Below are 55,385 nucleotides of genomic sequence, written 5' to 3' on the forward strand. Positions count from 1 at the left end.
CTACGTCGACCACAGATATCTAAACTCCAATTCCATCTCTATTTCCCTACACGACTCTCTTCAGATCTGAAACCGCCAACTCGCCCCACAGGGAGTGGCGGTTTCGCGCGAAACCGGCGCTCTGCGCCCCGGACGGCCACGGCCCCGAACTCCATTCTGAAGCGATCGCCTAGAACCGGGAGGAATCCGAGCGCGGCGGCTCAGCTGCCAGGGCCGTGAGGAAGGCCCGGACCGCCGGGCGCGTGTCTTCGGCGCGCCAGGCGATGGCGAGCTCCGCCGGGGACAACCCGGCGACCGGCCGCGTGGTGATGCCGGGGCGGGCGTAGAGCTCCGCGTTGCCCTCCGCGAGGAGCACCACGCCCAGCCCTGCCGAGACGGCCTCGAACACTTCGTCCGCCGCCTCCGCGACCGCGCCGATCACCGGCGCGCGGCCCTGCCGGGCATCGGTGGCCAGCCAGAAGTCGCGGAGCTCGGCCGCTTCCGGTGGGAGCGCGATGAACGGTTCGCCGAGCAGGTCGGCGAACGGGATTTCCGCCTTGCCCGCCAGCACGTGGTCGTCCGGCAGGGCGATCACCCGCCGCTCGCTGAACAACGTCCGGGTGCTGATGTCGCGCGGTTGCACCGGCCGCCAGACGAACGCAACGTCGGAGCTGCCGTCCGCGAGTCCCGCGGTCGGGTCCGTCCAGTCCACGAGCCGCAGCACCACGCGGCAGTCCGGCATCTGCTCGCCGAACCGGCGCATCGCCCGGCGCTGCAGGCCGCGGCCGACGGCGGTCTGCATGCCGACGACCAGTTCGCGCTGCTCCGCCGCTTCTCGTGCGGCTTGCTGCGCGCCTTCCCACGCGGCGACCGTTGCGGCGGCTCCGGGCAGCAGCGCTTCGCCTTGCGGGGTGAGCACCACGTCGCGCGATCGGCGCTCGAAGAGGTCGAAGCCGAGCTCGCGTTCGAGCACCCGGATCTGCTTCGACAGCGCGGGCTGCGAGACGAAGAGCCGTTGCGCGGCCCGGGTGAAGTGCAGCTCCTCGGCCACCGCGAGGAAGTACCGCAGGTGTCGCAGGTGGACGTCCATAACCATCGGTTATAGCAGCGGATCTTCGACATCGTGCCGGATCGGCCGGAAGATCGGTGCCATGACTGGAGAACTTCCCGCCCGGTCCCTGGGCGGCCTCGACGTTTCGGCCATCGGATTCGGCGCGATGGTGCTGTCGCCCGGCATGTACGGCGAGATCGACGACGACCGGGCGGTCCGGGCGCTGCGCCACGCGCTCGACGCGGGCACGACGTTCATCGACACCAGCGACGGCTACGGCGCGGACGGGCACAACGAGCGCATCATCGGCGAGGCCGTGCGCGGCCGGCGCGACGACGTCGTGATCGCCACGAAGTTCGGCTTCCGGGTCCCGGAGGGCGCGGAGTCGCACCAGTTCCCGGTGAACTACGCCTTCGGCGAGCTGGCGGTGAACGCCGAACCGAAGCACGTCCGCGGCTACGCCGAGCAGAGCCTCGCCAACCTCGGCACCGACCGGATCGACCTGTACTACCCGCACTTCCCGGACCCGGTCGTGCCGATCGAGGACACCGTGGGCGCGGTCGCCGAGCTGATCCGGGACGGGCTGGTCCGGCACCTCGGTCTGTCCAACGTGGATGCGGATCAGCTGCGCCGGGCGCACGCCGTGCACCCGGTCGCCGCGGTGCAGACCCAGTGGTCGATGTGGCAGCCGATCGACGCGGACCTGCTCGCCGCCGCCCGCGAGCTGGGGGTGGGCGTGGTGGCGTGGAGCCCGCTGGGCGGCGGGTTCCTCACCGGCACGGTCCGCGAGGTCTCCGAGGGCGACTTCCGGCGCAACATCCCGCGTTTCGACGCGGCGCACCTGGCCGCCAACAACGACCGCTACGCGCCGATCCGGTCACTGGCCGCGGAACTGGGCATCTCGCCCGGTCAGCTCGCGCTTTCCTGGCTGCTGCACCAGGATCCGGCCGTGGTGCCGATCCCCGGATCGCGGACGCCCGCGCACATCACGGAGAACCTCGAAGCGGCCCGGATCGGCCTGCACGCCGACACCCTGGCCAGGGTGGACCGGGCGCTGCGCGAGTTCTCCCCGATGGGCGCCGGGAACCTGCGCTGACGTCGTGAGCGGTCGAGCGGCGCTCTGGACGGTTCAGAACGTGCCGCCGCCGGCGTTGATCACCTGGCCCGTGACCCAGCGGCTGTCGTCGGAGGCCAGGAACGCCGCGATGTCGGCGATGTCGCCGGGCTCGGCGATGCGTCCCAGCGGCGTTTCCGCCGCCGCCCTCTCGATGACCGACGCGGGCTGGATCGCGGTCAGCGCATCCGTTCGGGTCGCGCCGGGGCGCACGCTGTTCACGGTGATCCGGCGCGGCCCCAATTCCTTCGCCAGCACCCGGACCAGCTGGTCGCCGGCGGCCTTCGCGGCGCCGTAGAGGCCGGTGCCGGGCCGGTTCACCGCGGTGACGCCGCTGGAGATCACCACGATCCGGCCGCCGTCGCGCAGCCGGTTCGCCGCCTCCCGCAGGGCGATGAAGGTGGCGCGGGCGTTGGTGCCGAACAGCACGTCGAAGTCGTCGTCGGTCGCCTCGGCGATGGGCGAGAAGCGGGCGGTGCCGACGTTGTTCACCAGGACGTCGAGGCCGCCGAAGTGCTGTTCCGCGGCGTCGAAGAGGGCGCGCAGCTGGGCCGGGTCGGTGACGTCGGCCTGCGCCGCCGTCGCCCTCCCGCCGGCGGCTTCGATCTTGGCGACGACCTCGTCGGCGGCGGCCCGGTCGGACCGGTAGTTGACGACCACGCTCATGCCGTCGGCGCCGAGCCGTTCGGCGATGGCCCGGCCGATGCCGCGCGAGCTCCCGGTCACCAGGGCGACTCCGTCCACGTTCCGCTCCATCGGTAGGGGTAATCGTTAGTCGAGATCATTAACTAAATTTGTCGAGATTGTCAACATTCGGGATAGCCTGCGCGGATGGACCCGGACTTCTCCCGCGCCCTGATGGCCCTGCATCGCGAACTGCGCGGGCTCTACGCGGCCACCGCTCGTCGCTTCGGGCTGACACCGCAACAGGTGGAGCTGCTGTGCCTGCTCAAGGACCGCACGCCGTCCTTCGGTGAACTCGCGGCCCTGCTCGGCTGCGACAAGACCAACATCACCGGCATGGTCGACCGGCTGGAGCGGCGCAGCCTGCTGACGCGCGTGGCGGATCGCAGTGACCGCCGGATCAGCAGGCTGAGCCTGACGGACGAGGGCGAAGCCCTGGGCGACGAGCTCCGCGAGGCCTTCACCGTGCACGTCGCCGAGCGCTGGGGTGCCCTGCCGTCGTCGGCCACCGCGGCGATCGTGTGCCTGGCACAAACCGATCGTGAGCGCTGAAGCCGGTAAGGACCGGATTCAGCGCTCTTGCGGTTCGTGAGCGGTGAGAACCGCGCTCACGACGTGATGGTGCCGATCCACAGGAAGTCGCGGGCTCGCGTCAGGGCCACCAGGCGTTGCCGGTGCAGCGCCTCGCGCTCTTCCCGGTAGCCGCCGGACAGCAACCGCTCGTCGGGCAGGAACACGCTGCGGAACTCGGTGCCCTTGGCGCGGTGCACGGTGCCGACGTGGATCGGCCCGGACTCCCGGCCGTCCCAGCGGTCCAGCGGCCGAACCGCGAAACCCGCCTTGCGCAGCACCCGTTCCCAGTGCTCGGCGGCGCCGTTGGTGCGGGTGAGCACGGCTGCGGCGGTGTCGTCGTCGAGCCGCCGGAGCGCGGACACCAGCGCCTCGTCCTGGTCGTCGCCCTGCCACTCGACGACTCGCCCACCGCGCAGCACCGGCAGCGCCGAGCGCAGCGGGACGGTCGGGCCGCCGTCGAGGTCGTCGAACCGGTTGACCGCGTCGAGCTCCCCGGCCTGCTCGACGATCGCGGTGCGGTTGCGGTAGTTGCGCCGCAGGATCTCGCCGCGCCCCTGCAACGAGATCCCGGCTTCGGACAGCCGCCAGCCGCCGGCGTACACCTGCTGCTGGCCGTCGCCGACGAGCAGCAGCTGGTTCGGCTCGTCGCCGCTGATCGCGTGCACCAGCCGCAGCCCGATCAGGGTCAGGTCCTGGACCTCGTCGACGACCACCGCGGTGTACTGCCGGGGCAGCGGGCTGCGTTCGAGCTCTGCCAGCGCCCGCATCAGCACGTCGTTGTGGTCAGACACGCCCCGCTCGCCCAGCGCGCGCTCGTACTCGCAGTAGAACTGCCAGACGTGGGCCCGGAATTCGGCGGGCAGGTTCGCGCCGCGGCCCTTGCGCGGCACCGCCCGGTAGGCCTCCAGCGACCGGATGCCGCGACCCTTGATCACCCGGTCGATCTCGTCCTTCCAGTAGCCGCGCGCGGCCCGGAAGTTCCGCAGCGGAGCGGACAGCTCGGCGCGCTGCCACACCGCTTCCAGGGCCTGCTCCACCTGCGGTTCGTCGACATCGGCGGCCCGGCCGCGGTCCTCCAGGAAATCCCGCGCCCAGGCGTGCAGGTGGGTGAACTCGATGCGCGACGCGAGGTGCGGGGCCAGCGACCGGAACTGCGCCTCGGCGATCTTCGGCAGGTTGCTCAGGTGCGTGGTGAACAGCAGCGGCCCGGTGCTCCGCCGCGCCAGGTAGGCCAACCGGTGCAGGGCCAGCACGGATTTGCCGGTGCCCGCCGGGCCGGTGATCCGCGCCGGACCGGAGTAGTGCCTGCGCACCGCGCCGTGCTGGGTGTCGTCCAGGAAGATCCGCCAGTCCCGGAACGGCCGGTCCAGGGCGTGCTCGACGCGCTCGCGGCGCAGGTCCCGCACGTCGAACAGGCCCGCGGAGCCCGGTTGGCCCGGCCCGCGTTGCTGCGGGATCCGCTTCGGGTTCCACATGATCGGCGTCAGGTCGAAGGTGCGGCTGTCCAGGTGCCGGGCGATCGCCAGCGCATCCGCGGCCGTGAACACCTCGTCGCCGCGCCCCAGGATCCGGTCCAGCTCGGCCTCGGTGATCGCGAGGTGCTCGCCGGTGTGCCCGCGGCGGCCCTGGTGGTCGACCGGATGCACGACCACCGTCCGGGCCGCGGACTCGGTCAGCACGCCCGGCCCGATCGACGCCCCGGCCAGCAGTTCCGCGATCCACAGGAACGCCGCCCGCGAGTCCTCCCAGCCGGGTTCGGCTTCGCGCAGCAGGATCACCAGCACCCCGGTCGGCCCGACCAGCACGGCATCGGGGCGATTGGCCGGGGTGTGCGGCGCGAACTGGTTGAGCAGCGGGTACCAGCCGTTGTCGCGCTCCACGGCGAACCGCTGCAGCACCCGTTTCTGCCAGGTAGGCAGGAGCCTGTCGCGCAGTTCCGCCTCGGCCTCGCGGCGCAGCCTCTCCTGGCGGTGGTGGAAGGTCCCGGTCACGGCGCCTCCAAATCTCGCGGGGCACCCACGGCCGGACGGCCGGCACGAGCGCGGAAATCGAGATCGTCGCTCATGACGCCTCCGGCATCCGATGGGAAACCCGCCCCCGGTCGACGGCCGGAGCCGCCGAGGGTCGACCACGGTAAGAGCACGCTCGGTATCGACATTAATGCGTTGCGTGTCGTTTTCGGGCGCCCTCGGGCGGGATCACCTGGATGTCGCAGGAGCCGTCAGGCGAGCTCCTCGCGGACCAGAACGTCCAGCGTGGACAGCGGAAGCGCACCGTGCCGCAGGATCACGTCGTGGAAGCGGCGGATGTCGAAGGCGTCGCCGAGCCGGTCGCGGGCCGCGGCGCGGATCCGCTCGATCTCCAACCGTCCCACCAGGTACGACAGCGCCTGGCCGGGAATGCTGATGTAGCGGTCGACCTCGGACGCCGCTTCCAGTGGGGACAACGTCGTGTGCGAGAGCATGAAGTCGAGCGCCTGCTGCCGGCTCCAGCCGAACTCGTGCAGCCCGGTGTCGACCACGAGCCGGGCGGCGCGCAGCAGGTCCTGCACGACCATGCCCAGCCGCGCCAGGTCGCTGGAGTACAGCCCCATCTCGTCGGCCAGCCGCTCGGTGTAGAGGCCCCAGCCCTCGCTGTAGGCGGTGATGCCGACCAGCCTGCGCAGCAGCGGGAGATCGGTGCGTTCCTGGGCCAGGCCGAGCTGCAGGTGGTGGCCGGGCACGACCTCGTGGAAGGCGATCACCTCGGCGGCGAAGCGGGGTCGCTGCTCGGCCCCCTGGGTGTTCGCGAAGTACACGCCCGGCCGCGAGCCGTCGAGCGCGGGCGAGATGTAGAAGCCGATCGGCGTGCTGTCCGACGCGGTGCCCGGCACCGGCCGCACCTCGCACGGCTGGCTCGCCAGCAGCCCGAACCACTGCGGCGCAACGGCTTCGGCCCGGCTGATCGCCTCGCGCGCCGCGGCCAGCATCTCCTCGCCGTCGCGCCAGTACAGCTCCGGATCGGATTGCAGGCGGCGCAACACCGCGTCGGGATCGGCTTCGCCCCAGATCCTCGTGCCGAGCTCGCCGACCTCGCCGCGCAGCGACGCGAGGTGGGCCCGTCCGGTCTCGTGGAGCTCCTGCGGGGTGCGATCGGTGGTGGTCTGGGCGTGCACCAGCCGCCGGTAGGTCTCGCGGCCGCCGTTGATCCAGCACAGGCCGGGCTCGTCGGCGGGGCGGGCGTGCGGCGCGATCTCCTCGGCGAGAACGTTCCGGTACTGCCGCAGCGCCGGGTGCACCGCGTCGGCGAGCAGGCGCTTGCGCTCGGCTTCGAGGGTCGGTTCGGGCAGCTCCGGGGTCAGCAGCGGGTCGGCTTCGGGCGCGGCGAGGTAGCCGTCGAGGTGCTCGATCGCGTTGTCCACGAGCGGCCGCACCGGGACGCGTCCGGCGGCGATCCCGTCGCGGAGCCGTTGCGCCGCGGATGCGGTGAACTCGGGGATCCGCCGCAACCGCTGCAGGAAGTCCTCGCCCTGCCCGGCGTCGGCCACCGGCACCTGGCCCAGGTGGAACAGCAGGCCCGCGACCGGCGCGAACAGGTTCCCGATCACGGTGTACTCGGCGGGGCGGGCGTCGAACTCGTCGACCAGCGCCTGAGCCTGCTGCACGACCACCGCGATCGTCAGCCGCTGCTCCAGGTCGGCGTGCGAGGTGTCGACCGCCATCGCGCGGACGCGGATGTCCTCGGCGCGCGTTCGCAGTGCCAGCTCGGACTCCGCGGAAATGCTCGGCAACCGGTCGTCGCGGTCCCGGATCCCGTAAAGCGTCGCGCTGACCGGGTCGGCGTCGAACATGACGGACAGCAGCTCGTCGGCGAGTTCGGTGGGCGTGCTCACAGCACTCCATCCTGCCTCAATCTTCCGACAAGAGTCTGTCTTGAGCGGCGGTAGCCGCTTGCGGTGTGGGGCTCAGCTCGTTCCGCTACCCGCACCGCCACGCAAACCACATTTGAACCATCTTCTGCGCGCTGCGTCGATCGGGGCGGGGACAATGAATGCGTGGACCCGTTGCACGACCCTGACGACGAAGCCCTGCTCGACCCGCGCCAGGCCCGCGATCTCGCCGGGCTCGTCGAGACCGCGAGGCTGGCCTCGGCCATCGTGCGGTACGGCCTGCGCACACGAGTGGGCGCCGCGACCGTGGTGCTCAACCAGGACAACCCGCTGCCGGCCGCGAACCACGCGTGCGCGCTGTGGGGAACGCTCGCCGAGGTCGCCGGAACCCTGCTGGAACTGGAGCAGGTCTTCGCCGAGGCGGGCCGCGACGAGGCCGTCGTCTACGCCTCGCCCACGACCGTCGCGGAGATCGAGGGCATCGCCGACGACGCCGGATGGCGTGCGGTGGAAGAACTCGTGGCGATGCTGCACCGGAATCGCCAGTACGCCAGGGGAGAAGCGCGCCCGGCCGAAGACCGCGACCTGCCCGCGATCGTGGACCTGATCGCCGATGACGCCGAGCTCTCCGACGCGGGCGAGCGCCGGCTGCTGCGCAACCTCGGGCACCGGATCGACGACCCGCGCTGCGTGCTGCGCGTCGTCGACGACCCCGGCGCCGACCGCATCGCCGGGTTCGCGCAGGGTTTCATCGAGCGCGGCATCGGCCTGGTCGAGCAGGTGATCGTGCGGCCCGGTCGCCGGCGTCGCGGCGTGGGCCGGGAGCTGGTCGCCGACGTCGTCGACGAGCTGCGCGAGCGGGGATCGCTGCTGGTCGCGGCGCACACCGAGGAAGGCGGCACGGCCGAGCGGTTCGCGGAGGCCTGCGGTTTCGAGGTGGTCTACGGCGTGACCGCCTACGCGCGCCGGATCGACGAACTCCTGTGATGTGCGCCGCTCGCCCGGAATAGCGGTGCGGGGCAGGCGTTAACACTGACGAAACAGTGCCTGCGGCGCGGTAACTCGATTGACCGCGCCGCAGTGCGCTGCTTCCCTTAGTTTGCCTAAACACTTGGGAGGAACGGTGTCGAGCAGCCCGGTCACGGCGGACGAGACCACCGAACCCGTCGACAGCGGCGACGCCGGCATCAGCTCCCTACCTCGCGAGATCTGGATCCTCGTCGTCGGCAGCTTCATCGTCGCCGTCGGCATGGGCATCGTCGCGCCCGCGCTGCCGACGTTCGCCACCAGCTTCGACGTCGGCGTCACCGCCGCCTCGTTCGTGATCAGCGCGTTCGCCCTGATGCGGCTGGCCTTCGCGCCGGTCAGCGGCCGCCTGGTGTCGTTCTTCGGCGAGCGCTCGATCTACGTGTGGGGCATCACCATCGTCGGCATCAGCACCGCCGCCTGCGCGTTCGCGGGTTCCTACTGGCAGCTGCTGATCTTCCGCGCGCTCGGCGGCACCGGCTCGACGATGTTCACGGTGTCGGCCGTGGCGCTGCTGGTCCGCCTCGCCCCGCCGCACCTGCGCGGCCGCGCTTCCGGCGTGTGGGCGACGAGCTTCCTGCTGGGCAACGTCTCCGGGCCGATCATCGGCGGCGTCATGGTCGGCTACTCGCTGCGCCTGCCGTTCATCACCTACGGGATCGCGCTGTTCATCGCGGCGTTCATCGGCTGGCTGCTGCTGCGGAAGTCGACGCTCGCCGCGCCGCAGCCCGACAACGGAGCGCCGTCGATGACGGTCCGCCAGGCGCTGAGCCAGCGCGCCTACCGGGCGGCCATGCTGTCGAACTTCAGCAACGGCTGGGCCGTTTACGGCGTCCGCATCGCGCTCGTGCCGCTGTTCGTGGTCGAGGCCCTGCGCTCCACCCAGTCGATGGCCGGCGTCGCGCTTTCCGTGTTCGCCGTCGGAAACGCCGCGGTGCTGCTGCTGTCGGGCCGGATGGCCGACAAGCGCGGCCGCAAACCGCTGGTGCTCGTCGGCCTCCTGGTCTCCGGCCTGGCCACCGCGTCGCTGGGCTTCACCGACTCCGTCCCGTGGTTCCTCGCCGCCTCGCTGATCGCGGGCATGGGCGCCGGAATCCTCAACCCGGCCCAGAACGCGGCGGTCGCCGACATCGTCGGCGCGAAGGGCAAGGGCGGGCCGGTGCTGGCCGCGTTCCAGATGTCCGCCGACTTCGGCGCGATCCTCGGCCCGCTGATCGCCGGCGTCCTCGCCGACACGGTGTCCTACCAGGCGGCGTTCGCCGTCACCGGCTTCACCGCGGTCCTCGGCCTGGTGGCCTGGATCGGCGCCCCCGAAACCCGCCCGTCCGCCGCGCCCCGTCCCGCCCCGGCCGCCGACGCGGCGTAGTCGAGTCGCCGAACGCTCCGTCGCGCCGCAGGCTGGGGGAACGATGGGGCAGGTGTCCGGCCGTGGATCGTTGGGTATCCCGGCACTGACGTCGATCCCGCGGCGTCGTGATCCGCGCCTGCCTGCGATGCGGGAGGACGACATGAGCACGACAACCGGAATCCCCGGCTTCGAGCTGGCCGAGGAACTGCTGCTGCAGGAGCTCCGCCACCTGCACGCGACCCGCAACGACACCTTCCTGCACGGCTCGCCGGACGCGTTGCGGGAGCACACGGCGCGCACCTTCGAGCTCGAACAGGAGTACCTGCGGCGGCACCCGGAGCGCGAGGTGGACCCCCGCCGCACCCGATCCGGTGCGAGAGGAGAGCCGCAAAATGCCTGAACCACGTGTCGTGATCGTCGGCGGCGGACACGTCGGCCTGACGCTCGCGCTCCGCCTGCAGCGGAAGATGAAGCCCGGCGAGGCCAAGGTCACGGTGATCGACACCCAGCCGCACATGACCTACCAGCCGTTCCTGCCCGAGGCCGCGGCCGGATCGCTCGAACCGCGGCACGTCGTGGTGCCGCTGCGGGAGGCGCTGCGCCGGTGCGAGGTGCTGACCGCGCAGGTCTCCGCCATCGACCACGCCACCCAGCAGCTGACCGCGACCCTCGGCGACGGCACCGTCGAGCGCTTCGGCTACGACATGCTGGTGGTGGTCCCGGGGTCGATCTCGCGGGCGCTGCCCATCCCCGGCCTGGCCGAGCAGGGCGTCGGGTTCAAGACCATCGGCGAGGCGATCTTCCTCCGCAACCACGTGCTGTCCAGATTGGACATCGCCGCGAGCGCGACCGACGAGCGGCTCCGCCGGCGGCTGCTGACGTTCGTGTTCGTCGGCGGCGGCTACGCGGGCATCGAGGCGATGGCCGAGCTGGAGAGCATGGCCCGCTACGCGATCCGCAGCTACCCGCAGGTCTCGGCGAGGGACATGCGCTGGGTGCTGGTGGAGGCGATGGGCCGGATCATGCCCGAGGTCAGCCCGCCGATGAGCGAGTACACCAGGCAGCGGCTGGAGGAACGCGGCATCGAGGTGAAGCTGAACACCACCGCGAAGTCCTTCGTGGACGGACATGCGGTGCTCTCCGACGGAGACGAGTTCGACACCGACACCGTGGTGTGGACGGCGGGCGTCAAGCCGCATCCGATGCTGGAGGACAGCGACCTGCCGAGGGATGCCAAGGGCCGCCTCGAATGCACGGCCAAGCTCCAGGTCCGCGGCACCCACAACGCGTTCTCGGCCGGCGATTGCGCCGCGGTGCCGGACCTGACCAGCAGCGACCCGGACGCTCTGTGCAGCCCGTCGGCGCAGCACGCGGTCCGCCAGGCCAAGGTGTTGGCGGACAACCTCCTCGCGATGCTGCGCGGCGAGCCGCTCGTCAACTACAAGCACAAGTACGCGGGATCGGTGGCCGGGCTCGGCCTGTTCCAGGGCGCCGCCGAGGTCTACGGGATCAAGCTCAAGGGCTTCCCGGCGTGGTTGCTGCACCGCACCTACCACCTCGCGAAGATGCCGACCGCGTCCCACAAGGCGCGCATCCTCGGCGACTGGCTGCTGGAACTGCCGTTCCGCCGCCAGGTCGTCGCGCTCGGCGAACTGCACGACCCCCGCGCCGAGTTCGTCAAGGCGGCCAACACCCGCGGCCTCCCGAAACCCCACGGCCACGCCGTCTGACCCCGTGCCCGGCGCCGAGGAGTTCGTCCCGTCCAGGGCCCGGTTGCCCGGCCTGAGGGAAGCGGTTCAGGACTGCCGGGGCTGCGGCCTCTACCGCGACGCGACCCAGGCCGTTTTCGGCGCGGGACCGGAGACGGCGGAGGTCGTGGTGATCGGCGAGCAGCCCGGTGACCAGGAAGACCGGCGGGGCGTGCCGTTCGTCGGGCCTGCGGGCGGGATGCTGGACCGCGCGCTGGCGGAGGCCGGCATCCGGCGCGACGACGTCTACGTCACCAACACCACCAAGCACTTCAAGTTCGAGCGCACCAGCGGGAAGCGGCGAATCCACCGGAAGCCGTCCCAGGCCGAGGTCAACGCGTGCCGCCCGTGGCTGGATGCCGAACTGCGGGTCGTCGCGCCTCGGCTGGTGATCTGCCTCGGGGCGACCGCCGCGCAGGCGATGCTGGGCACCTCGTTCCGCATCACGAAGGAACGCGGCACCGTGCTGGACCTCCCGGACCGCGACGCCCACGTGCTCGCCACGATCCACCCGTCGGCGATCCTCCGCTCCGACGACAGGGAGGCGATGTACCAGGGGTTCGTCGCGGACCTGCGGGTGGCGGCGCGGGCCCTGCGCTCACTCGATGCCGGGTAGCGGGCTGACCCCGTGCTCCCACCGCACCAGGCGCTGCGCCTTGCCGGTGGCGACCCGCGGCACGTGGTCGAGCACCCGGACGATGCACGAGATGTCGAGCCGGGCGAGCAGCGCGGCCGCCAGCTCGCGCGCCAGGAGCTCGGTGTCGCCGTTCGGATCCCGCGGCTCGACCGCGACCCGCAGCTCCGGACGCGACCGGTCCCGGCGGTCCTCGACGATCAGGTAGTGCGGCGCCACCCGCCGATCGGCCAGCAGCACGGCCTCGATCTCCGACGGGAACACGTTGACACCGCGGATGACCACCATGTCGTCGGTGCGCCCCAGCACCCGGCTCATCCGGCGCAGCGTCCGCGGCGAACCGGGGGCGGGCCCGCTCAGCGACGCCACATCGCCGGTCCGGTAGCGCAGCAGCGGGGTGCCGGACTTCGTCAAGGTCGTGAACACGAGCTCGCCGACCTCGCCGTCGGGCAGCGGCTCGCCGTCCGGGCCGACGACCTCGGGGAAGAAGTGGTCCTCGGCGATGTTCAGCAAGCCCCCGGAGTCCAGCGACTCGCAAGCGACGCCCGGCCCGATCACCTCGGCGAGCCCGTACACGTTGAGCGCCCGCAACCCCAGGAGCCCCTCGATGCCCTGCCGCATCTCCTCGGTCCAGGGCTCGGCGCCGAACAGGCCCACCCGCAGCGACAGCTGATCGGCGGTGATCCCGGTCGAAGCGAGCGCCTCGCCGAGGTAGGTCGCGTACGACGGTGTGCAGCACAACACGTCAGGACGCAGATCGAGCAACAACCGCAGCTGCCGATCAGTCGCGCCGCTGGACACCGGGAGCACGGTCGCACCCAGCCGCGTCGCCCCGTGATGGACGCCGAGCCCGCCGGTGAACAGGCCGTACCCGTAGGCGCAGTGCACGACGCTGCGCCGCGTCACGCCGGCGCCGCCCAGTGCCCGGGCCATGACCTGCGTCCACACCTCGATGTCATGCGCGGTGTAGGGCACCAGGGTCGGCCGGCCCATCGTGCCGGACGTGCCGTGCACGCAGACGATGTCGTCCTCGGCCGCCGAGCGAAGCCCGAACGGGTATTGATCCCAGAAGTCCTGCTTCGAGACGAGCGGCAGCCGGTGCAGGTCTTCGAGCCGCACGTCGGAGCCGGCCGAGACGCCGCGCTCCCGAAGCCGCCCGGCCTGCAGGCCCCCGGCGGCCAACAGCCGGTCGACCAACTGCCGCAACCGTCGTTCCTGCAGCTCACGACGTTGCTCGGGGGTCACGCCCTCGGCCTCGGGAGCCACCAGCGGAGGATGCACGCGCTGTGCTGTCGCCACGACCCACGGTGTAGCAGCTCGACCGAGCCCGTGGGTAGATCCAACAGGGGGGACCCCCCCTGAAAACCCCTCCGGAGCCTGTTGTACTGTTATGGCACACGAGATGAGCGGGGCGGAAACGAACCGAACACCTCGGGAAAACAGAACGAGGGGCTGTGGCGCAGCTGGTAGCGCACTTGACTGGCAGTCAAGGGGTCACGGGTTCGAATCCCGTCAGCTCCACTCGATCGAAGGCGCATCCTGCTCGGCGGGGTGCGCCTTCGCTGTTCTTCGATCTCGTCATTTTTCCTGAGGGTGCGACCCCCAGGTCCTGCCCGGGGTGGTCCCCGGACCCCCCATCTCTGTGGTTGCGGATTCGAGGGCCGGACCACTGCGAAATGCCAGTCGATCGGCGGGCGGGTCACGCGGCACGGAGCTGAGGATCGACGCGGGTGCTCGTAGCCGAGCTTGTTCACGACCTCGGTCACCCTGTTGTCGCTGTGACCGACCAGCCGAGAGATGTTTTCAATCCGAGTGCCCGAGTCGGACATGTCGTCGAGGCGCTTGATGATGTTGAGCCCGGAGGTCCGTAAGATCCGGCACCGCAGCGTGGCGCGGTGCGCGAGGAGGCCGGATGTCCGTTGTGGATGAAGTAGGCCATCGGGCACTCACATGCCATCCCGAAGGCGTAGAGCCGGCCACGCATCGCTTCATCTACCAAGACGGCGAGGTAGTGCACCACGTGCTTGCCGCAGATTGTCGGCGGCTCGATCATGCCGCCGACAGCCTGACTCGGCGTTAGCTCGGTGAGAAGCTGCTCAAGGGTTAGTCCGGCACTAGCGGTGCTGGTTCAGTGCTTGCGGACCGCGCGGACTACGACGTACAGCACTGCGATGACAACGGCCAGGGTAGCGGCGATCACAGCGATCTCGACGATGTTGATGTTTTCAACGCTGAACATGCCTCACATTGTTCAACATCGCCAAGACCACGGGACATACCCCTGAACAGGGTATGCCCCGCCGCGTCGTTGAATCAGGGTTTGATCTGCTTGCGGTCCCGGGCCCAGCCGATCGCGGCGGTGGCGATGAAGAGCACGCCGCCGATCACGGCGAGCCAGAGCAGCCCCTTGATGACGAAGCCCCTTCGAGCGCCGGCCGCGCGCAGGTGTGGGCGTCCTCGTGCTCGTTGAGCTCTTGGCGGTCGCGGATCTCCACGCCGCAGTGGTAGCAGGACCGGGAGAGGCGTTCGAGCTGCTGGTGACGCGTCTCGCCCGGTCGGCGCTCCATGTGCGGACGCCATGCTGACGGCAACCCCATCGCGGGTCACCGCTCTGGCTTCTTCGAGCGACCGGCAATCAACCAGCCAACGAACAGCGGACCGAAGATCAGCGCCCACAGCAACAGTCCAAGTAGGACACCCAGAGTTCCTTGCATCTCCGAACTGTCGCCCCGGCGGCCAGCGATACTTTGCCACCGGGGCAAACACTCGATCGGGCTATACGTGCAGGTCAGCCCGGTAGGCCATGCCGCGAAGCTCTCGGCCAACTGCGTCCCGCTTGGCTTTGGCGACCAGCTCGGCGAGCGTGGAGCATGTGAACGGGTGCCGATGTACGTGCTCTGGTGAGATCTGCTCGGCCCGTCGAAGCATCATCACCGCGGCGTCGCGCTGCTTTGGCAGCCGCGCGAGTGCGCGCCCGTACTCCCGCCAGTAGACCGCCTGTCGCGCTCGAACCGTCAGCGCGTCGGCGTTCACTGACTCGGCGATCGCCGCGGCCTCGATATGGTCGGCGACCTCCAGCGCCCCCTGCATTCGCCACACCGCGACGTTGGAAGGGCCGAAACCGAAGCCCAGCAGGTTGGTTTCGCCGGTCCGGTCAGCGAGCTCGGCAGCGTGCTCAAGCGCCGCCGATCGCTCCGCCTGGTCCTTCCGGGCAGCCGAAACCAACGACGACGCCAGGGTCAGCGAACCGGCTAGCTGTAGCTCCTCGGTGGTGACCAACGGCAACTCCACGGCCGCGAGCGTTCGCGCGGCGAGATCGAAAGCGCCGGCCGACAACAGCCCGAGCGCCGTTCCATACGCACTCACCCCGAGCGAAACCGGTTCGTCGAGCCGCTCGGCGGCCTGCCGCGCGAACGTTGCCGCCTGCCACGACAAGTCCATCGGGGCACCGACCGTCACCAACCACGCCTGCGTGCCCTGCATGTGAGCTAGCGCCAGCAACCGAAGCACCTCCGGTTCGCCGTGGCGTGTGTTCGCGGTCGTATGCAGGTCGCGAATCAAGGACGGCAGAGCAGCGCCTACGCGGGTGTTGTCGGCGTCATTCAGTGCGGCAAGGACCTGCTGAACCCGCGTCGCGAGATGCTCGGTCGGCTGGACCTCACCCCGGGGCTCGTCGAGGCTCACCGCGAGCAACGCCAGCCGGATCTCCGCCAGCGCCAGATCATCACCACGTTCGAGCGGGCCCGCCAGTGCGGTGCCCGTCAGCTCGCTCGGTGCGACTTCCAGCGCATTTGCCAGAGCCACGACCAGCGACCGCCGGTCGAGCGCGCGCTCGCCAGACTCCAGGCGCGAAAGGTATGACGCGGAAATGCCTGCCAGACCAGCGATAACCGTCAGCGATTTGCCGCGAGCCTTGCGGATCTCGCGGAGCTTCTTCCCGATTGCCTCAGCCATGGGGACCTACTTCGCGGAGTTGACCTCTTCGCGCGCCCCCGGCCCGTCGACCGGGGGGACCTCCGCGAAGAGGTGCCCACCAGGGTAGCGACAGCCGGGCCGAGTGACGAGAGGCTGATCTCCCCACCGACGCTTCACAGCGGTGAGGCGTCACCTTTGTCACCTTGTCACCGGACGGTCGGTGACCTGCATAAGCACGGCGACACTCGCGGTCTTGCGGTGTCACTTCGAGTGCTAAGCGGCTTCCGGCTCCTGTGGTCGTTACCTATCGTTCTGGCCAACCAATGCGGTCTCCGGGCTTCTCATGAGGAGCTGAGATGGCCTGTGGGCGCCGTTCCAGGGGCGGCAAGGGTTTGGGCGGGGGAGCAGGACGAAGAAGGCTGGAACATTGGGTGATTTGCCCGATTTCCCAAGGTTTCGGCCTTCGGTGTGCGCCGGGAAAACGCTTGGTTGATCCCAAGATGGATGTGGACCTGGCGTGGACCACCTGTGGACCGCGAAGCCAGCGACGGGTGCGAAACGCGCAGGTCGCCGCAACGGAGGCGAACACGGATCGGGGCCCTTCCCGGAGTCGGGCTGCTGCTATCCAGCGGGATCGCGTCAGCAGACCAGGACACCACCACGTACGTGCTACGAACCTACGATGCGGATGGCCACTTGGTGTCCGTCGTCGGCGATACCAGCGGAACGGCCGATGTCGCATGCAGCAGCAGTCTCGAATACCCGCACTACGGATATGAAGCGGGTTTCGTCGCTCCGATTCAGGGGCCGATCGGCAACGGGGACACCCCGCTGGTGCCCGTGACCACGCCCTAACGCAGGGAGGCTGCGATCATGGAGATTAGGCCCGTAGATGAGCGGGATGTGACGAGCGAGGATGATCATCCTGTCTTTCGGGTGTACCTGTGGTCGCAGCCCTTCTCCAATGTCCACGTTCCTCCGGAACGGGTTGGCTGGTGGAACTACTCCCATGAGCTCACAGGGTGCGACGTGCACCAAGCAATTGCGTGGGCACAGGACAACCTCGCCGAAGCCGGCCAGTACACCTTGTATGTGTGCTATCGGAGGGAGGGCGGCGACTTGACCGCAATCCGGATCGCAGGCAAGGATCCGACACAGATCGACGCGTAGCGTCCTGCCGATCCGAACTCCGTTGGAGCGTCAAAGCGTTCGGGGTGGGTGCTGCAGAAGTCCCGCCGTGGCCAGGATTCGTACCGCCGCTGGCGCTACCGGCGGTGTGGGTTCGGCGCGATGCAGGCGTACGGTGCTCTCAAGGAGGGTGTGAATGCGACACGAGACCACCGTGGCCATCGCCGCATCCCCAGCTGTGGTGTGGGCTCTGCTGGCGGACGTGCCGAACTGGCCCGAGTGGACGCCCACCGCGACCTCGATCGCGGCGTTGGACGGGGAACTGCGGGTTGGCCACCGGTTCCTGGTCAAGCAGCCGGGGGTTGCCGCCGCCGTTTGGGACGTCATCGCGGTCGAGCCGGGGGTTTCGTTCGATTGGGCGACCCGGTTCGGGGGTGGGCGGATGGTCGCCGCGCACCGGATCGAGGCCACCGACTCGGGCAGCGAGGTGCGGTTGCGGATCGACTTCACCGGCGGGTTCGCCTGGCTGCTCACGCCGGTGGTGGCGGGCCGCATCCGCCGGTTCGTCGAGTCCGAGGCCGCGGCTCTGAAGCGGACCTGCGAAGCACCCGGCCGCTGACCAGTAGTCCACTGTGGTCGCTGCTGGTGGCTTTTCCGCAGGCCTCCGACAAATGGCCTGAACTGCCACAACGTCGTCTGGGACGTGGCCGGTCCGCCGAAGTGGTAGACACGCTGACGTGCCGAAACGCGACTACTACAACGACCCCGATGCCCCGGCGGCCAACAGCATCGTCGTGGCGGTCGCTGCCTTCGTCCAGGACGACACGGGTCGAGTCCTGATGATCCGCCGAACCGACAACGACCAGTACGCCATCCCCGGCGGCGCGCAGGACATCGGCGAGACGGTGGCGCAGGCGGCGGTCCGCGAGACGGCCGAAGAAACCGGCATCGACATCGCGATCACCGGGCTGATCGGCGTCTACTCCGATCCCAGGCACGTCATCGCCTACGACGACGGAGAAGTTCGCCAGGAGTTCTCCGTCTGCTTCCGCGCCCGCCCCATCGGCGGAACACCCCGCACCAGCGGCGAAAGCAAAGGGGTCCACTGGATTGCCCCCGCAGACATCGCCGCGCTCAACATCGGCCAGGCCAACCGCCTCCGCATCGAGCACGGCTTGCAGCAGCGCGCTGAGCCTTATATCGGCTGATCAGCGGAAGCGAGCGAGTAGGGCTGCAACAGAGGGGATCCGGCCCGGGACTGCCTATTCCCGACACTGAGTCGCCCGCTGCAAGCTGATCGAGCCGAGAAAGCGTCCGGGGCGCGGATATCCCGTCGGGTACGACCAGAGTACTTCTGAACGAGGCTCTCAGATCGCCGTAGATCGCACCCTTTCCAGGGATGCGTTGTGTAACGATGGCGATGGAAAGGTGCGACGCAGTTGTTCTCCTCGCCAACGCCGTACCGAGCTTCGAACACCACAACGGGGAGGATGGACGCATGATCGGTGACCGGTGGGGCGTGAGCGACAGCGAGATCCGGCGCTCCTACCCGTGCGACGACTACGTCACCTCACCCGCGCTGAAGGCGTGGCGGGGTGTGAGTGTCGAGGCGCCTGCCGAAGCGGTGTGGCCGTGGGTCGCGCAAGTAAGGCTCGCGCCGTACTCGTACGACTGGATCGACAACCTCGGCCGCCGCTCCCCTCGCGAGTTGGTGGGTCTTCCCGTGCCGCAAGTCGGAGAAAGGTTCACTGCCGCTGGCGGGCGCAGACTGGGCCGGATCGTCTCGGTCGACGCGGGGAAGCAGTTGACGGGCACCATCATGGGCGCCTTCATGTCCTACGTCCTAGTGCCCCAGGACAACGACGCGACGCGCCTTCTGCTCAAGGTCGTCATGCAAACCAGCCGCTGGGTGGCTGTCGGGTTGTCCGTCGGTGATCTGATCATGGCTCGACGGCAGTTGCTGAACCTGAAGCGGCTCGCCGAGCAGCACCAGCACTGAGCTGCGGGCTGGTGTTCGCCGTCGGCGGGGCTGTATTCGCCGCCGGATGCGACGCGGCGAGTCGGCCGAGGGTGGCCTCGATGTCGTTGAGGTGCCTGATGTTGAGCCGGGAGTTCCGTAAGATCCGGCACTGCAGCGTGATGTGGTGCGCGAGGAGGCCGGATGTCCGTTGTCGCCAAGCCTGTTCCCACAAGTGCATGGGGGCCTCGGGTCGCGCTCTCCCAGCTGCTGCACCCGCCGCGGTTGCGCCGTCCGCGTGCCGACCACGGCCTGTTCGGTCCGGGTTCGGCGGTCTGGGAGGTGTGGCTTTACCCCACGGCCTACATCGCACCCTTGCGCGCGGCGATCGTGCAGATGTTCCAGCCCGCGACGGCGGCGGGAGTTTCGCAGAACAGCGTCTATCAACGCGACCCGCTCGGGCGGCTGCGGCGTACCGCCGGTTACTTCATCACGGTGGTGTTCGGCGACGGCCGATCGGTGGTCACGGCTGCCGATCGGCTGCGCCGGGTGCATGACCGAGTCACCGGGCACGATCCGGTCAGCGGCATTCGATATGCCGCCAACGAACCGGAAAATCAGCTATGGGTGCACATGACGACGTGGCACTCGGTGTTGTACTGCTACGAACGCTATGGACCGGGGCCCCTGGCCCCCGAACGGGAGCGGGAGTTCTGGCGGGGGTGCCAGATCAGCTCCGAATTGCAGGGCCTTGATCCCGCCGAGGTCCCGGGGTCGCGAACCGAGGTGCGGGAGTACTTCGCTTCCATGCGACCGCGAATGTGCGTTTCGGAGGATGCTCGCGAGATCATCGACTGGCTGCTCAAACCCACCTCATCCGAATTGAGGCTGCTCAAGCCAGTGCTCGTGCTGCTCGCAAGGGCCGCCGCCGCCACGCTGCCGGCCTACATGCGTGAGCTCGGCGGCTTCAACCGCTCGCGAGTTGTGGACGGCGCCGTCGCGCCCGTGGTCCGCATGGCGAGCCGCGTCATGACCCTGCGGCCGCTGCGCCGCATTGGCGCGGCGGTCAGCCCCGAGGCCTACGCCCTCCGCGTTGCTGCCGCATCCGGCCCGGCCCCGAGCCGGAACACGACCGTCACCGTTGCCGAAGCCCGTAGGCAACTCGCCGACGAACCTGGTGACGGCGCCACATAACAAGATCGCTTTACGCGCAACCCGAAGCGGCCGTCACCGTCTTACTGGTGTGACGGTCGTTTGGCAAAGCTGGGGGCACGTGGTCCTTGCGTCGATGCTCGCGTTGCCGGTGTTGGCGCTAGCCGTCTTCGCCCTGGCGCGGTGGCGGACGTGGGGCGGAACAGCGCCGGGCACGGCGTTGCGTCGATCTTTGTCCGAGGTGGGCGCCATCGCCGGAACATTGCCCTGGCTGTGGATGGTGCTCACACCGACATCCGGTGCGCGGGGCGTGTCGCTGATCCCGCTGCAGGACCTGGTTGCGCTGCTCGACGCACGCGTGGCAACCGTGGTCGTTCAGGTCGGAGGCAACCTGTTGGTGCTCGCCGCTTTTGGCGCATTCGTTCCTGTCCGGTTCGCCGCTTTGGCTCGGCTGCACCGGGTGGCTGCTGCTTCGGCAGGAGTGTCGGCGACGATCGAATTGCTGCAGTACGTGCTCGATCTCGGTCGGGTCAGCTCCGTGGACGACGTGCTCATGAACACCGCAGGCGCGACGATCGCCGCGCTGCTCACTCGCCGTTGGTGGGCGAAGTAGGCAACCGCCATCGGTCGGTTGCTCGGCATCAACGGGTCTGCGCGGATGAGTTCGAGGACGGCGTCGACGTGGCCGTCGACCATCCGTGCGCCGCACATCGGCATACCCAGGTGCACTCGTCAGGCAGGCACCCGGTCATGGGCAGTGCGGCCGCGAAGGCCGCGTCCATGCGGGGCGCATCCAGCATGACGGCGCGGGGCCGTCGGTGACGCCGGTCGGGGAAGGCCAACGACGGCGCTCGCGTCCGGCTGCTGTTCGGCGACCCGGCGATACTCAGCTGGGTGATGTGCGTGCTGGTGGCCAACGGTGTCGCCGCGCCGGGCGTGTGTGAATGGCGGGTCCGGAACGGCCGGACACCGGCAGCATGCGAAGGGGAATGCTCATGAGATTCACCGGACGAGCAGCGCGAGGCGGAGTCGTTGTCGCCGCCGCCACCGCGTTGGTGCTGGCCGCGCCGGCCGCGGCGAGCACGAGCGGCGTCACTGCGCGGGAAGGCGCCTGCGCCATGGGGCAAACGCTGTGCAACACCACCTACGGCACCGGCAACAGCGTCAAGCAGATCGTGGCTTGGCGGAACACGAATGTGACAGCAGAGATCGGATTCTTCGAGATCTTCGGACCGGGCACTTACAAGGTGACCGGTCCCACCAACCGGGAACAGGACCACACCTTCCAGGTCAACGCGAACTTCCCGCGAGGCTCGCTGCTCTGCGTGACCTTCTGGGGGAAGAACGCCAACGGCTCCTTTACCAAATACGGCGGCAAGAACGGCAACGCCTGCACTTCAACCCCCATCGGCTGACCGCGGCCGGATCCGGGAACAAGCGGCTTGAGCGTTCCCGGCCGCCATGACACCCCCGGCCGGCCTCGGCACCGTGGCTGCCGCATACCAGTGCGGCAGCCACGGCGCGGGCCGCACTGACCGAAACGGCATTGCGGGTGTGGGGAGCTGGCTTCTGGCCTGCCCGCGTCGAAGCGGTGATAGCCCTTGCCGCACAACGCCTTCGGCTCGGATGTGGGCTTTTGCCGTGTCCGGAAGGAGAAGGCGACCCCTGGTTGGGTGGATTGACGTCGGTGAGCTGGGGTTTTGCCGGTGGCGGTGGCGCGTCAGGGGTGGCGTCAGGGCTGTGACCGTTCGGTGTCAGGTCTGCCGGTGATCGTGGTTGTCATGACAGCCACGACTCCTCAGGAGGCCACCGCCATGCAGACCTTCGACACCCCTCGCCCGATCTCCGCGACCGTCGACATCACCTTCGGGAACATCCGGTTCGTCGCCGGCGATCGTGCCGACACCGTCGTCGAGGTTCGGCCGATCGACCCGTCGTGGGAGCTCGACGTCAAGGCCGCCGATCAGACCGACATCGAGTTCGCCAACGGGAAGCTCGTGGTCAAGCAGCCGAAGCTGCGCAACCTGTGGACCACCAAGTACGGCACGGTGGAGGTGCTTGTCGAGCTGCCGACCGGGTCGGACGTGCGGGGTGACACCGCGAACGGCGGGTTCCTCGTCGAGGGCGCGGTCGGCTCGTGCCAGCTGAAGACCCCCACCGGGGACATCCAGGTCGAGCAGGCCACCGGCGCTCGGCTGCGGACCACCGCCGGCAAGATCAGCGTGGACCGCGTGACCGGCCAGGCCGACGTCAGCGGGAACGGGGAGATCCGGCTCCGGCAGGTCGGCGGCGGCGCGGTGGTCAAGAACATCGGCGGCGACACCTGGGTCGGCGCGGTCGCCGGCGACCTGCGGGTCAGCTCGTCCAACGGCGCCATCACCGTCGACGTGGCACGTGGCGAGGTCGACGCCAAGACCGCCTGCGGCGACATCCGCGTCGGCGAGCTCGGCAGCGGCGCGGTCGACCTGTACACCCCCACCGGCGTGGTGGAGGTCGGCGTCCCCCAGGGCACCGCTGTCCGATTGGACGCGCATACCTCGGTCGGCCGGGTGCGCAACGACCTGGCGGTCTCCGAGCAGACCGACCGAACCGTCAAGGTGCGCGCCCGCAGCCACGGCGGCGACATCATCGTCCGCCGCGCCTGACGCCCTCGCGCCCCTTCGTCCCCTGCCGTGATGGCACCGCCGTGCCCGAAATCGACACCGAAAAGGACAGAACAGATGACCACCACCCGGGACTACCAGGCCGCGGAGCAGCTCCTCCGTCGAGCCGCCCGCCCCGGCGAGCTCGTCGTCGGCGACAAGATCAGGCCGCAGTGGATCGACGGGGGAGACCGTTTCTGGTACGGGGTGAGCACTGGGGCCGGCAAGCGGTTCGTGCTGGTCGACCCGGCGGCGGGCACCCGCGAGCCGGCTTTCGACCACGCCCGGCTCGCCGCCGCGCTGGCCGCGGCCTCCGGGCAGCAGGTCGACCCCGAGGCGTTGCCGTTCCGGGCCATCGAGCCGAGCGGGAACGCCGTGGAGTTCGACGCGTTCGGCGAACGTTGGCGCTGCCTCCTGGACAGCTACGCCTGCGAGCGGGCCGAGGGCACGCCGCCGGGCAACCCGCTGGAGGTGCCGTCACCCGACAAGAAGTTCGCGGTGTTCCAGCGGGGGCACGACCTGTGGGCGCGCTCCCTTTCCGATGGCCGCGAGTGGGCGCTGACCACCGACGGCGAGCCCGCCTACCAGTACGGCTCCGGCCCGGACTGCACGCGCAACCCCACGCTGCTGCGCAAGTTCGGCCTGCCGCACCTGCCGCCGGCCGTGGCCTGGTCGCCCGACTCGACGCGCGTGCTGGCGCACCGGACCGATGAGCGCGGCGTCCGGCAGACCCACCTGGTCGAGGCCAGGCCCGCCGACGGCCGCGCCCCGGTGTTGCGCACCCAGCGGTACGCCTACGCCGGGGACGAGAACATGCCGCGGGCCGAGCTGGTCGTGCTGGACGTCGCCGAGGGCACGGTGATCCGCGCGCAGGCCGAGCCGCTGCTCATGGCGCAGCTGTCGCCGATCACGATCAAGTGGGCTTGGTGGGCGGACGACGGCTCGGCGGTGTACTACCTCGGCCAGCCCCGCGACCTGCACACGCTCACCCTGCACCGGCTGGACCCGGCCACCGGTGCGGTCACCACCGTGCTCAGCGAGACCGGGGCCACCCGCGTGGAGCCCAACCAGTGGATGACCGCGGAGCCGATCGTGCGGGTGCTGGCCGACGAGGTGCTGTGGTACTCGCAGCGGGACGGCTGGGGCCACCTGTACCGGTACGACCTGCACACCGGCGCCCTGCTCGGACAGGTCACCTCCGGGCAGTGGGCGGTGCGGCAGATCCTGCACGTCGACGAGGCCGAGCGGGTGGTGTACTTCACCGCCTCCGGGCTGGTCGCGGAGGACCCGTACCGGCGCACGGTGTGCCGGGCGAACCTGGACGGCACCGGCTTCGCCAAGGTCACCGACGACGCGCTGGACCACATCGTGACGGCGCCGGACACCATGGCGTACTTCGTCGACTCGGCGTCCACTGTCGACACTCCTCCGGTGTCCAGCGTCCGGGACTGGACCGGGCGGGTGCTGGTCGAGTTGGAGCGCGCCGACATCGGCAAGCTCACCGCCATCGGCTGGACGCCGCCGGAACGCTTCCGCGTCAAGGCGGCCGACGGGGTGACGGACATCTACGGCGTGCTGTACCGGCCGAGGGGGTTCGATCCCGCGCAGCGCTACCCGGTGGTGGACAGCGTGTACCCCGGCCCGCACCTCACCCGGGTCGACCCGTGCTTCGACCCCGGCGGGATGGGCGCCGACGCGGAACCCATCGCGGCGCTGGGCTTCGTGGTGGTCGCGGTGGACGGGCGGGGCACCCCGGGGCGGAGCAAGGCCTTCCACGACGCCTCCTACGGCCACCTGGCCGACGCGGGCTGCCTGGCCGACCACGTCGCGGCTCTGCGGCAGCTGGCCGAAACCCGGCCGTGGATGGACCTGGACCGGGTGGGCGCGTTCGGCCACTCCGGAGGCGGGTTCGCCACCGTGCGGGCGATGCTGGACTTCCCCGAGGTCTACAAGGCCGGCGTCGCCCTCGCCGGCTCGCACGACCCGCGCTACTTCACCCTGGGCTACGCGGAGGCCTACGACGGCGCGGACAACCCCGGGGCATGGGCTCGCGCGTCCAATGTGGACATCGCCGACCGGTTGGCGGGCAAGCTGCTGCTCATCCACGGCGAGATGGACGACCAGGTCCACCCGGTCCACACGCTGCGGCTGGCCGACCGGCTCATCGCCGCAGGCAAGGACTTCGAGCTGCTCATCGTGCCCGGGGCCGAGCACCTGTTCATCGACTGCCTGCAATACGTCCGCACGCGCGGCTGGGACTTCCTGGTGCGCGAGCTGCTGGGCACGCAGCCGCCCGCCTACCGCCCCGCCCCCATCTCCATCGACCCTGAGTTGCTCGGCGAGCTCTTCGCCTGAGCCGAAAACCCGATCCCCACCAGCGATCGCGGACACCGGGCCGAGCAGGCAGATTGCCTGCTCGGCCCGCTGTGCGCGCTCAGGCGGGCGCGCACGCCGTGTCAGGAGTCGTGTCAGGCCGACGGCAGGTCGGTGTCAGGTCGGCCGATGACAGTGATCGCATGACGGAATCAGCGATCACGGCTTCCGGGCTGCGGAAGTCCTACCAGGACAAGATCGTGCTCGACGGCATAGATCTGAACGTCCGTGCGGGCACGGTCTTCTCCCTGCTCGGACCGAATGGGGCGGGCAAGACCACGACGGTGAACGTGCTGACCACGTTGGCGAAGGCCGACGGTGGGACGGTCCGCGTGGCCGGGCACGACGTCGCGACCGAGGCCGGGGCGGTGCGCGCGGCGATCGGGGTCACCGGCCAGTTCGCGGCGGTGGACGAGCTGCTGACGGGGCAGGAGAACCTGCAGCTGATGGTGGACCTGAACCGGGTCCCCACCGGCGGCGGCAAGCGGATCGTCGCGGAGCTGCTGGAACGCTTCGACCTGGTCGAGTCGGCGCAGAAGCCCGCGTCGACCTATTCCGGGGGCATGCGCCGGAAGCTCGACCTGGCGATGACGCTCGTCGGCAACCCGCGGATCATCTTCCTGGACGAGCCGACGACGGGCCTGGACCCCCGCAGCCGCCGCACGATGTGGTCGATCATCCGCGAGCTGGTGGGCGAGGGCGTGACCATCTTCCTCACCACCCAGTACCTCGAAGAAGCCGACCAGCTCGCCGACCGGATCGCGGTGCTCGACCAGGGCCGCCTCGTCGCCCAGGGCACACCCGACGACCTCAAGCGCCAGATCCCCGGCACGCACGTCCGGCTCCGGTTCACCACCGTCGCCGAACTCGACGCGGCCGCGCGGATCATCGCCGGCGCCACGCGGGACGACGAGGCACTGACCCTGCGGGTTCCCAGCGACGGCGGGACGAAGTCGTTGCGGGCCCTGCTGGACGGGCTCGACGAGCACGCGCTCAGCGCCGAATCCTTCACCGTGCACACGCCGGACCTCGATGACGTCTTCCTCGCCCTCACGGGCCACACCACGGAGGTGGTCGCGAAATGAAGTCCCACTCGATGGTGATGTTGCGCCGCAACTTCAAGCACATCGCCCGGAATCCGACCTCGGTGTTCAACGCGGTCCTGATGCCGGTCGTGGTCATGCTGATGTTCGTGTACATGTTCGGCGATGCCTTCAGCGTCGGCGTCGACTACATCGACTACGCGACGCCGGGCATGCTCCTGCTGGCCGTCTGCTACGGGCTGGGGTCCGTGGCGACGTCGGTGAACTCCGACATGACCAAGGGCATCATCAACCGCTTCAAGGTCATGGACGTCCCCCGCGGTGCGGTGCTGACCGGTCACGTCGTCGCCAGCCTGCTGACCAACCTGGTCGCCATCGCGGCGATCATCGGAGTCGCCTTCCTGCTGGGATTCAGCCCGTCGGCGAGCCTCCTCGACTGGCTCGGCGTGGTCGGTGTCGTCGCGCTGCTCGGTTTCGCGACCGGTTGGCTGACGGTCGCCTTGGGATTGGCGGCGAAGTCCCCGGAAACGGCGGGTCTGGCGTCGGTGCCGCTGGTCATGCTCCCGTTCTTCAGCAGCGCGATCGTGCCGGCGGAGAAGATGGGGCCCGGACTCCGGGAATTCGCGGAGTACCAGCCCTTCACGCCGATCATCGAAACCCTGCGCGGGCTGCTCGACGGCGCGCCGGCCACCGGCGACCTGATCGCCGCCCTCGCCTGGTGCGCCGGGATCGCCCTCGTCGGCTACCTGTGGGCGACCGCCACGTTCAAGAAGCGAGCGTGACCGCGACCAGCTCGCGCCAGCTCGCCTGCGCACCTTCCTGCGTCGCCTCGGTGAACCGCGCGTCACCGAGGCGACTTCGCGCGGCCTGCTCGATCCGGCCCACATCCGGTTGGGAACGATCCGGCAGACCGCGCACGCCGGCGCTCGCCGCGATCAGGCGCGCGGCTTGCTCGTACCCCTCCTGACGCAGCGCCAGGTCCGCGATCCCCACGATCACCTGCGCGATCCCGAGCGCGGTCCCCGCCTCGGACGCCGCCTGGACGGCTGCGGCGCGGTGTTCGCGGGCCTCGTCGAAATCCTCGGCGAGGTAACCGAGCAGGTCGTGCCGCATCACGCGGATGCTCGCCCGCTCGGCGTTGTCACCCAGCATCGCCATCGCGACGTCGAGTTGCCGGCGTGCCTGCTCGGCGTCGCCGCTCCAGCGGGCGAGCTGCGCCTTCGACAGGGCCAGCTCGGTCAGCGCCCCCGGCCAGGCGACCCGTTCCGCGGACCGCTGTGCCTCTGCCATGGCAGCCGCGCTCGACTCCTCGTCCCCCGCCAGCCAGTACAACTGGGCCTGCCGCGACCGCATCGGCACCACGTCCTCGGCGGCGCCGACCTCGGCGACGACCGCGATCGCCTGCTCGTAGTACGTGCACGCGGTGGCGAACTCGCCGCGCACCGCGATTCGGTCCGCCAGCTCGGTCAAGGCGAACGAAGTCCCCCACCGTTCGCCCAGCGCGCGGAACTCGGTGAGCGCCGTCTCGAGATGAGCATCCGCATCCCGGTCGCCGTGGCCGAGGATGATCCGCATCTTGCCCAGCTGCAGCCGGGCAAGAGCGCGCGCCCACGGATCCTCGTCGGTGAGCAGCGGTTCCCACGCGGGAACGTACGCGTCCGGCGTTCGCACCAGGCGCTCCAGCGCGGCGACGAGCCCCACCGCCGGGTGATGGATCTGGACGCGTCGGCTGATCTCGTGAACCTCGTGGATCCAGTCCGCCGCCTGGAACTGGTCGCTCTCCCGCCCGGAGGTCATGAACCCCGTGGCAAGCGCGTACACGATGGCCCGGATCTCGTCGGCCACCTCGCCGGGCATGGCGATCGCCGCCATGACCAGCTCGTTGCCCTCGACCTTGTGCCCGCCGAGCCACCAGTACCAGCCGGCGGTAGCGGCGAGCCGCATCGCGCCGTCCGCCTCGCCGGCGGCGAGCGCACCGCGCATCGCGGCGCCGATGTTGTCGTGCTCGGCTTCGAGCGTGGCGAGCCATTCCAATTGCTCGGCGCGGCGAAGGTGCGGCTCCGCGATCCCGGTGAATTCGGTGAAGTACGCGAGATGCGCACGGCGCGTCAGATCCGATTCCCCCGCCTCCGCGAGGCGCTGCTCGGCGTATTCCTTGATCGTGCCGAGCATCCGGTAGCGCGGCGCCCGGTCGCCCTCGGTGACCACCAGCGACTTCTCGGTCAGCGCGGTCAGCAGGTCGAGCACCTCGCCAGGCTCGACCGCATTGCCTGCGCAGACCTGCTCGGCCGCTTCCAGGCTCGCGCCACCGGCGAACACCGAGAGCCTGCACAGGACCAATCGTTCGGCGTCGGTGAGCAGCTCCCAGCTCCAGTCGATCACCGCGCGCAGCGTCCGGTGCCGGGGCAGCGCGGTCCGGCTGCCGCCGGTCAGCAGGCGGAACCGGTCGTCGAGCCGATTGGCGAGCTGATCGAGGGACATGGTGCGCAACCTGGCCGCGGCGAGTTCGATCGCCAGCGGCATCCCGTCCAGCGCCTGGCAGATGCGCGCCATGGTCGACATCGTGCGGGCGTCGATCGCGAGGTCCTTGCGCACCGCGCCGGCTCGGTCCCGCAGCAGCCGGATGGCCGGAGCGGACTCGATCTCCCCGGGATCGGCGTCTTCCGCGGGGAGGACCAACGGCGCGACCTGCCACAGCGCCTCACCGGTGATGCCGAGGGATTCCCTGCTCGTCGCGAGGATCCGCAGCCGCCGGCACTCGCCGAGCACTCGATGGGCGAATACCGCGGCGGATTCGATCACGTGCTCGCAGTTGTCCAGGACCAGCAACATCTCCCGCTCGCGGAGCGCGGCGATGACCCGATCTGTCGGCTCCGCGTCCGGTGCATCGCCGAGCAGCGCATCCCGCAGTTTGAGCGCGGCGAGCGTCGCTTGCGCCACGTCACCGTCGGGACCGATGGCCGCGAGTTCGACCAGCCAGGCCCCGTCCGGCAGGTCGCCGAGCAGCGTGCGCGCGGTTTCCGCGGCCAGCCGGGTCTTCCCCGAGCCGCCCGGCCCGATCAGGGTGGTGAGCCGGTGTTCGGTGCTGAGTTCGCGGACCGCGGCGACATCGGCGTCCTTGCCGACGTAGCTGGTCAGCTCGGCGCGCAGATTGGTCTTCCGGCCCTCCTCCGGCCGCCCCAACTCGCCCCGCAGCAGCGCGACGTGCAATCCGGAGAGCTCCGGTGAGGGGTCGACGCCCAGCTCGTCGGCCAGGGTTTGCCTCGTGCGCTCGTACACGAGCAGCGCCTCGGTGTCGCGGCCGGTCGCGACGAGGGCGCGCATCAACGCGGCGACGAGCCGTTCCCGCACCGGATGCGCGGCCACCAGGTCGGTCAGTTCCGTGACCAGCTCCGCGCCGTGGCCGAGGCTGATCTCCGCATCGAACCGATCCTCCATGGCTGCCAGGCGCAGCCCTTCGAGCCGGGTGACGGCCGCGTCGAACGCTGCGCTATCGGCCAGACCGACGTCCTGCATGGCCGAACCACGCCACAACGCGAGGGCCTCGCGCAGCCGCTGCACGCCCCGTGGATCCGCGTCGTCGCGGGCGTGGGCGACGAGGCGTTCGAACCGAACGGCGTCGACGGCGTCGGGTTCCACCCTCAACCGGTAGCCGTTCGGCTGCCCCTCGACCGACCCTTCCGGCAGCGCCTTCCGCAGCCGGGAAACCAAGCGCTGCAAGGCATTCGTCGCGTCGGCGGGCGGGTTCTCGCCCCAGATCCAGTCGACGAGCGTCGACTTCGGGACCACACGACCCGGTTCGAGCGCGAGCGCGATCAACAGCCCGCGCAACCGGGCGCCCGGCACGTCGGCTAGGACGCCGTCATCCGCGCGAACCTCGAATGATCCAAGCATCCCGATCTGCACCCGGCTGATTTTGCCATGGGCGACGGGCATGCCTCCGGCTGTTGACGTGACGCAGGAGGCGTTTCCGCCGTGGTCGGTGTCAGAGCCGTGTCAGGCGCATGTCAGGTCCGGCGGTGATCGTGGCCGCAACGACCGCCACGAAAGGAAGACCGATGACTCAAGCGGTTCCCATCCCGCAGGGCCTCCCCATGGAGCGGAATGCGGGCCCCTTCGACCCGCCCCGCGAGATCTCCCGGCTGCGCGATGCTCGCCCGGTCAGTCCCATGCTCTTCCCCGACGGTCACGAGGGCTGGCTCGTCACCGGTTACGAGGCGGTCCGCCAGCTCCTGGCCGACACCCGGTTCAGCTCCCGCCAGGACATCGGCGTGATCCACGTGCCGTACGAGACCCCCGGCATGCCTGTCGCCACCGAACCTTCCCCGCAGATGCCGGGCCTGTTCGTCGCCATGGACCCGCCGGACCACACCCGGCTGCGGCGCAAGCTCACCGGCGCCTTCACCGTCAAGCGCATGAGGATGCTCGAAGAGCAGATCATCGCCGTCACCGAGCGGCAGCTGGACGAGCTGGCGCGCCTCGCCCCGCCGGTGGACCTGGTCAAGGAGTTCGCGCTGCCGGTGCCCTCGCTGGTGATCTGCGAACTGCTCGGCGTCCCGTACGCGGACCGGGAGACCTTCCAGGCCAACTCCTCCCAGTTCATGGTCAAGGACCAGACGCTCGAGGAGAAGATGGCCGCGGTCGGCGCCATGAACGCGTACCTCGCCGAACTGGTCACGAGCAAACGCGCCGACCCCGGCGACGACATCCTGTCCGACCTGGCCCGCCACGACGACCTCACCATCGAGGAGCTGACCGGCGCGGCCTTCCTGCTGCTGCTCGCGGGCCACGAGACCACCGCAAACATGCTGGCACTGGGCACCTTCGCGCTCCTGGAGCACCCCGAGCAGCTGGCCGAACTCCGCGCCGACCCGGATCTGCTCCCGGACGCCGTCGAGGAGCTCATGCGCTACCTGTCCGTCGCCGACGTCTTCTACCGCTACGCCGCGGAGGACATCGAACTCGGCGGTGAAACGATCCGCGAGGGATCGACCGTCGTCGTCTCGCTGCTGGCCGCCAACCGCGACCCCCAGCGCTTCGACGACCCCGACACCCTGGACATCCACCGCAAGGCCCGCGGTCACCTGTCCTTCGGCCACGGCATCCACCAATGCCTCGGCCAGCAACTGGCCCGCATCGAGATGCGCGCCGGTTTCGACGGACTCTTGCGCCGCTTCCCGACCCTCGAACTCGCCGTCCCCGCCGACGAGGTGAAGCTCAAGACCGACATGAACATCTACGGAGTCCACGAACTACCGGTCACCTGGACGACCCGGTAGAACCGCCGGCTCAAGAGCGCCAAGGCACGCCGGCGAGGTCCAAGCTCGGCGAGAAAACTCGGTCGTGATGCCTCGGAATGACAAGCGCCCCGCCCCTTCCGGGCGGGGCGTTTTGGTTCCTTCGTCAGCCGTCGAGCTCGCCCGTCTTGACTGCCGTCAGGAAGGCTGACCAGGTCTGCCGGTCGAACACGAACGCGGCGCCCCGTGGGTCTTTGCTGTCGCGTACGGCGGTGGCGTTGGCGAGACTGGCGATCTCGACACAATTGTTGTTACCGGTGGTGCGACTGGACTTGCGCCAGGTAACCGGCCCAAGCTCTGGGGCTCGCATGTAGCCCTCCTAGGTGAGGTCCTCGATCCGCCGTTCGAGCAACGTCGCCGACTCTCTGTCGCCGAGTGCTGTCACTCGCAGCTTATCGAACACTTCGGCATACACGGCCGTGTGGCTGGGCCGGTCGAGGTAATCGGCGTCCGTAAGTCCTTCGAGGTAGGCAAAGGTTGCCACCGGGTCGGCGAGATGGATCAACGTGAACGACGTCCCGAGCGCGATGTGTTCGCCAGTCTTGAACGGGAGTACTTGGATCGTGACGTGGCGAAGCTGGCCGATCTCGACGAGGTGCTGGAGCTGGGCACGCAGTACGTGCCGACCGCCAACTTCCCGGTACAGCGCGGCCTCGCCAAGCACCACCCACAGCGAGGGCGGGTTATCGGCATGGAGTCGCTTGCCGCGTAGCACGCGCTCCGTCACCCGCGCCTCGATCTCGTCGGCGGTATTTGCAACCGACAGCGAGAGGACTGCTCGGGCGTAGTCCTCTGTTTGCAGTGTTCCAGGGATGAGTTCGCTGTCGTAGACCTTGACCTCGGCTGCGGCGGTCTCCAACGCGACGTAGGTCTGTCCCCAGTCGGGTACGCGCGAGGGCCTGTCGCGCTTGCGTGCTTCGGTCCCGAGCCGGCGGACCTTTTCCGCCTCTCCGCCCTCGACCCCGTAGAGCTCGATGAGTCGGTCGACCTCCGCCAGGCTGATCGTCACGTCCCCCTTTTCAAGCTTGGTTACCTTCGCGACGTACCAGCCCAGTTTGGGCGCGACGTCTTTCGGCTTGAGCTCGGCGCGCTCGCGCAGCAGCCGAAGGATGATCCCGAGCTGCACCCGCCTGACGGCAGGGTTCAGAGCTTCTGAGTTGACCATGCTCACCATCCTCCACCGAACCGGCGCCGCGAACCAACTACCCCGATCGGTCTATTTCGAACTAGGAATTCCTGACTGTGTCTTCCGTCATGGTCTATGTTGATCGCCAAGCGCTGGGAGACAGGTTACCGAAGCCTCATCGCGAGGAAGTGGCAGACATGCAGGCGAGGCATCTGAGGCTTCGAGCGGCGGTTCGAGTGGACGAGAGGAGTGCTGGCAACATGATGCTTCTGAGTCGGGAATTCCTGAGAAGAAATATTGACTCGACTCATCGAGCAGCGATCGAGGCTGTCGAGGCGAGTGCCCGGGCAGGCTTCCGCTTCCGGCACCTGCCCACGCTGGACAACTTGCTCGCTGTGCAGGGGATTCGGGTGTCAGCCGGTGCGATGGATATGTACATGGCTGAGGCGCCGGGAAAGGCCATCGGGGCGCGGTTTCGGATCGAGGACCTCGAACTTGATCGAACTCCTCCCGCCCTGTGGCATCGGCATGGACCAGTGCCCGACGTCGTGTTCGGCCTGCTCGAACTCCCGCCTCATGGCTCGCCGGGTGCTCCGACGTTGGCGCGCTCGTGCCCGAGTGGTCTGTGGGTGCCTGGCGATGTCTTGGCATGACTGGGTTTTCGGGCGAATGGTGGCCGGGACTGTTCACCGCCCGGCTTCACCGGGTTGCGCCCGGCAACACGCGGCGGCTCCCGTTCGGCCAGGTGTGGCTGGGGCTCGCTGATTGCGGAGCTGTGTGTACGCCGCCGCATCCATCTGTGATCGGGCGCCTGCCTCGGTGCCCGCGATGCTTCGGAAAGGATTGAGCTGGGGTGTCTCATTTGCTGCTGTTCCTCGCGGGCATGGTGCCCGCTCTCGCGTTGCTCGTGCTTGTTGTCTGGCGGATGTACGTCGCCGAGCCTGCGGGCCAGCACACGGGTGCAGGTGGGGGCGGGTTGACGGTCGCCCATCTACTCAGCCGGGTCGAGCGCGAGCGCAGCGAAGTCGAGAGCACGGGTCGTCACGCGTTGCGTGAGGACGTTGCGGCCAGGATCGCGGCGATCGTGGGGGTGGTGTAGCTGTGTCGACTCGATCCAAGGAGTTGCAGGAGCTCTCAGGAGGAAGTCCTGCCATGCGGAAGATCAAAACTGGCACTCGACTCAAGCCAGCTGCGCGCGAAAGGCTCGCGCACGTCCTCAGAACTAAATACGAGAAAGGCGCGAGCATTCGGCAACTCTGCGAGGAGTCCGGACGGTCCTATGGGATCGTGCACCGCATGCTCGCCGAGGCCGGTGTCCAGTTCCGGCCTCGCGGCGCAGCCGGCAAAGCCGCCGAAGAGGCTGCGCTGCAGCTTGGCGAGCATTCTGCGCCGACCCTGTCTCGCGCTGCGCTATGAGCACGAGGGGGCCGAAGCGGTTCCTGCCGATGGCGTGGCGTGTCGAACGGGTATCGCCGACTGAGGTCTACACGTTCCGCTGGGGGCGTGGTGCCGGTTATCTCACCGTGCATCGCGGCGATATCGGCAGCTCGCACGAGGACGACCACCTCATCGAAACTATCCACATTGGACGCAGCTGGGTTGATGAGTCGGATGTCGCTGCGCAAGCGCGGTCGTGGTTGCGCTCGCGGATCGGTCCGCGCCGCCGTGGCGCCTGAGTTTCAAAGCTGCTCGATGTCGATGTCCCCGATCGTCGGCATCGAGCTCGGCCGGTCGGTGCGGGCTCTCCCAGGGCGCCGACCGGCCACCCAATTCCGTCCATGCTCGAAAGGAGCCACCGCATGCCCGACCCGCTTGACGATCAGCTCGAGGTGACCGGGCCGCCGATTCCGACGTCCGTTGAAGTCGAGCCCGTAGCCACTGGAATCGGAAGCAAGATCGACCAGGACCAGGACGAAGCCGATGACTGAGTAGTTCTTCGCTGTTCCAGTCCGAGGCCGGCGCGGTAGAGATGATCTACGGCGCCGGCCGTTGTCGTGTCTGCGCCGTTTGAGTGATGTGACGCCATGAACGCCGACGAGCAAGATCGTCTCGGTATCGTGCCGACCTGGGAAAACCGCCGAATTAGGGGGAACGCTTGGCTTACGGCGATAGGGACGTGATGCGGGAACACGGAGACGTGGCGCCCTCGGTGATCGGCTCCGAGTTTTCCGCACCGTTGGAGGAAGAGGAAAGCCCCGCGACTGCGTACATCCCGTGTGAACGCGTCACCAAAGGCAACACCGACGTGACCGTGGAACTCCGGCACACCCCAGACGGGCAGCGTGCCCTGCTGGCGTTCACCTCGCTTGAGCACCTCGTCGAGGGCTGCGGCGACGGCCAACCCTGGGTTGCTGTCCGAGGGGAACAGATCGAAGACATCAAGAGCCGCAGTGATGCGGATGTGGTCGTGTGGGACGCCGCCTTGCCGATCGAAGAACGCAGCACGAGATTCCAGCAGGGGGAATGATGTCTGATCTGCATGCTGATCCCGCGTTGCTGAGCGCGCTGGCGGGCAGGCTGCGCAATGCCAGCGCGGTCCTGGAGGGTGGAGCAAACCCGCCGCCAGACCCGCAGGCCGGCGTCATCACCGGTGCCGTGCACGGGGCGCTCGCTCTGTTGACCGAGGCACTCGGAAACATCTCGACTGGTCTGGCCGCGGTGGGCGATGCGACCGCGGAGAGCCAGGCTGTGTACGCCGAGACCGACTACGAGCACGCGGTCGAAATCCAGGCCACCGAGCTCAACGCTGAGCAACCGCGCTAGGGCTTACTGGGGGAGGTAATTGGTTCATGTCGCTGGACACCGAAGTCAAGGGAGATCCCGACAGCCTGACCGCCGTGTGTGACTGGGCGAACGCGCAGTCCGAAGGCGTCGAAGAAGCCGCACGGCAGATCCAGCTCACCAGCGCCGAATCCGAGGGCGGCTGGCAGGGCGCCGCAGCCGACGGGTTCCGTGCCGTGTTGATCGCGGCCGGCAAGATGGCCGACACCGAAGTCCGCGCACTCAAGGACACCTGCCGTGAGCTGCAGACCCACGCCGACGACTTGAACACGGTCAAGGCCATGATGCAGCGCGCCCGCGACGTTGCCGCCGAGGGCGGACTCGTGATCAATGGATTCAAGATCGAGGAACCGGGGCCTGCGCCGCCCGATCCCAAGGCCCTGCCCCAAGGACGAGCCGCGACACCGCAGGAACAGCAGGAACACGCCGCAGGAGTCCAAGCGCAAGCGGCCTTCGACAAGAAAGCCCGGGCCTACGCCGAGGCAGCTCAGATCGTGAAGGACGCGCGCGACAAGGAGTCGCAGTCCCAACACGTCTTGGTGCGCTTCCTGACCGGCGTGTTGGACCCGGTGAAGCTGTCGCTGACGCTTACCGACATCTCCGGTGGTTTCATCGGAGCGACCGCAGTGCGGACCAGCAAGTTCCACCAGGTTGCCGACGACGCGCTGGCCAAGGCCGAGCGGGCAGCGAACCTGACCACAAGCCAGAACCTCAGCCTCGCCAACCGCACCAAGGCGGCGGCAATCCAGATCACGAACGACCTGCGCGCCAAGGACGCCATCGACCAGGCGATGTCCACACGCGCGGCAAACGTGATCAGCCGATTCCCTCCGCGGGTCCGTAACGCCCTTGGCTTCCTGGACGCCAAACTCCTGCCCAAGAACGTCAAGGCGCCCAGCCCGTTCCTCATCGGGGCAACCAAAATGGGCAAGATCATCCCAGGAATCGGGTTCGTCGCGACGGCGGTCGGCGTCGGCTACGACATCGGTCAAGGCAAAGACCCGACCATCGCCGTCGCCAGCGGCACAGGCAGTCTGCTCTCCGGTGCGGTCGTCGGTGCGGCGGTCGGCGGCCCGCCTGGTGCGATCATCGGAGGTGTGGTCGGCATCGGTGTCGGCTTCGCGATCGATGAGTTCGGCGACGACATGATCAACATCGGGAAGAAGCTCGAAGAGATCAACCCGAAGATGACCCGGTGAGGACTGCCGTGACCGCCACACCCCGACCAAACCCGAAAACCGGTGAGCCGCGACCGCCCCAAGCGCCCAGGTTCACCGCTTGGGGAGACCTGCCGCGACGGTCCGCTCGGTTCGCGCGGTTGCCGGAAGCGCCAGAGGGCCGGGGCCCGGTGTTGGAGTGGTACCACCGCTCCAACGAAGGCGCCTTCCTGTCCGGTGTGATCGTCTCGGCCATCATGTTCGTCATCCTGTGCCTCATGGACTGGGGCTTCGACTGGATCTGGACAACACCCTGGCTCTGGATGTTCGTCGTGGCGGTCGCACCCCTCTGGGGACTCTGGATCATCTCCCGCAACCGCTGGGGCATCTCAGCAGGAGCCGACTGGCTCGCGATCAAAAGCGGTTACGTCGACCTCTATGAACTCACCGAGATCAAGGTCGAAGGCACCAGCGGCGGGCTGTCGTGGGACATCCAGCTCACCGACAAAAAAGGCACCGAACTCTGGCTCGACGCCAAAGAACTCCAAGCCAACCAAGCCCTCTGGGACCTCGTCTACAACGGCATCCGCTACTCCGTCCAACGCGGCAGCGCCAAGACCAACCCGCGCGCGCTGGACAAGCTGCGGCTGCGGTAGTCAATAACGTCGGTGCTTGAGAATTGATGGTTCTTGCTGCGGGCGGTGTCGGCTGGTGGAAGCAAACCCGGTCAGGGCCGGTGCGGGTTCGCATCGGCCCTGACCGCTTTTCAGGCGTTGATCACGCTTGTGGGGATTTAGCTTCCTCCTCCGGTTCGGGCATCGTGATTCGTCGGGTGATCAGCCAGGCCGCCGTCAGTCCGGTGACGGCGAGTGCGCTTGCCGTGACGAAGGGGTCGATGCTCGTTGCGAGGGTCGGGGCGAAGGCGATGCCGATGTAGAGGGCGATTCCCGTTGAGCCGCCGAGTTGGTCCGCCGCTCGCTGGACTCCCGATGCCACTCCCGCATCTTCTTCGGTCACGCCCGTGACCGCCGCGTACTGCAGCCCGACCAGGCCGAAGCCCATGCCCGCCGCGATCAGCACCATCGCCGGGATGGTCGCCGCCGCGCCCGCTCCGCCGGACGACGGGATCGCGATCGCCGCCATTCCCGCTGCGGTCAAGGCGATTCCGGCTCCCGCGCATGCCCTGGCGCCCCAACGTTCCAGCAGTCGAGGCACGAACGTCGCAGCCGCGACGAGCGAAATGGCCAGCGGGAGGAGCGTCAGCCCCGCCTCTAGCGGGGTGAGGAGGGCGCGTTGCTGAAGGTGGAGGGTGAACAGCATGAACGACGTCGACAGCGCCGCGCTGAGGAGCGCGGTGGCGAGGTTGGCCATGACCCGCGTCTTGTTGCGGAAGAACGTCAGCGGGATCAGCGGCTCCGCCGATCGCTTTTCCACCACGACGAAAAGCGTCCCGGACACCGCCGACGCGATCAGGGCGACGGCCGTGATCCACGGGGCCGCGCCGCCCTCGCCCGCCTCGATGACGCCGAACGCGAACAGCAGTGGCGTGAGCGTCAGCAGCAGCGAACCCGGCAGGTCGAGCGGACCGCGTGCGACGGCACTGTCCGCGGGGACGAGCGCGATGGCACCGATGATCACCAGCACGACGAACGGAACGCTGACGAGGAAGATCCACCGCCAACCGTAGAGTTCCGTGATGATCCCCGAGAGCACGAATCCCACCACGAGACCTGTGCTCGCCACCGCCGCCCACACGCTCAGCGCGCGCGAGCGGCGAGGGCCTTCGGGGAACATCAGGACGATCGTCGCCATCGACGCCGGCAGCGCGAGCGCCTCGCCGACGCCCTGCAGAAGCCGCGCCACCACCAGCAACGGGAACGACGGCGCGAGGCCGGCGAGCAGCGAGGCGGCCCCGAAGAGCGCGGTCCCCGCGATCAGGACGCGTCGGCGGCCGAGCACGTCGCCGAGGCGGCCGCCGAGCATCAGCAGTCCGCCGCCGGTGATCGTGTACGCGACGACGACCCAGGTCAGCTCGCGGGCGCTGACGCCCAAGCCCGCCCCGATCGACGGCAGCGCCACGTTCACCACGGTCACGTCGATGGCGATGAGGAACTGCAGCGTGGCGAGGCAGCCGAGAACGGACCACGCCCGGATGTCAGCCCGGCGTGGATTGGAGATGTCTGAGGTCAAGAGGGTGCTCCGATATCCGAAAGGAATCTGAGCAGCACGAAGAGGCCGCTCCGGTCCATGACGTGGAGCGGCGGAGCGTTAGGAGAGCACCGCCGCTAGCGGAGCGTCCTCGTGACAGCGGCAGCGGCCGCGGCAGAAGCGCCAGACATGCTGCGCAGGCTAGCACCGCGATGAGCGCGCGCCACAACGGTTTTTCGCTACGCCTCCGGCTTGAGGTGCCCGGTCAGGAAAGCGATCTGATCCGCTACGGCCTGCCCGACGGCCGGTGGGTGGTAGATCGTGAAGTGGTCGGCGTCGTAGTGCTTGAGGACCGCGCGAGGTGCGGCGGCGGCGACCTTCGCCGCGATCGCCGGATCGATGAGGTTCTCGTGGTCGCACGCGCACACCAGCAGTGGACAGCGCACGCGCGCGGCTTGCGCGGACGCGTTGTAGAACAACATGTCCAGCCCCGAGCTGGCAGTGATCCGGTTGTCGAACCGGTAGCCGGGCGGCGTGACCGACTGCCAGCCCTCCAGCGCCCCGGGCTGGTTGACGAACGCCAGCTCGCCGGGCCGGCCCACGAGCTGCACATATCGCCGGGGAAGGCGGAGCGCGGTGCGCACCAGGTCGGAGATGATCGGCACGGTGAACCGGGCGAGGTGCCGCACTCCTGCCCGGGCGACGACCGCGCGCCCGTTGAGCACCGGGCATTGCACGACCGCGGCGGCGAGCTCGGGATGGCGAGCGGCCGCCGCGATCACGTGGCTCGCGCCGAAGGACGTTCCCCACAACGCCATCCGCCCGGGGTCGAGTTCGGGGCGGGAGCGGGCGAACGCCAGAGCGGCGTCGACGTCGGTGGCGTACCGGCGCCGGCTCACCAGTTGGCGCGGCCGGCCGCCCGATTCGCCGAGGTGGCGGAAGTCGAACGCCACCACAGCCAGGCCCGCGTCGGAGAACCACTTCTCGTACTGGCCGAGCATCATCTCGTGCGTTGCCCCGCCGCCGTGCACCAGCACGACGACCGGATGCGGTCCCGGGCCGGTCGGCAGCGTCAGCCACGCCGCGCACCGGTCGTCGCCGGAGCGGAAGGTCGTGCGGATCGTCATCGCGCCTCGCTTTAGGTACGTTGTACGTGAACGGCGTCGAGTCAAACACGTACGACGTACTTAATCAAGGAGGGGTATGCCCGCACCCAGGAAGTTCACGCGGGAGCAGCTGCAGGCCGCCGCCCTGGCGCTGGTCGACGAGCAGGGGCTGGCCGGGTTGACCATGCGCAGCCTCGCGGCGGCGCTGGGCACCGGTCCGATGACGATCTACAACTACGTGGACGGGCGCGAAGGACTGGAGCAGCTGGTCACCGAGGCCGTGATGGCCCAGGCGAGCTGGGCGGCCGAACCTCCCGGCGACTGGGCGGACGAGGCGCTCGCGGTCGCGGAGGAGATGTGGCGCGCCGTGCGAGCTCACCCGCACGCCATCCCGCTGATCCTCACCCGGCGCAGCCTCGACGTGGCCACGCTCGCGCCGGCCGAGGCGCTGTTGCAGGCGCTCGCGCGCGGCGGCCGGTCCGGGGCCGAGCTTCTCGTGGCGTTCCGCGCGGTGTCCGGATTCATCACGGGTTTCGCGCAGGCCGAACTCGCCGGCCCGCTGTCCGCGGCGCGCGACGAGGACCTCTCGGCGATCATCGATCGGGTCGAAACCCTGCCGCCCGAACGCTTTCCGAAGCTGATCGAGATCGCGCGCGCCGCCGCCGAGAGCGAACCCGGGGCCGAATTCCGCGCTGGGCTGCGGATAATCCTGGCGGGGCTCAAGGCGTAGGCGGCGTGCGCGCCGCGCGAAGGTGCTCTTCCGGTGGGTCGGCGTTGGTAATCTTCCGGTATGCCTGTTCCCGGGGCCGTTCGCGAGCGAATCCGCGCTTTCTTGGATGAGGGCGACGAGATCCGGTACGTCTTTCCCGCCACCATTCCGATGAGCATTCAGTCGAGCGTTCTGGTCGTCGTGAGCCGCGCGGCCATCACCGTGCTGTCGACCGGTTTCTGGTCCACGAAGGTGCCGAAGTCGGTCGTCGCGCGGCTTCCGCGCCACACCGTTCTCGGCCCGGTGAGCACGCAGACCACGCCGTACTTCAGCCTGGACGGCATCGACTACGAGCTCGACGACGAGTACGTCGCCGTGGTCAACGCCGCCGATGCGGAAATCGCGTCGCCGCAGGGCTTTCCGCAGGATCCGCTGCCGGACCTCTGACTCCGCGGTGCCCGGCGGTCCGGCGGCGCTCCGGATCCGTGATACTCCCGGTGGTTTCGTCCGGCGGGTCGTGGTTGGGGTTCTTCGTTGAGTGTTGGGTCTGCTGTGCTGGCCGGGCTCGTGCGGTGGGCACGCGCCGGTTCTCCCCGGCTCGGTCCTTCCGGCGGGGAGGGGCGGCTCGTCGTCGTCGACGGGCCCGCCGGTTCGGGCAAGACGACGCTCGCTGCTCAGCTCGCGGAGGCGCTGCCCGCTCAGGTCGTGCACATGGACGATCTGTACGAGGGGTGGAGCGGGATGGCCGGCGGCGTTGAGCGGCTCGGTGCTCAGGTGCTCGATCCGCTGGCCGCCGGCCGGGACGGGCGGTACCAGCGGTACGACTGGGACGCCGGCGCGTTCGCGGAATGGCACGATGTTCCGCGCGCTCCCTACCTCGTCGTCGAGGGCTGCGGGGCGGGAGCGCGGCGGTTCGCCGACCTCACGACGCTCCTGGTGTGGGTCGAGGCGGAGGACGCAGAGCGCCTCGATCGCGGCATCGAGCGCGACGGCGACGACGCGCGCGGCCACTGGCACGCGTGGATGGCCGCCGAGCGCGCGGTCTACCAGACCGAGGGCACCGCTCGGCGGGCCGACGTGCGCCTCGACGGGTGGGGCGCGGTCACCTGGCCTGCGACGGGTCTGTAGAGACGGCTAGACGTCGAGGTACCGGTGCCGGTCGTCGGCGGGCGAGATCAGGACTCGGCCTTCGCGGATCTGCCATTCGCTGGTGCCGTCGATCTCGTGGCTCGCGAGGAACAGGCCCCGGACGCGGTCGCCGTCCTCGTCGGAGGCGGGGACCCGGGCGATCTCGGTGAGCTGGTCGAGCAGCCAGCTCACCGCGAGCTCTCGGACGTCGCCGCCGTAGAAGGCGTAGCAGGTCCAGTTGAAGTGCCGCCGGGGCAGGCCCCAGCCGTGGGAGTAGTGGTCGTCGTCGTGCGCGGAGATGATCTCCCGGATGGCGGCGAGCTGCTTCTGGTCGCACTCCAGCCAGCCTCTGATCGACACGTAGACACCCACTCATCAGCCCTCCGTCACTCACACGGGTAATCATGATCCTCGGGCATGTTCGGCCCGTTTGGCCAGGTCGTGCCTGGTGTGGCGCTCGTGCGCGGGGTTCTTCGCCGCTGCGGGAGGGGCACCGCGCGCGTCTTTATTTGATTCGTTCCAGAAAAGCTGGTAGGTATGGGTACATGCCGTCCATCGATGCCGCCGCCCTCCTCAAGGGGGCGTCGTTGCGGGTGACCCGTCCGCGGGTCGCCGTGCTCACGATGGTCTCGGACAATCCGCATGCGGACACCGACACCATCGCGACGGCGGTCCGCCGCGAGCTGGGTTCGGTGTCGACCCAGGCGGTCTACGACGTCCTGCGCGCGCTGACCGAGGCGGGCCTGGTCCGTCGCATCGAGCCGGCCGGTTCGCCCGCCCGGTTCGAGACGCGCGTGGGCGACAACCACCACCATCTGGTGTGCCGCAACTGCGGCGCCATCGCCGACGTCAACTGCGCCGTGGGCGAGGCGCCCTGCCTGCACACCGAGGACCAGCACGGATTCGTGCTCGACGAGGCCGAGGTGACCTTCTGGGGCATCTGCCCCGATTGCCTCTCCCGTGCCGAGTGAGCCAGCCAACATCCCACCACCGAGGAGCGAGTTTTGCCCGAGAACAACCAGAAACCGTTGACCACGGTGGCCGGTGCGCCGGTCCCTGACAACCAGAACTCCCTGACCGCCGGTCCGCGCGGCCCGATGCTGCTGCAGGACGTCTGGTTCCTGGAGAAGCTGGCGCACTTCGACCGCGAGGTCATCCCGGAGCGCCGGATGCACGCCAAGGGCTCGGGCGCTTTCGGCACCTTCACGGTGACCAACGACATCACCCGGTACACCAAGGCGAAGATCTTCTCCGAGGTGGGCAAGAAGACCGACCTGTTCGTCCGGTTCTCGACCGTCGCCGGCGAGCGCGGCGCGGCCGACGCCGAGCGCGACATCCGCGGCTTCGCGCTGAAGTTCTACACCGACGAAGGCAACTGGGACATCGTCGGCAACAACACCCCGGTGTTCTTCTTCCGCGACCCGCTGAAGTTCCCCGACCTCAACCACGCGGTGAAGCGCGACCCGCGCACCAACCTGCGCAACGCCGAGAACAACTGGGACTTCTGGACCAACCTCCCCGAGGCGCTGCACCAGGTCACGATCGTGATGTCGGACCGCGGCATCCCGGCGTCCTACCGCCACATGCACGGCTTCGGCTCGCACACCTACAGCTTCATCAACGCCGAGGGCGAGCGGTTCTGGGTCAAGTTCCACCACCGCACCCAGCAGGGCATCAAGAACCTGACCGACGCCGAGGCCGAGGCACTGGTCGGCAAGGACCGCGAGTCCCACCAGCGCGACCTCTTCGACGCGATCGAGCGCGGCGACTTCCCGAAGTGGAAGCTGTACGTGCAGATCATGCCGGAGGCCGACGCCGACACGTACAAGTACCACCCGTTCGACCTGACCAAGGTGTGGTCCAAGAAGGACTACCCGCTGATCGAGGTCGGCGAGTGGGAGCTCAACCGCAACCCCGACAACTACTTCGCCGACGTGGAGCAGGCCGCGTTCACCCCGGCGAACGTGGTGCCGGGCATCAGCTTCTCGCCCGACAAGATGCTGCAGGGCCGGCTGTTCTCCTACGGTGACGCCCAGCGGTACCGCCTGGGTGTGAACCACCACCAGATCCCGGTCAACGCGCCGAAGAACCCGGTGAACTCCTACCACCGCGACGGTGCCATGCGCATCGACGGCAACCAGGGCGCCACCCCGGGCATCGAGCCGAACTCCTACGGCCGCTGGCAGGAGCAGGCCTCCTACCGCGACCCGGCGCAGGCCGTGGGTGCCGTCGCCGACCGGTTCAACTACCGCGAGGACGACGACAACTACTTCGAGCAGCCCGGCATCCTGTTCCGCAACATGTCGCCGGAGCAGCAGCAGGTGCTCTTCGAGAACACCGCGCGGGCGATCGACGGCGCCTCGCAGGCGACCATCGAGCGGCACATCGCCAACTGCACCAAGGCCGACGCGGCCTACGGCGAGGGCGTCCGCAAGGCGATCGAGGCCCTGGCCGCGAGCAAGGGCTGACGCCGCCCAGGTCTTCGACCTGGACAGCAGGAACGGCGGCCACGGGAAGCCGTGGCCGCCGTTGCTGTTCCGGAACCGGAATTCTCAGACGTGATCAGGAAGAGCTGCTGATGAGCCACGGTGGACTTACCCCGGAGCAGACCGAGCGCGTCGTGGCGATCGCCATGGACCTGGCCCGGGAAGGCGAAACCGCGCAGCTGGCGGAGTTCGTCGACCACGGGCTCCCGGTCGACGTGGCCGACCAGGGCGGCAACACCCTGCTCATGCTCGCCGCCTACCACGGGCACGCCGGAACGGTGCGCGCGCTGCTCGACCGCGGCGCGAACCCCGACCTGCGCAACGAGCGCGACCAGGCGCCGATCGCCGGTGCGCTGTTCAAGGGCGCAGACGAGGTGGTGGCCGTGCTCCGCGAGGCCGGCGCGGACCTCGACGCGGGAACGCCCAGCGCGCGGGCCGCCGCCACCATGTTCGGCCGGGAGCACCTCCTCGCCGACTGAGACGCGACCTCGTCGCATTGATTTCACTTGCATTGAAGTTTTCCAGCCTCGTTTTGCGTGGCGGTGCGGGTGGCGGAACCTCAGAGGCTCCCTGGACTGTGGGTGCCCTGACTTATGTATGCCCAATACACGGCGTCAGGGCCGTCCTCGCCGAGGGAACCCCGGAGGGGTGGGCACCGTGAACCCGCGGCGGCGCCAGCGTCGTAGGTGGGCTATGCGCCTGCGGCGCATGCGACAGCCCATCGACGTGTGGCTTTGCGGCCCGCGGCTGCGGGCCGACCAGGATGAAAAACGCTCACTGCAAGGGTTTTCGCCCTCAAAGGATTCTGCGGGCCAATTCCGCCAAGGCCGCTTTGATCCGCTTCGCCTCCATTCCCAGGGTTTCGTGCTGGTGCCGGAAGACCTCCGGGGCCAGCGGCGCCAGCAGGGAGTCCGTCAGGGCTTCCGGGTCTGCCAGGGAAGATTCCGCGAGCAGCGAGCGGACGTGCGCTCGCCAGAACCCGTAGGCGCCCGTCTCGAACCGGGATCTGCCCACTTCGGTGCCCAGGACCAGGTGGATGTGCCGCTCCAGCAAGTCGACCATGGCTTCGTAGAAGGCCGCCAGGCGCTCGGCCGGCGGCGCGCCCGGTCCCAGCGGCGGGTCGCCGCGCAGCAACCTCTCCTGCAGCGCTCGCTCGTGCTCGTCCAGCAGGGCCGTGGCGATGGATGCGCGATCCGGGTAGCGGCGGTACAAGGTCGCGCGTCCCACGCCGGCTGCGTTCGCGATGTCCTCCATCGTCACGCTCTGGGCGCTGCGGGTCGCGAACAGCTCCTCCGCCGCGGCCAGGATGCGGGCGCGGTTGCGGGCCGCGTCCGCGCGCTCCCGCCCGCGCTGGTTCGGTCGCAGCAGGTCATCGTCCATGGGGGGCAGCCTAGGGAATATCCGGACAGTGCGTCCAGTTATGGTCGACGACACAACCGGACACGACGTCCACTTGAAGGAGTCGACCATGCTGCTCCACCTCGACGCCAGCGCGCGAAGCCGCTCGTTCTCCCGGGCGCTCACCGAGCGCTTCGCCCTCGCCTGGCAGGCCGCCAACCCCGGTCAGGACTACGTCCACCGCGACCTCGCCGCGGAGCCGGTGCCGCCGATCGGGCAGGCGTGGACCGAGATCTGCGACGACCTCCTGCGACACGGGATCACCGAGCCCGACCGCTACCGCGAGGCCGTTCGCACGCCGGCGCAGCGCGCCGCGTGGGCCGTGTTCGAACCGCTGCTCTCCGAGCTGCTCGCCGCCGACGTCGTGCTCATCGGCAGCCCCATGTACAACTTCTCGATCCCCGCGGCGCTGAAGCTGTGGATCGACCAGGTCACGTTCCCGCGGATGTCCCTGGCCGGCCGGTCCTTCGTGGTCGTGAACGCGCGCGGTGGGTCCTACCTCCCGGGGACGCCCCGGGAGCCGGTCGACCACCAGGAGCGGTACCTGCGGGACTTCTTCGCCGGGCACTTCTCGGTCGACGACGTCACCTTCATCAACTCCGAACTCACCAACGCGCTGGTCGATCCGCAGATCGAGCACCTCGCGGAGCAGCAGCGGGCGTCCGCGACGTCGGCGGAGCAGCGGGTGGACGCGGTCGTCGCGGAACTGTCGGCGCGACGCGCGGGAGGCGTGCGGTGAACTGGCTGCTGCTGATCGCGGCGGGACTGGTCGAGGTGGCTTGGGCGCAGAGCATCAAGCCCACCGAGAACTTCACCAAGCCGCTGCCGACGCTGCTGTGCCTCGTGCTCTGCGCTGCCGCCGTCTACCTGTTGTCGCGGGCGATGAACACGGTGCCGGTCGGCACGGCGTACCTGGTCTTCACCGGGATCGGGGCGGCGGGGGCGATCGTGCTCGGCATCCTCCTCTACCGGGATCCCGTCAGCCTCGGGCGGATCCTCGCGCTCGCGCTGATCGTGGGCGGCGTCGCGCTCGCCAGGGTGAGCGAGACGGCCCAGTAGAACCGGACACGGCCGACGACGTGCGCACGTCGTCGGCCGCCACCGGTAGCTATGTGACGACCGCGTACAGGTAGTTGTCGTTGCCACCGACGTACACCACACCATCGGCCACCGCCGGGGACGACCACACGAAGCCGCCTGCGGGAAAGCGCCACAGCGGCGTGCCGTCGACGGCCACCGCGTTCAGATACCCGTCACCGCTGCCGAAGTACACGACGCCGTCGGCGACCGCTGGGGTTGGCCGCACCATGTCGCCGGTGGGCGACCTCCAGACGTGCTTCCCGCTGTCCGCGTCCACCGCGTACAGGTTGTGATCGTCGCTGCCGACGTACACCACGCCATCGGCGACGGTGGGGCCTGCGGCCACGTTGGCGTTGATGAAGTCCGTCGTCCACCGCGTTTCTCCGCTGGCCGCGTAGAGCGCGTGCAGGTTCTGCTCGCCACCTGCGTAGATCACCCCGTTCGCCACCGTCGGATAGGGGAAGGTTCCTTCGGTGGGCACGCTCCACTTCGGGGCGCCGCTGATCGCATCCACCGCGTACAGGTGCTGGTCGCTGCTGCCGGCGTACACCGCGCCGTCGGCCACCGCGGGCGACCAGACGGTGCCATCGGTGGGGAACTTCCACAGCTCCTTCCCGGTGCCCGCGTCCACCGCGTGCAGGTTCTCGTCGACGCTGCCGATGTACACCACGCCGTCGGCCACCACCGGGGACGACCATTCTACGGAGCCGCCGGTGGGGAACTTCCACAGCTCCTTCCCGGAGTCCGCGTTCACGGCGTACAGGTTCTTGTCGACGCTGCCGAAGTACACCGCCTTGCCTGCGACGACCGGGGAAGACCGCACCCGGCCGCCGGTGGGAAACCTCCACCGCTCCTTCCCGGAGTCCGCGGCCACCGCGTACAGGCTCTGGTCATCGCTGCCGACGTACACGAATCCGTCGGCCACCGCGGGAGTCGTGAGCACCGCCCCGTTGGTGCCGAACCGCCACACGAGTTCACCGGGGCGCGGGGTGAGCACCCGCCAGCCGGCGAAGCCGAGCCCTGCGGCGGCACCGGCACCTGCGATGCCGAGCCGGACGTTGCGGCGGGACAGCCGTGCGGAGGCGCCGGTCGGCCGGGTTTCCGCCTCATCGCGATCGGAGTCGGGCTCTGCCTCGTCCGGCGAACGGAGCGCAGGGGTTGGCCGGTAGGGGGAAACGGCGGTCAGCAATCGGTTCCAGGAGCCGTATTCGGGCGGCGGCTGCCCGGCCCATCGGGTCAGCACTTCGACGACGTCATCAACTGCTCCAGATCGCGGGGTGCGTGCCGACTGTTGAACCAGTCGCTGAGCGTCTGTTCGGATACGCCGCTTTCCTTTGCCAGCGCGGACCTCGACGAACGCAGCCCGACCCGGGCCCGGGATTCCTTGGCCTGCCGCTGCAATTCCACGAGCGCCCGGGCCAAAGCGGTCGATCTCCCCGCCTTCGATGTCGGCTCCATCCTCCGCCTTCCTCGCTGCGGCAGATGAGGTATCGGCCGGTGCCGGCTCGCCGACGTCCGGGCGAATCGCCTCCGCCAGCCCCTGCGCTGCGGGTGTGAATGCGAGTATCCTGGTTCGCTCCTGGCGGCGGAAAGCCGCTGATCGGGTTCCCGACGCCAGGTCGGACTCCTTCGGAGAAGCGGGTCTGAACTGCGATTTCGCACATCCGGATTCCGAATTCCTCCGAAACTCGTTGGCGCAGGCGTTTTTCCGGTGACCAATTGACGGCGACCCCGGCGAACGGCCGGGGCCGAACCGGAATGGGAGCTCGTATGAAACGCCTTTCGAGACGTTCGTTCGGTGAACTGGGGATCCGCCTGGGAATCCGCATCGACCGGAACCGGGAAGTGCGCGACGAGGAGCAGATTCCGGCCGGTCGCGCCGGCACCTTCCGCGCATTGGCGCGTTCGGCATTGGCCGGGGCCGCGCGGGCCGGTGCCGTAGTGGCGGAATCGGCGGTAACGGCACTGATCGTCGCGCTGTTCCAGAACCTGTAGCCGGCAATGCCGACAACGGGAGCAAAAGCATCCGGCGATCGGTCTTCGCTCCCGCTCCTCGGTGGGAAAACCGAGAAAACTGCGGGTGTTTCGCGTTCTCCGTTCGGGGCGATCGGGTGAATTCCGGCTTGCGCGCGGTGCCCGGCGGTCGGCATCGTTGGGCGACTCGGGCCTTGTCCCAGGGGAGGACATCGTTTCGGCCGACGGGTTATCGGGGGAGGGGGTGAAGTCTGTGAAGAAGACGACCGTGCACAACGACCCGAAGGCGATCGGCGGGACCGGCACCTCGGGGGTGCGGGTTTCGAAGTGACGCCGGCGGGGCCGGTGGGGTGCCGCCCCGCCGGCCCTCCGGCCCGCTCGGAAGGTGACCGGATCGCATGGACGTGACACTGGTGAACATGCCGTGGGCATCGGTCGGCTACCCGTCGCTGGCCTGCGGAATCCTGAAGACCGCCGTCGAACGCGGTGGGGTGCACCGCGTTCGAGTGGTCGACGCGAACCTCGACTTCTTCGACTGGATGCACCAGAACCTGGGCACCCGGCTGCGCGAGTACGACTTCTTCTCGTTGGACTCCTACTTCGAGGGCTGCGGGGACTGGGTCTTCACCGCCGCCCTGCACGGAGTGCGCGGCTGGCGCGCCGCGGAGTTCCGGGAGGCGATGACCGGGCGCATCGACGCGGACCGGCTGGAGCTGTGCCTGCGGCTGCACGACCTCGTGCCCGACTGGATCTCGGCCTACGCCAAGGAAATCGCCGACACCGCGGGCGGCCTGATCGGGTTCACCACCACGTTCCAGCAGAACACCGCTTCGCTGGCCCTGGCCCGCGAGCTCAAGCTGCTGGACCCCGCGTCGCGGATCGTGTTCGGCGGCGCGAACTGCGACGGCCCGCAGGGCGCCGCCTGGCACCGCAACTTCGAGTTCGTCGACTTCGTCGCGCGCGGCGAAGGGGAACTCGCGCTGCCCGCGCTGGTCGAACACCTCGACCGCGGCGGTGACCCGGCGCGCATACCGGGTCTGTGCTGGCGGGACGGCTCCGGTGAGCACGTCAACGAGCTGACCGCCGCGCCGCTGCCGCCCGCGCAGATCGCCGCCCCGGACTTCGACGGCTACCTGGAGCGGTTCGCCGGGTGCGCCGCCGCGTCCGAGACCGAGCCCAAGCTCGTGGTGGAGGGCGCCCGCGGCTGCTGGTGGGGCGAGAAGCACCACTGCACGTTCTGCGGGCTCAACGGGTCGTTCATGCAGTTCCGCAGCAAGAGCCCGGACCGGTTCCACGACGAGCTGGTCGGTCTCGCCGAGCGGTACCGGGTGCTGGACATGTACCTGGTGGACAACATCCTCGACATGGAGTACCTGCGCACCGTTCTGCCCCGGCTCGAAACCGCCGGCTACGACCTGCGGTTGCAGTGCGAGATCAAGGCGAACCTGCGCTTCGACCAGCTGCGCGGGCTGGTGCGGGCCGGGGTGGTCCAGGTGCAGCCCGGCATCGAGAACCTCAGCAGCCGGGTGCTGCGGCTGATGGACAAGGGCGTGGACGGGTGCCAGAACGTGCGGCTGCTGCGGGACGCGCGGTCGCTGGGGCTCACGGTGATGTGGAACTACCTGTACGGATTCCCCGGCGAGCTCGACTCCGACTACGCGTCCGTCGTCGGGCAGCTCCCGGCCTTGAGCCACCTGCCGCCGATGGACGGGGCCAGCCGCATCGCCTTGGAACGCTTCAGCCCCTACTTCGACGACCCGGCGCTGGGCTTCGCGACGCGGGAACCAGACCCGCAGTACTTCCTGAACTACGACCTGCCCGCCGAGGAACTGCGCGACCTCGCCTACCTGTTCAGCACCGAGCCGGCCGGCATCGGCGGCCGCGCGGAGGCCGAGCTGCTGGCGGCGGTGGCGGCGTGGACCGAGCACCACCCGACGAGCGTGCTGGAGCACGTGGCGCTGGACGGCGAGGTGGTCGTGATCGACGACCGGCCCGGGTTCGGCCCGGACGAGCACGTGCTGACCGGCGCCGATGCGGAGCTGTTCCGGGCGTTGGACCGGCCGCGCTCGTTGCCGAACCTGGAGTCCGGCTTCGGGCCGCAGGTGCGCGACCGGCTCGACCTCTGGCGGCATCGGGGCCTGCTCTTCACCGACGACGGCCGCTTCGTCCACGTGGTGCCGCAGGCCAACAACCAGCAATTGCTCCGGCTCGGATGATTGCGAGGCAGCGGATGCAGATCGAGTTGTTCCGCCACTACCTGGGCGCTCTGGGCGATGAATCCCTTGGTGCGCAGGCGGTTTCCGCGGACCCGGTCGGCCAGGCGCGTCGGCTGTTCGACGACGGGGTGCGCAAGGCCGTGTTCACCGAGCCGGTCCGGCTCGACGAGCCGGGCTCCCGCGGCGCGCTCGACCTGCTGCGGGAACTGGCCGCATGGGGCGTGCGCTGCGAGTGGCGCGCGTCCGGCCAGCCGCCGGCCTGGCAGGCGTTCTCCCACCTGCCGCCGCCGACCGGAGGTGCCGATCTCGACCCGTGGCGGGCGGCGTACTTCCCGGCCAAGTGCGTCTTCCGGGAAGGGCCGGGCTTCGTCCAGATCCGGGACCGGCGCAGCGGATCGCTGGAGTGCTACACGGCGGACGAACCCGAGCTGATCGCGGCCATCCGCAGGCTCGCGGCCGGCGCCGACCCGGACGAGTGCGATCCGGCGGCCACCTCGTTGTTCGCCGAGCACGGCCTGCTGGTCCGCGCGGGCGGGCTGCGCTGGTGGGCACCGGCCCGGCTGCGGCGCTGGCCGGTGCCCGCGATGGTGGTCTGAACGGCGCGGGAGGCGGCTTGCGGATGAGTGGTCCGGCACCGGGGGTGCGTTCCCGGCCGTTCGGGCTCCTGCTCGGTGCTTGGGCCGTTTCGTCGGTCGGCGACGGGATCCGGGCGGCGGCGCTGCCGCTGTTCACGGCGGTCAGCACGCGCGATCCGGTGGCCGTTTCGGCGGTTGCGGCGGCGACCGTGCTGCCGTGGCTGCTGGTCGCCTTGCCCGCGGGGGCGATGGTCGACCGGTGGCGGCCCCGCCACGCGCTGATCTGCGCGCATGCCTTCCGCTGCGCCGTCACGTTCGTGCTGGCCGGCCTGATCCACACCGGCAACGCCGGGCTGCCCGCGTTGCTGGTGTGCGGTTTCCTGCTCAGCAGCGCGGAAACGTTCGCCGATTCGGCGGCGCAGACGCTGCTGGTGTCGTTGGCCGGGTCGGCGGAGCTGGAACGCGCCAACGGCCGGTTCGTCAGCGTGGAGACGGCCGGTGTCGAGATCGCGGGCCCGTTGGCGGCGGCGGTGCTGTTCGCGTGGGATCCCGCGCTGTGCTTCGCGGCGAACGCGCTCGCGCTGGGACTGGCGCTGCTCCTGGTGATCGCCGTGCCCGGCCAGGCGGCGCCGGCCCAGGAGCGCGAAGCGACGTCGTTGCGCGCGGAAGTGCTCGCGGGGCTGCGCTTCCTGGTGCGCAGCCCGGACTTGCGCGCGGTCGTCGGCGTCGTCGGCGTGACCGCGCTGCTCACCAGCGGCGTCAACGCGGTGGCGTTCCTGTTCGCGATCGAGTCGCTGCGCCTGCCCGCGGCGTCCGTGCCGACGCTGCTGGTCTGCACCGCGATCGGCACGCTGCTGGCCGCCCCGGTCGCGTCCCGGCTGGCCGGCCGGCTGGGCGGCGGATCGGTGATGATCGGCGCTTTGTTCGTGCTGGCCGCGGGAATCGCGCTGCTCGGGGTGGTGCGGGCACCGGGCGGCGCGTGGGTCGCGTACTTCGTGATGGGGCTGGGCGCGGGCGCGTGGAACGTGCTGTCAGCGGCCAACCGCCAGCGCCTGACGCCGCGCCCGATGATGGGCCGGGTGACCAGCGCGCACCGGGTGCTGGCCTGGGGCCTGATGCCACTGGGTGCCGCGCTCGCCGGGCCGCTCGCCGAAGTCACGTCGCTGCGCGCGGTGATCCTCGGCGCGGCGTTGCTGACGGTCGCGGTGGCCATCGCCGCCGCGCCGCGCCTGCGCGGCGTCAGCCAGCCGAAACGCTGATCGTTCTCGGTCGCGGACCGGGACCGCGCCGCGTCGAGTGCCATGGATGGTTGCGCTGGTGCCACGTTGGTGCCATGATGATGCCATGGATATTGGGGTGTATGTCGACGGCATCCGGCGGGAGCTGGCCGTCGCCGCCGAAGTCGGCGGTGACGATGCCCGGGAGCTCGCCGAGCGGCTCACGACGCCATTGGAGTCCGCCCTCCGGCTGACGCTGCTGGACGCGTTGTCGTCGGCTGCCGACGAGATCACCCGCGAGCTCGCGCCGGGATCGGTGGACCTGCGGTTCCGCAGCGGGGAAGCGGAATTCGTCGTGACGGCGCCATTGGTGGCGCACGGCGAGGTGGCCACCGGCGGCGAGAGCGCGCCGGCGGAGGTCCGGCCGGTCCTGGAGGCCGACGAAGGCGCCATGTCGCGGATCAACGTCCGGATGCCCGAAAGGCTCAAGGCCCGCGTCGAGGAAGCGGCCGGGCGAGAAGGGCTGTCGGTCAACGCGTGGCTCGTCCGGGCGGCCGCCGCTGCGGTGGAACCCGCCCAGCGGCCCGCCGGGGGCACCGGCCGGCGCGGACAGCGCTACACCGGGTGGGCGCGCTAGCGGCGCGCTCCGGCCCGTACACCACACGTCCTACCAGCGAGGACGCTCACCGAACACGATCTGAGGGGACAGTCATGCCAACTTTCGACACTCCGGAACCGATTTCCGCCACGATCGACGTCGTCCTGGGCGACGTGCGGATCGTCGCCGCCGACCGGGCCGACACGGTCGTCGACGTGCGGCCGACCGACCCGTCCCGGAAGGCCGACGTGCGGGCGGTGGAACTGACCCGCGTCGAGTTCTCCGATGGCGAGCTGCTGGTCAAGACGGAGAAGCGGTGGCGGCACTACGGCCCGCGCGACGGCGGATCGGTCGAGGTGCTGATCGAGCTGCCGACCGGGTCGCAGGTGCGCGGCGAGTCGGCGCAGGGGGACTTCCGCGGCGAGGGACGGCTCGGCGAGTGCCGGTTCCGGACCTCGGTCGGCGCCATCCGGCTCGACGCCACCGGCCCGCTGAACGCGAAGACCGCCACCGGAGCGGTCGCCGTCGACCGCGTGGCGGGCCCGGCCGAGGCCGCCACCGGGTCCGGCGAGCTGCGGATCAGGCGGGTCGACGGTGCCGGGGTGTTCAAGAACTCCAACGGGGAGACCCGGATCGGCGAGATCGGCGGGGAAGCGCGGTTGAGCGCGGCCAACGGCAGCATCACCGTCGAGAAGGCGCGCGACTCTGTCCGGGCCAAGACCGCCAACGGCGACATCCGGATCGGCGAAGTCGCGCGCGGCACGGTCGAGCTGGACGTGTCGGTGGGGGAGCTGGAGGTCGGCATCCGCGAGGGGACCGCCGCGTACCTGGACCTGAACACCACGATCGGTCGCGTGCACAACTCGCTGGACAGCGTCGATGCGCCGGGAGACGCGGAGGAGACCGTCGAGGTCCGCGCCAACACGGTGAGCGGTGACATCATCGTGCGCCGCTCCTCGCTCGTCGACGAATGACCGGCGAGTAGGCCCCGAAAAGCACCACGCCGCCGTTCTTTCCGGCGGTGACCTTCGCCAGGACCGAGGTCCTGCGCCACGATCCCGGCCCTTGACACGGCCGGTGTTCACGCGGATGCGCTTCCTGCTGCCCTCGCTCCGGCCCCGGTGCCGGTCCTGATCGGGCGCGCCCGTTTTCCTTTTATCCCAGCGAAAGGGAATACCCGTGATAATCGATGCTGCCCGCATGGCGGTCGACCCGCAGCACTTCTGGCTGCGCGGCGAGAAACCGGCGAACCCGGTCGACTTCGACGAAGAGCGAGGCGTGTGGAACGTCCACGGCCACCCGGAGGCGGTCGCGGTCCTCAGCGATCCGAAGACGTTCTCCTCCGACATCACGCGAGTCATGCCGATCGAGCTCGACCCGGCCTTCCTGGAGGGCGACCTGACGCAGATGGACCCGCCGCAGCACCGCAAGCTGCGGCGGTTGGTTAGCCACGCGTTCACCCCGAAGATCGTGGCCGACCTCGAACCGCGGATCGCCGCGCTGACGCACGAACTGCTCGGCGCGGTGGCCGACCGGGACCGGTTCGAACTGGTCGCGGATCTCGCCTACCCGCTGCCGGTGATCGTCATCGCCGAATTGCTGGGCGTGCCCAGCAGCGACCGCGATCTCTTCCGGAAATGGGCGGAGGAGCAGCTCAGCGGCGGCCAGCAGCTCTCGGTCTCCGCCCAGGGCGAGGAGCAGCTGCGCGAGATGAACGCATCGCTGGAAAGCATGCGGCAGATCTACGACTACCTCCTCGAACACGCCGCGGAGCGGCGGCGGAAACCCCGCGAGGACCTGCTGACCCAGCTGGTGCAGGCGGAGATCGACGGCGAACGGCTCACCGACAACGAGGTTGCGAACTTCGCCAACCTCCTGCTGGCCGCCGGGCACATCACCACCACGATGCTGCTGGGAAACACGGTGATGTGCCTGGACGCGCACCCGGAGCAGGCGGCGCGGGTGCGCGCGGACCGCGCGCTGGTGCCGGGCGCGATCGAGGAATCGCTGCGCCTGCTGACCCCGTTCGCGCTCACCTACCGGGCGACGATGACGGAGACCGAGGTCGGCGGCCGGCGGGTGCCCGCGGACCAGGTGCTCTCGGTGTGGCTCGGGGCGGCCAACCGCGACGGCCGGGTGTTCGCGGAGCCGGAC

Annotated in this window: 58 protein-coding genes, 1 tRNA gene and 1 pseudogene (1 of these 60 running past the window's edge); 43 read left to right on the forward strand and 17 right to left on the reverse strand. The window is 69.4% G+C overall.

Translation table 11 applies throughout. The features are described from left to right. Window positions 1–169: 169 nt before the first annotated feature. Window positions 170–1,069, reverse strand: coding sequence for a LysR substrate-binding domain-containing protein (locus ACWEV3_RS34570; RefSeq protein WP_452617922.1), 900 nt, complete (start codon window positions 1,067–1,069; stop codon window positions 170–172). Window positions 1,070–1,130: 61 nt separating this feature from the next. On the opposite strand from ACWEV3_RS34570, the gene ACWEV3_RS34575 reads away from it, so the two are divergent. Then, the gene (locus ACWEV3_RS34575) at window positions 1,131–2,126 is read left to right on the forward strand and encodes an aldo/keto reductase (protein ID WP_452617923.1); all 996 of its coding nucleotides are present in this window, start codon (window positions 1,131–1,133) and stop codon (window positions 2,124–2,126) included. Between the two features lie 33 nt (window positions 2,127–2,159). Here ACWEV3_RS34575 and ACWEV3_RS34580 read toward each other — a convergent pair whose 3' ends face one another. After that, window positions 2,160–2,888, reverse strand: a complete 729-nt coding sequence (locus ACWEV3_RS34580; protein WP_452617924.1) for an SDR family oxidoreductase — start codon at window positions 2,886–2,888, stop codon at window positions 2,160–2,162. 87 nt (window positions 2,889–2,975) lie between these two features. Between ACWEV3_RS34580 and ACWEV3_RS34585 the strand changes: the two genes are divergently transcribed. Further along, complete coding sequence (locus tag ACWEV3_RS34585; protein ID WP_452617925.1) at window positions 2,976–3,380, forward strand: MarR family winged helix-turn-helix transcriptional regulator; 405 nt, start codon at window positions 2,976–2,978, stop codon at window positions 3,378–3,380. 56 nt (window positions 3,381–3,436) lie between these two features. On the opposite strand, the gene ACWEV3_RS34590 is transcribed toward ACWEV3_RS34585, so the two are convergent. Both ACWEV3_RS34590 and ACWEV3_RS34595 read right to left on the reverse strand, forming a co-directional pair. Beyond that, window positions 3,437–5,392: a UvrD-helicase domain-containing protein gene (locus tag ACWEV3_RS34590; RefSeq protein ID WP_452617926.1), complete on the reverse strand. Its 1,956-nt coding sequence runs from the start codon at window positions 5,390–5,392 to the stop codon at window positions 3,437–3,439. Window positions 5,393–5,622: 230 nt separating this feature from the next. Next, the gene (locus tag ACWEV3_RS34595; protein WP_452617927.1) at window positions 5,623–7,272 is read right to left on the reverse strand and encodes a DUF885 domain-containing protein; all 1,650 of its coding nucleotides are present in this window, start codon (window positions 7,270–7,272) and stop codon (window positions 5,623–5,625) included. Between the two features lie 162 nt (window positions 7,273–7,434). Here ACWEV3_RS34595 and ACWEV3_RS34600 point away from each other — a divergent pair, with 162 nt between their 5' ends. The 5 genes from ACWEV3_RS34600 (at window position 7,435) to ACWEV3_RS34620 (ending at window position 12,007) form a co-directional block, all read left to right on the forward strand. Continuing rightward, window positions 7,435–8,256, forward strand: a complete 822-nt coding sequence (locus ACWEV3_RS34600; RefSeq protein WP_452617928.1) for a GNAT family N-acetyltransferase — start codon at window positions 7,435–7,437, stop codon at window positions 8,254–8,256. A 136-nt stretch (window positions 8,257–8,392) separates the two neighbouring features. Continuing rightward, complete coding sequence (locus ACWEV3_RS34605; RefSeq protein WP_452617929.1) at window positions 8,393–9,661, forward strand: MFS transporter; 1,269 nt, start codon at window positions 8,393–8,395, stop codon at window positions 9,659–9,661. Between the two features lie 142 nt (window positions 9,662–9,803). Next, window positions 9,804–10,043 carry a DUF6158 family protein gene (locus tag ACWEV3_RS34610; protein WP_132482330.1) on the forward strand — a complete coding sequence of 80 codons (240 nt, stop codon included), beginning with the start codon at window positions 9,804–9,806 and terminating at the stop codon, window positions 10,041–10,043. Then, entirely contained in the window at window positions 10,036–11,373 is a 1,338-nt protein-coding gene (locus tag ACWEV3_RS34615; RefSeq protein WP_452617930.1) for an NAD(P)/FAD-dependent oxidoreductase, read from the forward strand. Before ACWEV3_RS34610 ends, ACWEV3_RS34615 begins: the two co-directional genes overlap by 8 nt. Window positions 11,374–11,377: 4 nt before the next feature. After that, window positions 11,378–12,007: a UdgX family uracil-DNA binding protein gene (locus ACWEV3_RS34620; protein WP_452617931.1), complete on the forward strand. Its 630-nt coding sequence runs from the start codon at window positions 11,378–11,380 to the stop codon at window positions 12,005–12,007. Here the strand turns inward: ACWEV3_RS34620 and ACWEV3_RS34625 are convergent. Then, window positions 11,990–13,324, reverse strand: a complete 1,335-nt coding sequence (locus tag ACWEV3_RS34625; protein WP_452617932.1) for a phenylacetate--CoA ligase family protein — start codon at window positions 13,322–13,324, stop codon at window positions 11,990–11,992. The two genes, ACWEV3_RS34620 and ACWEV3_RS34625, sit on opposite strands and share 18 nt — an antisense overlap. 149 nt (window positions 13,325–13,473) lie before the next feature. On the opposite strand from ACWEV3_RS34625, the gene ACWEV3_RS34630 reads away from it, so the two are divergent. Beyond that, window positions 13,474–13,546, forward strand: a tRNA-Ala gene (locus ACWEV3_RS34630). Between the two features lie 863 nt (window positions 13,547–14,409). On the opposite strand, the gene ACWEV3_RS34635 is transcribed toward ACWEV3_RS34630, so the two are convergent. After that, complete coding sequence (locus ACWEV3_RS34635; protein WP_452617934.1) at window positions 14,410–14,592, reverse strand: hypothetical protein; 183 nt, start codon at window positions 14,590–14,592, stop codon at window positions 14,410–14,412. Between the two features lie 208 nt (window positions 14,593–14,800). Then, entirely contained in the window at window positions 14,801–15,979 is a 1,179-nt protein-coding gene (locus ACWEV3_RS34640) for a helix-turn-helix domain-containing protein (protein ID WP_452617935.1), read from the reverse strand. An 864-nt stretch (window positions 15,980–16,843) separates the two neighbouring features. On the opposite strand from ACWEV3_RS34640, the gene ACWEV3_RS34645 reads away from it, so the two are divergent. From ACWEV3_RS34645 to ACWEV3_RS34670, 6 genes are all read left to right on the forward strand, one after another. Further along, on the forward strand, window positions 16,844–17,110 hold the full coding sequence (locus ACWEV3_RS34645) for a hypothetical protein (RefSeq protein WP_452617936.1): 267 nt from the start codon (window positions 16,844–16,846) through the stop codon (window positions 17,108–17,110). Window positions 17,111–17,264: 154 nt separating this feature from the next. Beyond that, a complete protein-coding gene (locus ACWEV3_RS34650; RefSeq protein WP_452617937.1) occupies window positions 17,265–17,687 on the forward strand; it encodes an SRPBCC family protein in 423 nt (140 codons plus the stop codon). A gap of 118 nt (window positions 17,688–17,805) precedes the next feature. Continuing rightward, the gene (locus tag ACWEV3_RS34655; RefSeq protein WP_452617938.1) at window positions 17,806–18,276 is read left to right on the forward strand and encodes an NUDIX hydrolase; all 471 of its coding nucleotides are present in this window, start codon (window positions 17,806–17,808) and stop codon (window positions 18,274–18,276) included. Between the two features lie 290 nt (window positions 18,277–18,566). Next, the gene (locus tag ACWEV3_RS34660) at window positions 18,567–19,067 is read left to right on the forward strand and encodes a polyketide cyclase (RefSeq protein ID WP_452617939.1); all 501 of its coding nucleotides are present in this window, start codon (window positions 18,567–18,569) and stop codon (window positions 19,065–19,067) included. Between the two features lie 162 nt (window positions 19,068–19,229). Continuing rightward, window positions 19,230–20,219, forward strand: a complete 990-nt coding sequence (locus ACWEV3_RS34665) for an oxygenase MpaB family protein (protein WP_452617940.1) — start codon at window positions 19,230–19,232, stop codon at window positions 20,217–20,219. Window positions 20,220–20,313: 94 nt separating this feature from the next. Then, entirely contained in the window at window positions 20,314–20,790 is a 477-nt protein-coding gene (locus ACWEV3_RS34670; RefSeq protein WP_452617941.1) for a VanZ family protein, read from the forward strand. Between the two features lie 26 nt (window positions 20,791–20,816). On the opposite strand, the pseudogene ACWEV3_RS34675 reads toward ACWEV3_RS34670, so the two are convergent. Next, window positions 20,817–20,977: pseudogene (locus tag ACWEV3_RS34675) on the reverse strand (alpha/beta hydrolase); the annotation flags it as partial. 255 nt (window positions 20,978–21,232) lie between these two features. Here ACWEV3_RS34675 and ACWEV3_RS34680 point away from each other — a divergent pair. The 5 genes from ACWEV3_RS34680 (at window position 21,233) to ACWEV3_RS34700 (ending at window position 27,017) form a co-directional block, all read left to right on the forward strand. Further along, a complete protein-coding gene (locus tag ACWEV3_RS34680) occupies window positions 21,233–21,592 on the forward strand; it encodes a hypothetical protein (protein ID WP_452617942.1) in 360 nt (119 codons plus the stop codon). 366 nt (window positions 21,593–21,958) lie between these two features. Beyond that, window positions 21,959–22,822: a DUF4097 family beta strand repeat-containing protein gene (locus ACWEV3_RS34685; RefSeq protein WP_452617943.1), complete on the forward strand. Its 864-nt coding sequence runs from the start codon at window positions 21,959–21,961 to the stop codon at window positions 22,820–22,822. A 75-nt stretch (window positions 22,823–22,897) separates the two neighbouring features. Then, complete coding sequence (locus ACWEV3_RS34690) at window positions 22,898–25,174, forward strand: DPP IV N-terminal domain-containing protein (protein WP_452617944.1); 2,277 nt, start codon at window positions 22,898–22,900, stop codon at window positions 25,172–25,174. A 161-nt stretch (window positions 25,175–25,335) separates the two neighbouring features. Continuing rightward, window positions 25,336–26,277 carry an ATP-binding cassette domain-containing protein gene (locus ACWEV3_RS34695; protein WP_452617945.1) on the forward strand — a complete coding sequence of 314 codons (942 nt, stop codon included), beginning with the start codon at window positions 25,336–25,338 and terminating at the stop codon, window positions 26,275–26,277. Continuing rightward, window positions 26,274–27,017, forward strand: a complete 744-nt coding sequence (locus ACWEV3_RS34700) for an ABC transporter permease (RefSeq protein WP_452617946.1) — start codon at window positions 26,274–26,276, stop codon at window positions 27,015–27,017. Before ACWEV3_RS34695 ends, ACWEV3_RS34700 begins: the two co-directional genes overlap by 4 nt. Here the strand turns inward: ACWEV3_RS34700 and ACWEV3_RS34705 are convergent. Beyond that, complete coding sequence (locus ACWEV3_RS34705) at window positions 27,001–30,141, reverse strand: BTAD domain-containing putative transcriptional regulator (protein WP_452617947.1); 3,141 nt, start codon at window positions 30,139–30,141, stop codon at window positions 27,001–27,003. The genes ACWEV3_RS34700 and ACWEV3_RS34705 overlap by 17 nt on opposite strands. A 152-nt stretch (window positions 30,142–30,293) precedes the next feature. Between ACWEV3_RS34705 and ACWEV3_RS34710 the strand changes: the two genes are divergently transcribed. Further along, window positions 30,294–31,514 carry a cytochrome P450 gene (locus ACWEV3_RS34710; RefSeq protein WP_452617948.1) on the forward strand — a complete coding sequence of 407 codons (1,221 nt, stop codon included), beginning with the start codon at window positions 30,294–30,296 and terminating at the stop codon, window positions 31,512–31,514. A 124-nt stretch (window positions 31,515–31,638) separates the two neighbouring features. Here ACWEV3_RS34710 and ACWEV3_RS34715 read toward each other — a convergent pair whose 3' ends face one another. Both ACWEV3_RS34715 and ACWEV3_RS34720 read right to left on the reverse strand, forming a co-directional pair. Further along, on the reverse strand, window positions 31,639–31,842 hold the full coding sequence (locus ACWEV3_RS34715; RefSeq protein WP_452617949.1) for a DUF397 domain-containing protein: 204 nt from the start codon (window positions 31,840–31,842) through the stop codon (window positions 31,639–31,641). 9 nt (window positions 31,843–31,851) lie between these two features. After that, entirely contained in the window at window positions 31,852–32,697 is an 846-nt protein-coding gene (locus ACWEV3_RS34720; RefSeq protein ID WP_452617950.1) for a helix-turn-helix domain-containing protein, read from the reverse strand. Window positions 32,698–32,918: 221 nt separating this feature from the next. On the opposite strand from ACWEV3_RS34720, the gene ACWEV3_RS34725 reads away from it, so the two are divergent. From ACWEV3_RS34725 to ACWEV3_RS34760, 8 genes are all read left to right on the forward strand, one after another. Next, entirely contained in the window at window positions 32,919–33,311 is a 393-nt protein-coding gene (locus tag ACWEV3_RS34725) for a hypothetical protein (protein WP_452617951.1), read from the forward strand. Between the two features lie 200 nt (window positions 33,312–33,511). Then, window positions 33,512–33,757, forward strand: coding sequence for a hypothetical protein (locus ACWEV3_RS34730; protein WP_452617952.1), 246 nt, complete (start codon window positions 33,512–33,514; stop codon window positions 33,755–33,757). Window positions 33,758–33,810: 53 nt separating this feature from the next. After that, a complete protein-coding gene (locus tag ACWEV3_RS34735) occupies window positions 33,811–34,074 on the forward strand; it encodes a helix-turn-helix domain-containing protein (protein ID WP_452617953.1) in 264 nt (87 codons plus the stop codon). Window positions 34,075–34,457: 383 nt separating this feature from the next. After that, window positions 34,458–34,586, forward strand: coding sequence for a hypothetical protein (locus ACWEV3_RS34740; RefSeq protein WP_452617954.1), 129 nt, complete (start codon window positions 34,458–34,460; stop codon window positions 34,584–34,586). Between the two features lie 167 nt (window positions 34,587–34,753). Then, window positions 34,754–35,125: an SAV_915 family protein gene (locus ACWEV3_RS34745; RefSeq protein ID WP_452617955.1), complete on the forward strand. Its 372-nt coding sequence runs from the start codon at window positions 34,754–34,756 to the stop codon at window positions 35,123–35,125. Next, window positions 35,122–35,421 (forward strand): hypothetical protein, encoded by a 300-nt coding sequence (locus ACWEV3_RS34750; protein ID WP_452617956.1) that lies wholly within the window; start codon window positions 35,122–35,124, stop codon window positions 35,419–35,421. Before ACWEV3_RS34745 ends, ACWEV3_RS34750 begins: the two co-directional genes overlap by 4 nt. A gap of 26 nt (window positions 35,422–35,447) precedes the next feature. After that, window positions 35,448–36,638 (forward strand): hypothetical protein, encoded by a 1,191-nt coding sequence (locus tag ACWEV3_RS34755; protein WP_452617957.1) that lies wholly within the window; start codon window positions 35,448–35,450, stop codon window positions 36,636–36,638. A 149-nt stretch (window positions 36,639–36,787) separates the two neighbouring features. Then, the gene (locus tag ACWEV3_RS34760; protein WP_452617958.1) at window positions 36,788–37,252 is read left to right on the forward strand and encodes a hypothetical protein; all 465 of its coding nucleotides are present in this window, start codon (window positions 36,788–36,790) and stop codon (window positions 37,250–37,252) included. A gap of 121 nt (window positions 37,253–37,373) precedes the next feature. Here ACWEV3_RS34760 and ACWEV3_RS34765 read toward each other — a convergent pair whose 3' ends face one another. Next, the gene (locus tag ACWEV3_RS34765; RefSeq protein WP_452617959.1) at window positions 37,374–38,786 is read right to left on the reverse strand and encodes an MFS transporter; all 1,413 of its coding nucleotides are present in this window, start codon (window positions 38,784–38,786) and stop codon (window positions 37,374–37,376) included. Window positions 38,787–38,983: 197 nt separating this feature from the next. Beyond that, entirely contained in the window at window positions 38,984–39,871 is an 888-nt protein-coding gene (locus ACWEV3_RS34770) for an alpha/beta hydrolase (RefSeq protein WP_452617960.1), read from the reverse strand. Window positions 39,872–39,947: 76 nt separating this feature from the next. Here ACWEV3_RS34770 and ACWEV3_RS34775 point away from each other — a divergent pair, with 76 nt between their 5' ends. The 3 genes from ACWEV3_RS34775 to ACWEV3_RS34785 all read left to right on the forward strand — a co-directional run bounded on the left by ACWEV3_RS34775 (window position 39,948) and on the right by ACWEV3_RS34785 (window position 41,687). Beyond that, complete coding sequence (locus tag ACWEV3_RS34775; RefSeq protein ID WP_452617961.1) at window positions 39,948–40,580, forward strand: TetR/AcrR family transcriptional regulator; 633 nt, start codon at window positions 39,948–39,950, stop codon at window positions 40,578–40,580. Window positions 40,581–40,730: 150 nt separating this feature from the next. Further along, entirely contained in the window at window positions 40,731–41,006 is a 276-nt protein-coding gene (locus ACWEV3_RS34780; RefSeq protein ID WP_452617962.1) for a hypothetical protein, read from the forward strand. 87 nt (window positions 41,007–41,093) lie between these two features. Further along, on the forward strand, window positions 41,094–41,687 hold the full coding sequence (locus ACWEV3_RS34785) for a uridine kinase family protein (protein ID WP_452617963.1): 594 nt from the start codon (window positions 41,094–41,096) through the stop codon (window positions 41,685–41,687). A 6-nt stretch (window positions 41,688–41,693) separates the two neighbouring features. Here ACWEV3_RS34785 and ACWEV3_RS34790 read toward each other — a convergent pair whose 3' ends face one another. Continuing rightward, on the reverse strand, window positions 41,694–42,047 hold the full coding sequence (locus tag ACWEV3_RS34790; protein WP_358577103.1) for a hypothetical protein: 354 nt from the start codon (window positions 42,045–42,047) through the stop codon (window positions 41,694–41,696). Between the two features lie 185 nt (window positions 42,048–42,232). Between ACWEV3_RS34790 and ACWEV3_RS34795 the strand changes: the two genes are divergently transcribed. The 3 genes from ACWEV3_RS34795 (at window position 42,233) to ACWEV3_RS34805 (ending at window position 44,652) form a co-directional block, all read left to right on the forward strand. Beyond that, a complete protein-coding gene (locus tag ACWEV3_RS34795; protein ID WP_452617964.1) occupies window positions 42,233–42,658 on the forward strand; it encodes a Fur family transcriptional regulator in 426 nt (141 codons plus the stop codon). Between the two features lie 33 nt (window positions 42,659–42,691). Beyond that, complete coding sequence (locus tag ACWEV3_RS34800; RefSeq protein WP_452617965.1) at window positions 42,692–44,155, forward strand: catalase; 1,464 nt, start codon at window positions 42,692–42,694, stop codon at window positions 44,153–44,155. Window positions 44,156–44,265: 110 nt separating this feature from the next. Beyond that, window positions 44,266–44,652: an ankyrin repeat domain-containing protein gene (locus ACWEV3_RS34805; protein ID WP_358577111.1), complete on the forward strand. Its 387-nt coding sequence runs from the start codon at window positions 44,266–44,268 to the stop codon at window positions 44,650–44,652. 316 nt (window positions 44,653–44,968) lie between these two features. On the opposite strand, the gene ACWEV3_RS34810 is transcribed toward ACWEV3_RS34805, so the two are convergent. Next, on the reverse strand, window positions 44,969–45,553 hold the full coding sequence (locus tag ACWEV3_RS34810) for a TetR/AcrR family transcriptional regulator (protein ID WP_452617966.1): 585 nt from the start codon (window positions 45,551–45,553) through the stop codon (window positions 44,969–44,971). Window positions 45,554–45,641: 88 nt separating this feature from the next. Between ACWEV3_RS34810 and ACWEV3_RS34815 the strand changes: the two genes are divergently transcribed. Together ACWEV3_RS34815 and ACWEV3_RS34820 are read left to right on the forward strand one after the other, a co-directional pair. Next, a complete protein-coding gene (locus ACWEV3_RS34815; protein WP_452617967.1) occupies window positions 45,642–46,310 on the forward strand; it encodes an FMN-dependent NADH-azoreductase in 669 nt (222 codons plus the stop codon). Beyond that, window positions 46,307–46,630: a DMT family transporter gene (locus ACWEV3_RS34820; RefSeq protein ID WP_397528808.1), complete on the forward strand. Its 324-nt coding sequence runs from the start codon at window positions 46,307–46,309 to the stop codon at window positions 46,628–46,630. Before ACWEV3_RS34815 ends, ACWEV3_RS34820 begins: the two co-directional genes overlap by 4 nt. A 49-nt stretch (window positions 46,631–46,679) precedes the next feature. On the opposite strand, the gene ACWEV3_RS34825 is transcribed toward ACWEV3_RS34820, so the two are convergent. Then, a complete protein-coding gene (locus tag ACWEV3_RS34825; protein ID WP_452617968.1) occupies window positions 46,680–47,894 on the reverse strand; it encodes an outer membrane protein assembly factor BamB family protein in 1,215 nt (404 codons plus the stop codon). Continuing rightward, complete coding sequence (locus ACWEV3_RS34830) at window positions 47,888–48,109, reverse strand: helix-turn-helix domain-containing protein (RefSeq protein ID WP_452617969.1); 222 nt, start codon at window positions 48,107–48,109, stop codon at window positions 47,888–47,890. Before ACWEV3_RS34830 ends, ACWEV3_RS34825 begins: the two co-directional genes overlap by 7 nt. Window positions 48,110–48,370: 261 nt before the next feature. Between ACWEV3_RS34830 and ACWEV3_RS34835 the strand changes: the two genes are divergently transcribed. From ACWEV3_RS34835 to ACWEV3_RS34865, 7 genes are all read left to right on the forward strand, one after another. Beyond that, window positions 48,371–48,646 (forward strand): hypothetical protein, encoded by a 276-nt coding sequence (locus ACWEV3_RS34835; protein WP_452617970.1) that lies wholly within the window; start codon window positions 48,371–48,373, stop codon window positions 48,644–48,646. 377 nt (window positions 48,647–49,023) lie between these two features. After that, window positions 49,024–50,841 (forward strand): RiPP maturation radical SAM C-methyltransferase, encoded by a 1,818-nt coding sequence (locus ACWEV3_RS34840; protein ID WP_452617971.1) that lies wholly within the window; start codon window positions 49,024–49,026, stop codon window positions 50,839–50,841. A 14-nt stretch (window positions 50,842–50,855) separates the two neighbouring features. After that, entirely contained in the window at window positions 50,856–51,437 is a 582-nt protein-coding gene (locus ACWEV3_RS34845; protein ID WP_452617972.1) for a DUF5825 family protein, read from the forward strand. Between the two features lie 23 nt (window positions 51,438–51,460). Next, the gene (locus ACWEV3_RS34850; RefSeq protein WP_452617973.1) at window positions 51,461–52,675 is read left to right on the forward strand and encodes an MFS transporter; all 1,215 of its coding nucleotides are present in this window, start codon (window positions 51,461–51,463) and stop codon (window positions 52,673–52,675) included. Between the two features lie 85 nt (window positions 52,676–52,760). Further along, entirely contained in the window at window positions 52,761–53,270 is a 510-nt protein-coding gene (locus ACWEV3_RS34855; protein ID WP_452617974.1) for a toxin-antitoxin system HicB family antitoxin, read from the forward strand. Between the two features lie 74 nt (window positions 53,271–53,344). Beyond that, entirely contained in the window at window positions 53,345–54,205 is an 861-nt protein-coding gene (locus ACWEV3_RS34860) for a DUF4097 family beta strand repeat-containing protein (protein ID WP_452617975.1), read from the forward strand. Between the two features lie 226 nt (window positions 54,206–54,431). Next, window positions 54,432–55,385: the 5' portion of a cytochrome P450 gene (locus tag ACWEV3_RS34865; protein WP_452617976.1), read on the forward strand. 219 nt of this gene lie beyond the right edge of the window; only the first 954 of its 1,173 coding nucleotides appear in the window; its start codon is at window positions 54,432–54,434; its stop codon lies beyond the right edge, outside the window.

Source organism: Saccharopolyspora sp. NPDC003752 (assembly GCF_053605825.1).

Bases quoted from the DNA above. Each gene is read 5' to 3' on its own strand.
- ACWEV3_RS34570 (WP_452617922.1), bottom strand. From the start codon at position 1,069: ATGGACGTCCACCTGCGACACCTGCGGTACTTCCTCGCGGTGGCCGAG.
- ACWEV3_RS34575 (WP_452617923.1), top strand. From the start codon at position 1,131: ATGACTGGAGAACTTCCCGCCCGGTCCCTGGGCGGCCTCGACGTTTCG.
- ACWEV3_RS34585 (WP_452617925.1), top strand. From the start codon at position 2,976: ATGGACCCGGACTTCTCCCGCGCCCTGATGGCCCTGCATCGCGAACTG.
- ACWEV3_RS34610 (WP_132482330.1), top strand. From the start codon at position 9,804: ATGAGCACGACAACCGGAATCCCCGGCTTCGAGCTGGCCGAGGAACTG.
- ACWEV3_RS34615 (WP_452617930.1), top strand. From the start codon at position 10,036: ATGCCTGAACCACGTGTCGTGATCGTCGGCGGCGGACACGTCGGCCTG.
- ACWEV3_RS34635 (WP_452617934.1), bottom strand. From the start codon at position 14,592: ATGGAGCGCCGACCGGGCGAGACGCGTCACCAGCAGCTCGAACGCCTC.
- ACWEV3_RS34640 (WP_452617935.1), bottom strand. From the start codon at position 15,979: ATGGCTGAGGCAATCGGGAAGAAGCTCCGCGAGATCCGCAAGGCTCGC.
- ACWEV3_RS34650 (WP_452617937.1), top strand. From the start codon at position 17,265: ATGCGACACGAGACCACCGTGGCCATCGCCGCATCCCCAGCTGTGGTG.
- ACWEV3_RS34660 (WP_452617939.1), top strand. From the start codon at position 18,567: ATGATCGGTGACCGGTGGGGCGTGAGCGACAGCGAGATCCGGCGCTCC.
- ACWEV3_RS34665 (WP_452617940.1), top strand. From the start codon at position 19,230: ATGTCCGTTGTCGCCAAGCCTGTTCCCACAAGTGCATGGGGGCCTCGG.
- ACWEV3_RS34670 (WP_452617941.1), top strand. From the start codon at position 20,314: ATGCTCGCGTTGCCGGTGTTGGCGCTAGCCGTCTTCGCCCTGGCGCGG.
- ACWEV3_RS34685 (WP_452617943.1), top strand. From the start codon at position 21,959: ATGACAGCCACGACTCCTCAGGAGGCCACCGCCATGCAGACCTTCGAC.
- ACWEV3_RS34690 (WP_452617944.1), top strand. From the start codon at position 22,898: ATGACCACCACCCGGGACTACCAGGCCGCGGAGCAGCTCCTCCGTCGA.
- ACWEV3_RS34695 (WP_452617945.1), top strand. From the start codon at position 25,336: ATGACGGAATCAGCGATCACGGCTTCCGGGCTGCGGAAGTCCTACCAG.
- ACWEV3_RS34700 (WP_452617946.1), top strand. From the start codon at position 26,274: ATGAAGTCCCACTCGATGGTGATGTTGCGCCGCAACTTCAAGCACATC.
- ACWEV3_RS34710 (WP_452617948.1), top strand. From the start codon at position 30,294: ATGACTCAAGCGGTTCCCATCCCGCAGGGCCTCCCCATGGAGCGGAAT.
- ACWEV3_RS34715 (WP_452617949.1), bottom strand. From the start codon at position 31,842: ATGCGAGCCCCAGAGCTTGGGCCGGTTACCTGGCGCAAGTCCAGTCGC.
- ACWEV3_RS34720 (WP_452617950.1), bottom strand. From the start codon at position 32,697: ATGGTCAACTCAGAAGCTCTGAACCCTGCCGTCAGGCGGGTGCAGCTC.
- ACWEV3_RS34725 (WP_452617951.1), top strand. From the start codon at position 32,919: ATGATGCTTCTGAGTCGGGAATTCCTGAGAAGAAATATTGACTCGACT.
- ACWEV3_RS34735 (WP_452617953.1), top strand. From the start codon at position 33,811: ATGCGGAAGATCAAAACTGGCACTCGACTCAAGCCAGCTGCGCGCGAA.
- ACWEV3_RS34740 (WP_452617954.1), top strand. From the start codon at position 34,458: ATGCCCGACCCGCTTGACGATCAGCTCGAGGTGACCGGGCCGCCGATT.
- ACWEV3_RS34750 (WP_452617956.1), top strand. From the start codon at position 35,122: ATGATGTCTGATCTGCATGCTGATCCCGCGTTGCTGAGCGCGCTGGCG.
- ACWEV3_RS34755 (WP_452617957.1), top strand. From the start codon at position 35,448: ATGTCGCTGGACACCGAAGTCAAGGGAGATCCCGACAGCCTGACCGCC.
- ACWEV3_RS34770 (WP_452617960.1), bottom strand. From the start codon at position 39,871: ATGACGATCCGCACGACCTTCCGCTCCGGCGACGACCGGTGCGCGGCG.
- ACWEV3_RS34775 (WP_452617961.1), top strand. From the start codon at position 39,948: ATGCCCGCACCCAGGAAGTTCACGCGGGAGCAGCTGCAGGCCGCCGCC.
- ACWEV3_RS34780 (WP_452617962.1), top strand. From the start codon at position 40,731: ATGAGCATTCAGTCGAGCGTTCTGGTCGTCGTGAGCCGCGCGGCCATC.
- ACWEV3_RS34795 (WP_452617964.1), top strand. From the start codon at position 42,233: ATGCCGTCCATCGATGCCGCCGCCCTCCTCAAGGGGGCGTCGTTGCGG.
- ACWEV3_RS34805 (WP_358577111.1), top strand. From the start codon at position 44,266: ATGAGCCACGGTGGACTTACCCCGGAGCAGACCGAGCGCGTCGTGGCG.
- ACWEV3_RS34810 (WP_452617966.1), bottom strand. From the start codon at position 45,553: ATGGACGATGACCTGCTGCGACCGAACCAGCGCGGGCGGGAGCGCGCG.
- ACWEV3_RS34815 (WP_452617967.1), top strand. From the start codon at position 45,642: ATGCTGCTCCACCTCGACGCCAGCGCGCGAAGCCGCTCGTTCTCCCGG.
- ACWEV3_RS34830 (WP_452617969.1), bottom strand. From the start codon at position 48,109: ATGGAGCCGACATCGAAGGCGGGGAGATCGACCGCTTTGGCCCGGGCG.
- ACWEV3_RS34840 (WP_452617971.1), top strand. From the start codon at position 49,024: ATGGACGTGACACTGGTGAACATGCCGTGGGCATCGGTCGGCTACCCG.
- ACWEV3_RS34845 (WP_452617972.1), top strand. From the start codon at position 50,856: ATGCAGATCGAGTTGTTCCGCCACTACCTGGGCGCTCTGGGCGATGAA.
- ACWEV3_RS34850 (WP_452617973.1), top strand. From the start codon at position 51,461: ATGAGTGGTCCGGCACCGGGGGTGCGTTCCCGGCCGTTCGGGCTCCTG.
- ACWEV3_RS34855 (WP_452617974.1), top strand. From the start codon at position 52,761: ATGGATATTGGGGTGTATGTCGACGGCATCCGGCGGGAGCTGGCCGTC.
- ACWEV3_RS34860 (WP_452617975.1), top strand. From the start codon at position 53,345: ATGCCAACTTTCGACACTCCGGAACCGATTTCCGCCACGATCGACGTC.